This is a genomic window from Kocuria sp. cx-455, assembly GCF_057707085.1.
The window spans coordinates 169189-226859 of record NZ_JBYIPM010000005.1 but is presented as its reverse complement, the minus strand read 5'-3'; the positions used below and the strand labels follow the sequence as shown (position 1 = coordinate 226859).

The following is a 57671-nucleotide window of genomic DNA, read 5'->3' as shown; positions in this document are numbered from 1 at the left end:
TCCTTGCCCGTTCCGGCATCCGCGTTGGCGGAGAGGTAGCCGTACATCACGTTGCGGGTGTTGCCCGTTTCGTTCTGCTGGGGAATGAAGGACGTGGTCAGGGAAAAGTTGGCCTGGTCCTCACCCGGCATGCGCATCGACAGGTAATACGGGGGCTGGGCCACGTCGCGGTCCTGCTGGGTGGGGTCGTTGGGAACGGACCACACGTCGTCGTTGGCGTAGAAGCTGTTCGCGTTGGTCACGTGGTAGCGGTTGAGCAGTTCACGCTGCACCTTGAACATGTCCTCGGGATAGCGCACGTGGGCCATGAGGTCCGCGGACATCTCCGAGTACGGCTTGATGGTCTCGGGGAAGACCTTCTGCCAGGACTTCAGGACCGGGTCCTGGTCGTCCCAGGCGTACAGGTCCACGGAACCGTCGTAGGCGTTCACGGTGGCCTTGACCGAGTTGCGAATGTAGTTCACGCGCTCCGGGGGCAGCGTGGCCGCGGCGCCCTGGGCCGTTTGGGTGTCCTGCGTGGCGTCCTGCAGCACGGACGGCGTGGAATACGGGTACGAGGTGGCCGTGGTGTATGCGTCCACGATCCACACGACCTTGTCATCCACGATGGCCGGGTACGGGTTGCCGTCGACCGTCAGGTACGGAGCGACCTTTTCCACTCGCTCACGCGGGTTGCGGTCGTAAAGGATCTGCGACTCGTCTCGCACGGCATCCGAGAGCAACATGTCCGTGGACTGGAACTTGATCGAGTAGGCCAGGCGGTTGAACCAGTTGCCCACGCCGGGCCCGCCGTTACCGCCGAACGTGGTCTTGGCGTCGCCGGCGTCGTCGTCGTTGGTCTGGGGGCGATCGAGCTCGAGCGGCGCGTCGCCCTCGGAACCACCCACGATGGAGTATTGCGGCGAGTTTTCACCGAAGTAGATCCGCGGCTCGTAGCTGTCCGAGATCTCGCCGGTGGAGGGAATCCCGGACTGCATGAACTCGGGCTTACCGTCCGCCTGGACCTGGGACCCGTACGCTGCGACCACACCGTAACCGTGGGTGTAGACCACGGCCTGGTTGTACCAGCCGTCGATCTGGTCCGGGTTGAGTTCGCGGGTGGAGATCACGGTGTCCTGCACTTCACCGTCGATCTCGTAGCGGTCCACGTTCAACATGTCCGGGAACTGGTAGTACGGGCGGAACTGCTGGAGCTGCGCGAACGCGGAGGACACCACGTTGGGATCCAGCAAACGGATGTTCGAGGTGGTCTCGGTGTCCTCACGCAACGCACCCTGCTCGGTCTGGGTCGTGGCGTCGTAAGGAGTGACCTCGGTGTCGTCCAGGCCGTAGGCCTGCCGGGTCATGTTGATGTTTCGCTGGATGTATTCGTTTTCCAGCGCCTGCTCGGTGGGGGTCACCTGGAAGCGCTGGACGGCCCACGGGTACAGGCCACCGGCCACTACGGCCACCACCACCAGCATGGCCGCACCGATCAGCGGGAGCCTCCAGCGGCCGATGAAACCGGCCACGACAAAGAGGATGGCCACCAGCAACGCCGCAATGGCCAGGATGCCCTTGGTGGGGATGACGGCTTCCACGTCCGTGTAGAGCGCGCCGGTCCACTTACCCGAGTTCGAGGTCAGGGTGGAGTAACGATCCAGCCAGAAGTTCACGGCCTGCAGCGCGAGGAACGCCGCCGCGATCGAACCCAACTGGACCCGCGCGGCTCGCGTGGAGTCGATACCGCGCTCATGCAGGCGAATACCGCCATAGACGTAATGCATGAGCAGACCGGCCACACCGGCCAGCAGCAAGGCGGTGACCAGAAAGCCCAGAAGCAGCCGCAGGAACGGCAGGGTGAAGACGTAGAAGCTCAGGTCCAGGTTGAACTGCGGGTCGGTCTGACCGAACGGTTCCTGATTGAAGAACAGAGCAACGGTCTGCCATTGGGTGGCAATGGTGGAGGCGGCGAACAAGCCGAAGATCAGCGGAACGGCGATCATGACGATCTTGCGTACGGGATCCAGCGCTTGCTGATACTTGCGCATGGTGTCCGTGGTCTGGGCCGCGTTCTGTTTGGGCCGGGACCTGTATGCCAGCCACAGGCTCAGGAACATCAGACCGGCCACGACCAGCGCCGAGATGATGAACAGGCTGATCACCGTGATGTTCTGCGTGACGAACACACGCAGGTATCCGAGCTGGTCGTACCAGAGGATATTGGTGTATACCTGCGTGAAGCCCACGAAGGCGGCAATCAGAACGACCACCGCAATCACCGTAGGAATCAATGCTCCGCGTTTTTGGCGGCCTCCCGAGGAGGTTCTGGATGGACGTGGGGCAGCAGATCCGGCGGTCACTGATTACCTCTGAGCTTCCTGCGCTGATGAAAATGATCTGTGAGTGAGTAAAAGTCAAGACTATTCTGCGGGGTGGTCAGAGCACGTGCAATTACACTCCCCGGGGGTGTCATCTGGTACCGCAACTGGGGAGGGCGGAAACATTGCCCGCGGCCGCTTGTTCCACCGCGTTGACCGCTTCGCCGAGGTTCTCCACCTCGATCACGTCCAGGCCGTCCGGGACGTACCCCGTGACCTCGTTACAGTTCCCGCTCGGTGCCAGGAAGTAGCGGGCACCGGCGTCCGCCGCGCCTTGGAGTTTTTGTCTGATGCCTCCGATCGGACCGACCTCGCCCTGCGGGGTGATGGTTCCGGTGCCGGCCACGTGTTCGGAGCCCACCATGGATCCGGGGGTCAACTCCTCGATCACACCCAGGGCGAACATCATGCCCGCGCTCGGCCCGCCGACCTGGTCGAGTTCGAAATCGACCGTGAGCGGGAACTCGTACTCGGGAATCAAGTACACGCCCAGTTGCCACCTGCCCGTGTCCTCGCTGCGAGTGAGGTCCACGTGACGGGTCACCGTTTCAGCACCGCGCTTGACGGTCAGGTCCACGCCCTTGTCCCCCGCTTGGTCCAGGCCGTCACGCAGCTGATCCAGGTCCGTGATGGTGTCGGAGTTCATGGCCACCAGGGTGTCTCCCGGTTCCAGGACACCGTCGGCGGGCGTGTCAGGAATACTCGCGTGCACTTGGAGGGTGGTCTTGAACGGCTTGTCCAAGTAGTCCAGTGCCGCCGCGACCGAATCCTCCTGGGAGGTCTCCATGGCCGCAGCATTGGAGTCGTCCACCTCTTGTCCCGTGAGAGTGGGGTCGTACAGGGCGTCCTGGGGCAGCACGGTGTCCGAGGGGTTCAGCCAACCCAGGAGTACGTTGACCGCGTTGACGTGTCCGGACGGACCGCCCTTGACGTACACCGTGGTCAGGTCCAGTGTGCCGTTGCTCGGGTACGTCTGCGCACCGTCGATGCGTACCAGCTCCCGGTCCTCGAACTGTCCCACCGTGTTGAAGGTGGGGCCGGAGGATTCAATGACGAAGGGTGCGGGTATCAGCACACCGGCGATCAACAGGGCCGCGGTGCCCATGAGGCTCACCGATTCCAAGGATCGCTTCTTGCGCGATCGCGACCACCGCGTGGTGCCGTCAGTGTTGCGCACGCGCGCTCCTCTCACCGCTGTCAGGACCGTCATAGCGTACGCGCCTCCCCTGGGAACCGGCCCCGCCGCACCCCGGCCGGCATGTGCCGGTGACGACGCCGCCCGGCCGGGTGCGCGGCGTCGGCATGCACCGGCGGGGCACCCAGCGGCTGCGCGCGGCCGGTCCGTGAGCTGGCAGCGAATTGTGGGCCCGCCCCGGTGGTACTCCCAGGGCCCTGCCGATAGGCTTAATCGAATCCTTTTTTCCCACCCGATTGGCGGTACCCATGAGTTCGAACCCTCCTCGTGACGAGAACGGCGACAACCCGAAGGATCCGTTCCAGGAGATGTTCGAACGTCTGCTCGGATCCCAGGGAATGTCGGGCGAGAACACGCCCGGTGGAATGCCCGTGAACCCGCAGGCGATGTCCATGATGTTCCAGCAGATCCAGTCCATGATGAGCTCCGGCGGAACCGATGAGCCCGTGAACTGGGAGCTGGCGCGCAACCACGCCCGGCAGGTCGCCTCGCAACAAGGCGATCCGTCGGTGACCGGTCAGCAGAAGGGCGCCGTGGACGACGCCATGAAACTTGCCGAGCTGTGGCTCACGCCCAATACGGCTTTCACCGAGCCCAGCACCCTGCCCGCGGCCTGGTCGCGTGCTGAGTGGATCGAGGCCACCGCGCAGACGTGGAAGGAAATGACCACGCCGGTGGCGGCGTCGGTGTCCAACGCGATGACCGAGGCCATGACCAAGCAGCTGCCACCCGAGCTGTCTCAGGCCATGGGCGGCGCGGACCTATCAGGGATGCTGTTCGGCGCGGGTTCCATGTTGTTCGGCATGCAGCTGGGTCAGGCAGTGGGCGCATTGTCCTGCGAGGTCGTGTCCTCCACGGACGTGGGCCTACCGCTGTCCAAGGACCGCTCGGCACTGGTCCCGTCCAACATCGCCGAATTCAGCGAGGGGCTGGAGCTGCCCGCAACCGACGTGATGCTGTACCTGGGCATCCGCGAGGCCGCTCACGTCCGGTTGTTCCACGGTGCTCCGTGGCTGCGCGAGCACGTGTTGGGACTGATCACCTCGTTCGCCGCCGGCATTCACATCGACATGGACCGCATCGAGAGCATTGCGCAGGATCTGGATCCCATGGACCCGTCCGGCATCCAGGACGCCCTGGCGTCCGGCGTGTTCAGCCCGCAAATGACGCCGGACCAGGAAGCCACCCTGGCGCGCCTGGAAACCGTGCTGGCGCTGATCGAGGGTTGGGTCACGCGCGTCACCGTGGCCTCGACCGCCAACATCCCTTCCGCTGCGGCGCTGACCGAGATGATGTCACGACGCCGCGCCGAGGGTGGCCCCGCCGAACGCACCTTCGGCTCGCTCGTCGGCCTCGAATTGCGCCCGCGCCGGATGCGCGAGGCCGCCGCGTTCTGGGAGCATGTGGAGGGCAAGCGCGGCATCGAGGAACGAGACGGGCTGTGGGAGTCTGCGGAACTACTGCCCAGCAACGAAGACCTCGATGATCCCGAGGGTTTCGAACAGCGCCGGGGCCTGCTGACCGCCAGCGATGACGAAATGGACGCCGCGCTGGCCAAGTTGCTCTCCGGCGGTTACGAGGACTCCGAGGGTGGCCCCGCGGCCGAGGACTCCGATTCTTCCGCCGGCCCCGACTCCTCCGAGGCGAACGGGCCGGGTGATTCCGACGGTCCCACTGACTCCGGGGACGATGCGCCGGAGGAGCCCGGAGACACCCCGAAGGATTAATTGGTGGCTGCCGACCCCTCGCGGGGGTTGGCGTCCGCCCACGCGACGCCGTCCAGGAACTGGGCGGCGTCGTTGGCTCTGGGGTGCTTGCGGGCCAGCGACCAGAACCGGTCATTGTGCTGGGCCTCCAGCAAGTGCACCAGTTCGTGGAGCACCACGGTTTCCAGCACCCAGTCCGGCGCGGTGGCCAGTCGAGTGGAAATCCTGATCACGCCGGTGCTGGGAGTTGCCGACCCCCAGCGGGTGTTCTGCCGCGAGGACCATTTCACCTGGGTGGGTTGCGCCTGGCCGTTCAGATAGGTGGCCGACAGTTCCCGGGCCATGCGCCACAGGGCCTCATCCGTGCCGCGCCGCCGGGCGTTCTGCCGGGCCCGATCCCGTTTGGCCACGATTTCGGGGACCAGAGTGGTTTTCCACTGTTCCACCTCGCGGCGGGTGGCCGACTGCGGAACGGCCAGGATTACTGTGTCTCCGCTGAAATGGGCGCTGACCGTTTTCTTCCGGCGAGCGCTGCGTTGCACGAGCACCTCGGGGGAATCGGTGGGCGGTTGCGGCTCGGGGCGTCGTGGCTGCGCCGTGCGGGGCGGGTGGAACGGAGACATGGTCCGTAGTTCACCACTTGAGAGGTGGTGATGACCAATTACGGCCGACCCGGTCGAGGTCGCTTCCCTCGCCGGAGTCTGCCGTGCTCACGATGATCCGCGGGCCGAGCGGGCACACTCGAACTGTGGATGACGGGTTTTGTGCTGCGCCTTCCTCGACTCGTTGGCAGCCTGGGGGAACCACCCGATCCTCGACCATCGGAGCAGCTCATGGCACCCACACCCGCCACCTCAACGTCTCATGCGGCGGATCAGCGGTTCTGCGCATCCGGCACCCGGCCCGATGAGGTACATGTGCTGTTCGCGGGGTTGGACCCCATCGCCGCGACCACCGCCCTGTTGATGGCGGACGCCGGTGTGTGCCTGATTAACGTCACGGATCCCACTCCCGTGACGGCCCACGATGCAGCGGCGGGACCTTATCCCCCCGCACTCACGGGTTCACCGCGGGAATACGCGCTGCGCAAGTTGCTCCGTGCTCGGTGGCCGCGCTGCGTTCCCCTGAGCGCGCCCGAGCTGTTCTGCTCCTCGGTCATCCCCACGGCCGTCATGCTGCGCAGCACCCGTGTGGCGGGGCCGCTCCCCCAGGATCTTTCCGTGCCGGTGTTGGCCACGCCGCCGGACGCTCACTTGCCCACCATCACGACCGTCACGGACGGGTCCGTGTCCCTGACCTGGCCTTTGCTCCCCTGGTACCGCCGCCCGTGCCGGGAGTGCCTGGAGGCAGCCGTCCGTGATGCGCGCAGACTGCTGCGGAATCAGCCACTGCGTGATCACGGAGCGGTGGCCACCCCGCACTCCCCCGCCATCACCACGTTGACACGCGTCATCACCGCGTCCCAGCTGACGGTCGGGCTGCTAGGGCAGGCCTTGGATTCGGAGGCCTGCCCTCGAGCCGACGGGGCCGTCGAGGCTCCGGTGGGTCTGACGATCCGCCACGGACTCCACCGGGCCGAGTTGACACCCCGCGGGGACTGCTTGTGCACCTTGGACGGTTGACGTGAGCGGATCACACGGAGCTGCGGTCCACGATCAATGCCCCGCTCGTGCGGGGGATGGGCGGAGTAGGCGCACCACGGACGAGGGATGTAATGACATCCACGATGTAGCGGGCGGTGATGTCCGGATCCAGCGCGACCATGGTCAGGGGTGGCTGGGCAAGTGCTGCCGCCGAAGAATCGCCGACCCCCACCACGGCCAGATCGCGGGGCGCAGCCAACCCCAGCTGTCGCATGCCCGACAGCACTGCCAGCGCTGCGGTGGAATCGTGGGCGCACACCCCCGATGCGGCCGGATGCTGCGCCCGCCACGCCTGCAGGGACTCGGCGGCCCCGCGGGGATCAGCGGGAACGTGGAGAACGGTCGGCTCGGGCAGCTGCAGTGACGCGCATTCGCGCCGCAACACCTCATATCGCCACTGGGCGGCACCATGCATGTGGTCCCCACCGGTCACCGCGTACACCAGATGCCGGTGGCCCGCTCGAGTGAGACGCTCCACCTGCAGCCGAACAATCTCCTCCTCACGAGGGCCCGTGATCCACCGGCCCATGGCATCAGAGCCTGTCCAGGAAACCACGCCGAGCACACCGTTGTGACGCATGAGCTCGGCATCGTCATCCCGCAGGTCCCATGCCAGAACCGCGGCGGGCGTCACCGATGACCATACTTGGGCCGCGGGTCTGCGGGTCCACGCATGGATCACCATGGACAGACCCGCTTGAGCGAACAAGACCGAAAGCCGCTCGATGATCTCGCCCACGTCCTCCAACAGCGCACGCGCCGGAGGGAGATAGAGCAGCACCGAACTCGAGTGCCCGCGGCTCAAGGACCGCGCCTCCGCCGACGGCGCGTACGACAATTGCCGTGCGGCCTCCAGGACCCTGCCGCGTGTGAGGGGCGAGATGGACTGGTGCGGGGTGTCATTCAGCACGAAGCTGACGGTGGTTCGGGAGACACCGGCCAACCGCGCGACGTCGGCACTCGTGGCTCGACGCGGTGGGTCGTTGCGTCCCTGCATGCCGCGGATCCCTCCTTTTCCATCGATGTCCACATGCTAATCAACCCCCGGGTCCGCAGGCCCTGTTGTCGGGTAAATGTGACCTGCTACACTTTGGGGCCACTCTACTAACACGTGTTAGTAACCACCTTGCCCTCGCATGGACGCGGGAAATTCGCAACGATCGGGCCTCCCGCTCGGAGCAGCCACACCACCAGAGCGTTGAAAGGCAGCATGGAAGCGCACAACGTTGATGTGATTATTATCGGTGCCGGTATTTCGGGAATCGGGGCCGCACGAGAGCTCGCGGGCACCACCCACACAGTGGCCATTCTCGAGGCGCGGGACGCAGTGGGTGGCACATGGGACCTGTTCCGCTACCCCGGAATCCGTTCCGATTCGGACATGGCGACCTTCGGGTACCGCAGCCGTCCCTGGACGGAGGATCGGAGTTTGGCCCCCGGCGAGACCATCTTGAACTACGTCCGCACGTCCGCCGATGAAGCCGGGGTGACGTCGAACATCCGCTTCGGCCAACGGGCGCAACGCGCCGAGTGGTCCTCCCACACATGCATGTGGACTGTCACCTATCAAGACGCACACACGGGTGACGTGTCCCAAATGACCGGGCGGTGGCTCTTCATGGCCACCGGCTACTACCGCTACGACCGAGGTTTCACCCCGGACTGGCCCAGCCTCGAGGACTTCCGGGGCGAGGTGGTACACCCGCAGCACTGGCCGGAAAGCCTGGACGTCGCGGACCGACGGGTGGTCGTGATCGGCAGTGGGGCCACGGCCGTAACGCTCGTGCCCGCCCTGGCGCAGCTCGGTGCCCGCGTGAGCATGGTGCAACGATCCCCCTCGTACGTGGCCTCCGTGCCCGGCCGGGACGAAACCGGCATGAAGTTACGCAAGTGGCTGCCCCCTCGCGTGGCCGGGGAAGCCAACCGGTGGCGCAACATCATGCGGGGCATGGTGGTCTACGAGTACAGCCGACGCCGCCCCCAGGCCATGAGGGAACTACTGCGCAAGGGCGTGGCCAGACATTTGGGCCCCACCTTCCCCGTGGCAGAGCATTTCACCCCCGATTACGATCCCTGGGACCAGCGCTTGTGCGCGGCACCGGACGGGGACTTCTTCAAGGCCATCCGTCGCGGGCAGGCCGAGGTGGTGACCGACACCATTGAGCGATTCACCTCCGACGGCGTCGGGTTGGGCTCGGGGCGCCACCTGCCCGCGGACGTGATCGTTACGGCCACGGGATTGAATGTGCAGTTCTTCGGCAATATGGACCTCGTGGTGGACGGCGAAACGATAGATCCCGCCACCCGCGTGAGCTACCGCGGCATGATGCTGGACGGCGTACCCAACCTGGCCTTTGCCATCGGGTACACGAATTCTTCCTGGACGCTGCGCGTGGACCTGATCACGAGATATTTCCGCCGTGTCCTGGACCGCGCGAAGCGGCGGGGCGCTCGGGTGGTCACTCCTCGATATTCCGGTTCCAGGTCCGAGCTGCGCCCCCTCATTGACCTCGCGTCGGGCTACGTCCGACGCGGCGCACATCTGATGCCCCGCCAAGGCCGCGGCGGCGCGTGGCTCGTACGACAGAATTATCTCCGGGACTATGTGTTGTTCCGCCCGGGCACCGAACTGGACAGCCAGCTCGACTATGCGGTGTCATCCGATGCCGCCGCGGAGGTGAACTCATGAGCACCGACACGTGGAACGGCCTACGGTACCGCGTCACAGGTGAGGGCAAGCCAGTACTCCTCATCCACGGCATTGGTCGTAGCCTCTCCGACTGGGACGAACAGCATGAACTGCTGAGTGATTTCTATCAGGTGTGGAGCGTGGATCTCCCCGGATTCGGAGCATCCCAGCCACCACCCCGTGGGATGCGGCTGGAGCATTTGGCCCACTCGGTGGCAGATTTCATCCGAGGCATGGATATCGGCCCTGTTCATCTGGGTGGAAACAGTCTTGGTGGCGCGGTGGCCATGCAATTGACGGCGGACCATCCCGAACTCGTTTCCAGTCTGTTGCTGGCGAATTCGGCAGGCTTCGGCCGGGGCGTGAGTCCCGTTCTCCGGGTGGCAAGTATCCCCGGAGTGGGCGAACGATTGTTGCGGCCCAGTCGCAGGGGTTCGCAGCGGTCCGAAGAAGCCATGTACCACGACCCGCGTTTCGCCACGTCCGCCCGCGTGCAACGTGGTTTCGAACTGGCGCGGCGTCCCGGAGGCACGGAGGCCTTTCTCGACATGTTGCGTTCACTCGGCTCCGTCACCGGTGTCAAGAGTGGGTGGCGGCGAGCGCTCACGCCCCGTGTGCGTGCCACCGGTGTCCCCACGTTCATCGTGTGGGGTGACAAGGACACGGTCCTGCCCGTCCGGCATCTCAAGCGCGGAGCCCGAATGCTGCGCGCAGCCACGCACCGGTTCCCGGACACGGGTCACGGCCCGCAGATCGAACAAGCCGATGAGTTCGCTCGCCTGGCCCGGACGTTCTGGGACGGCGTGGATCAAGGAGAGGGTCATGCCCATCAGCTCCGAGAGTAAGAAACCCCGGGGTCTCGGGCCCTTTGATTTCGGTGGTGGCAGCGGGGTGATCACGGGCGCGGCCAGTGGCATCGGACGAGCGATTGCCATGAATCTTGCCGGGCGCGGCAATGATCTCGCGCTCGTGGACCGGGACAGGAGCGGTCTCGATGCCGTCAGGGCAGAACTCACCCGCCAATACCCGGACTCGGTCATCTCGACCCACGTGGTGGACCTGGCGCAGCCTACCGACTTCGATGACCTGGCGACCGCCGTGGCCGCGGTGCACCCGCGGGTGAGCCTGCTGATCAATAACGCGGGGGTGGCCCTGAACGGGACAGTGGATGAGATCTCGATGGCGGACCTCGACTGGGTGCTCGCCATCAATTTGCGCGCCCCGATAGCCATGACCAAGTCGTTCCTGCCCCACCTGCAACGCGAAAGCGGCTCATACATCGTCAATGTTTCCAGCTTGTACGGTCTGGTGGCACCGGCCGGACAGAGCGCGTACGCGGCCAGTAAGTTCGGCATCCGCGGCTTCACCTTGGCATTACAGTCCGAACTGATTCCACGGGGCATCGGCGTGAGCGTGGTGCACCCCGGTGGGATCGCCACGAACATAGCCCGCAACTCGCGCACCGGTTCCCTCCTCGACCCTGAGGAAGCGCAACGCCGGCGTGCTGGTTTTGCCCGCTTCCTCACGATGCCACCGGAGCGTGCCGCAGCGCAGATCGTGGACGCTGTGGCGCACCGGAGGGAGCGTGTGATCATCACACGGACGGCGGTTCTGGTGGACGTGATCTCACGCCTGATGCCCGTCAATCATCGGCATTACCTGGCGCGTCAGCTCAGCAAGCCCCGGTGATCGACCGCTGCCACGGGGCTCGGTTGATCACGCCCCGGTCTTCGCGCTCATCGGACGCGGCGAGCCCGCCGCTGAGCGACGTTCGAGGACGCCGCGGGCACGATCGCATCCAGGAACCGTGAGCGCGATCTTGTGGGCCGGCCCCCGGGCGTGCGAGACAGAGACCATGACAACACGAGATGCTCTCGGGCACGGGTGATGCCCACGTAGAACAGCCGGCGTTCTTCGTCCACGCCGTCCGCTGTGTCCGCGAAGGAGATGGGCATGAGCCCCTCGGACAGCCCCGCAAGGAACACCGCATCCCATTCCAAGCCCTTGGCCGAGTGCATCGAGGCCAGCGTCACCCCGTCCATCACCGGCGCCTCCTGAGCCTTGGCCCGCCGTTCCAACTCGTCCGAGAACTGCTGGAGAGTGAACTCCTCGTCCTCGTCCGAGGCCCGATGGGCCATGGAATCCGCCAGGGACACCAACGCCGACAGCGACTCCCACCGGGCCCGTGTCGCGCTGTCCGAGCGGGGCGCGCGGGCCGAATAGCCCAGGGACGTGAGCATGTCCCTGACCTGCTGCGGAACCTGGACGGGAGCATCCCCCAGGGTTCTGGCCGCGGACCGGATCTGCACGAGTGCCTGCCGGATCTCGGGCCGGTTGAAGAACCGTTCGGTGCCGCGCAGTTGGAAACCGATGTTCGCGTCGGCGAGCGCCGCCTCGAAGGCCTGGGATTGTCCGTTGGTACGGAACAGGACGGCGATCTCCCGGGCGGGAACGCCGTCGTCCATGAGGTCTTGAACGCGCGTGGCAACCCCGGCGGCCTCGGCCTCGTCGTCCGGGTATTCGTTCCAGGACGGTTCGGGACCGGCCGGGCGCTGGGAGATGAGCTGGAGCGGTGTGGCCCACGTTCCGGGGGTGGACCCGGCAGCGGGGCGACGCGCGGCGAGCAACTGGTTGGCCGTGTTGACCACCTGAGGAGTCGACCGGTAGTCGCGGATCAATTCCACCACGCGCGCGTTCGGATGACGGGACGGGAATTCCAGCAAGTGCCGGGAGGTCGCGCCGGTGAACGAATAAATGGTTTGCGAGGCATCCCCCACCACGCAGACGTCGTCCCGCTGCCCGAGCCACGCATCGAGCAACCGTTGCTGCAGCGGCGAGACGTCCTGATATTCATCCACCACGAACTGGCGGTACTGGGAGTGCACGGCGGCGGCGATCCGCTCGTCCTCTTCCAGGATGCCCACGGTGATGAGCAGCACGTCCTCGAAGTCGATCAGGTGGCGATCCGCCTTGAGATCTTCGTAGGACTGATAGAGCCGCTGCATGGTGCGTACGTCGTAGCCCATGGGCATGCTGCGTTTCTCGGCCGCTGCGGCGTAGGTGTCCGGGGTGAGCATGGAGACCTTGGCCCACTCGATCTCTCCCGCAACGTCGCGCACGGTGGCCCGATCGGTGGTCAGGCGCATGGCCTGGGCTGCTTCCGTCAGCAACCGGGCCTTGTGATTGACCAGACCGGGCGGGGGCCCGCCCACGGCCTGCGGCCAGAAATACTGCAATTGCCGCAGCGCGGCGGAGTGGAACGTGCGCGCCTGCACACCGGGTGCCCCCAGCTGACGCAGGCGCTGCCGCATTTCGTTGGCCGCCCGCGCGGTGAACGTGAGCGCCAAAGTTTTCTGGGGTGTGTAGACACCGGTGGCGATTCCCCACGCGATGCGGTGGGTGATGGCGCGGGTCTTTCCCGTGCCCGCCCCGGCGCGCACGCACACCGGCCCCTGGAGGGTGGTGGCCACCACGCGTTGTTCGGGATCCAGGCCGCCCAGGATGCGCTCCTCGGCGGACGCCTCACTCACCACCGGCTCAGGCACCTTCCGGGAGCGGCTCGCCCAACCAGCTCGCAATCAGGGCGTGAGCGATCGAAATCCGACCGGGGAGCACGATGGTCCGCTCCACCGCCGCGGCCTTCAGTTCCGCGCGGGTGAACCAGCGCAAGTCCAGGATTTCCTGACCGTCCGGCGTGAAGTCGATGGTGTGCGCGACCGCTCGGAATCCGAGCATGAGCGAACGGGGGAACGGCCACGGCTGCGAGCCCTGGTAGTGCACCGATCCCACCACGATGCCGGCTTCCTCATAGATTTCGCGCACCACCGCTTGCTCCGCGGACTCCCCGGGTTCCACGAATCCGGCCAGCGTGGAGTACCGGTTGCTGGCCCACAGCGAGGACCGGCCCAACAGAATGCGTTCGCGCTCCGGGTCCTCATGTCCGTCGGTGATGGCCACGATGACCGCGGGATCGGTGCGAGGAAAATGCAGTGTCTGGTCCTCGGGACATTCCCGGGCCCAACCGGAACGGATCACCTCGGTCACCGTGCCGCACCGCGGGCATCGCGGGTGGTCACGGTGCCACAGGCCCACCGACTGCGCGGTGACCAGCAGGGATGTTTCCTCCGGTTCGAGTTCGGTTCCCAACGTGCGTAACCCGGCCCGCACGACGTCGCTCTGGTCGAGGACCTCCGTGCCCGCCGCAAAACTGCGCAGCAGCACCGGTGCGCCGTCCCCGTGCAACCTGCCCAGGTAGACATCCGGGTGGGCGGGGTCCTCGCTCGCGGCGGGAGCGGCGTCGTAATCCTCGAGCACCAGGTGCCCTTCGCGCACGGGCGCGTCACCGCCCACCATGACGAGCACCCGCGCGGACGGATCGGAACCCGCCGCGGCGCGCAGGTCGCGGTGTTCGCGGTCCACGGCGTCGCGGTCGAAGGCCGACGCCGCAAACGGCAGGTCCCCGGGGTCCAGGCCCGGCACGGTGTGGTCAGGTGTCCAGGTGTTGGGTTCGGAAGGAGTCACCCGTCCACTGTAGTCGTCGTGTCCCGGTAGCTCCCCGGTGGCTGTGGGTAACCGTGGTGCCCGTGCTCAGGGCGCGGCCGGTAGTGTGGATGAGGTGAGAACGACCCCCGAAATGCTCGCAGCCATTGCCGCCGCAGCGGTGCCCGGAATCGCGCCGGTAGCGACCGGTCCTTCTCCCGATGACAACTCGGATTTCCGATCGTGCGTGGTCAAAGACACACAGTACAAGCGGTGGCGTGTTCGCAGCCCCCTCAATGCGGAGGCCAGCATCAGGTTGGAGACCGAACACCTGGTCCTCGGAGCCTTTACGCCCTCCGTCCGCGCGCACCTCCCCTTCCATCTGCCCAGCGTGGTCGGTTCCGTGGAGCAGTCCGGGCTGCGCACGTTCGTGTACTCCCACCTGCCCGGCACCACGCTCACCCTCGGTGAGATGTCCCGGCAGAACGAGAATCCCGTGGCGCCTTCGCGTGCGCCCGCACCCAGCGCAGAACCCCGTGCTCCCCTGGCCGTCCAGGTTGGCCGGGCACTCGCGGCCGTCCATTCACTTCCCCGCGCCCTGGTCATGGACGCCGATCTGCCCGCCTACAGCGCCGAGCAGTGCCGCAGCCGCATGCTCCACGATCTGGACCGCGCCGCCGCAACCGGCCGGATCCCCGGCCAGTTGTTGCGCCGCTGGGAACAAGCGCTCGAGGACACCACGCTGTGGCGGTTTTCGACCCGCGTGGTGCACGGTGATCTCCACGAGGACAACGTGATCGTGCACGAGGGCGCGCTGGGTGCCTTGACCGGGTGGAGCGATCTGCACGTGGGTGACCCCGCCGTGGATTTCGCGTGGCTCGTGGGCATGGCGAACTCACAGTTCGCGGACACGGCGCTGGAGACGTACTCGGTGGCCGCGGTTCAGCCGCCCGACCGGCATTTGCTACGTCGGGCGCACCTGTCCGCAGAATTCGCTTTGGCCGAGTGGCTGGTGCGCGGGGTGGACCGCGGCGTCGAAACCATGATCAAGGACGCCGAACGGATGCTCAACACCCTGGCCCTGGACGTGGAACGCACCGGCTCCCCTGCGCCCGGGGTGATCCCGGAGCCGCCCGCCGCGGAGCCCGAGGAGCAGTCGGGCCCGGAAGGGTCCGCGCCCGGGCGGTCCGGGTCCACGGACTCCTCCGCTGTGCGTCCCGTGGAATAACTCCTACGCGCCACGCACGCTCGGGCGCGTGGGGCACCCGATGGGTGGGCCGGCTCAGCCGTGCACCGAGTACATCGATTCGACAATGGCCTCCAGTTCCTTGTCGGTCGCAAGGTCGTGCGGGCGGATTTCCTTGTCCTCGCTCACGTAGTAGAACGCGGCGGAAACATCCGTCAGGTCCAGATTGTGCAACCGCGCGAAGGCCAGGCGGTAGAGCGCAAGCTGCCCTGACTTACGGCGCAGGTCCTTACCCTGGGGCACCCGCCCGGTTTTCCAGTCAATGAGTTCCCAGCCACCCGAGTCGGTACGGAAGACGGCGTCGATGCGACCACGGACGGTCACCGAACCCACCGGCGTCTCCACGGGCAACTCGACGGCATACGGCTGACGGCTTGCCCACTGACTGTTCTTGAATGTTTCGGCCAGCCCGGGCAGGTCGAGCTCTTCATCCACGTAATCATCCGCGCCGGGCAATTCGTCCATGTCGAAGATCGCCGAATCTCCGAAGAAGTTCTCGACCCACGTGTGGAACGTGGTACCGGCGCGAGCAGCAGAACCGGGGCGGGCGGGCATGGGGCGGCGCAGTTCCATGATGAACGCCTCAGGGTTGGTGTCCATGGCCACCAACGCCGACGCGGACACGTGGGACGGCATGTGCACGGTGTTGCGCTGCTCCACCGCATTGCGCTTGGCCAGCAGGAGTTCCGCCTCTCGCCGCCAGCGCTTGATCGTTGCACCGTATTCACCCTCTTCGAGGTGTTCCGCGGTGAGCTCGCCGGTGGTGTCGAAGCCACCGGCCTGCACCGCGCGCGCGGCGCGGTCCATGCGTTCACGCCGCCCGCTGTGCACCGGTGTCGAGACCGTGACCGTTTCCCGACCGTCCACGGAGCGCTCCTTCCGAGTGATCTCCGGGCCTTCCAAGGGGTCGTACGGCCACAGGGCGCTCACCACCGTGTCCGCCTGAGGATTCTCGGTGCCCGGTTCCACCTGCGCCCACTCCCCCAGCTCCACCCCGGGATGGGACTCCTCCGTCATGGCCCGCACGGCGTCCAGGAAGACCGACGGCTCATGTGCCGTCTTCGCGGTACCGCGGAACGTGGAGCACGAGAGCTCGAGCAGTGTCTTGGCTCGCGTGCACGCCACGTAAGCCAGGCGGCGTTCTTCGGCTTCGTCGTGCGCGCCCGCGTCCTCCAGGAAGAGGTCAAAGGAATCCTTGAACGTCTCCACGTCCGTGGGATCGGCATTCCATTGCGGTAATTGCTGGGCATCACCGCGCAGTGGCCAGGGCAGTTTGGAGGCGTCCCCGGTCCACGCCGACTTTCGCTTGGACGGGAAGTCCCCCTGGTTCATGCCCGGCACGTACACGTGATCCCATTCCAGGCCCTTGGCTGCGTGCACGGTGAGCAGTTGGACGGCGTCGTGACGGGTTTCCTCGGGCGGCAGGTCCAGCCCGTTCTCCTCATGCGCGGCAGCTTCGAGCCAGGAGAGGAACGTTGCGACGTCGTGCGTGCGAGTGGTCGCGCTGAACTGGACGGCTTGGTCGTAAAAGCTGTCGATGTTCTTTCGCGCTTGGGCGGGCGTCTTGCCGGGGGTCGCAGCCAGCTCCACGTCCAGACCGAGGGTCGTTTCCACCTCGTGGAGCACGGAGGTGAGTTCGTCCCCGAGTGCCGACCGCAAGTGAGTGAACTCGGAACCCAACTGCCGCATCCGGCCCAGGGCTTGGGCGCTGATGGAACGACCACGATGGGACACCCAGGTGTCCGACGGCAACGTCTCGATGGCCTCGATCAGACTGGCCCGGTCCACGATGTCCCCTTCCACCACGGCCTCCCCGGGGTCTTCCGCGGGTAGCTGGGAGAGCTCTTCCGCGGAGAGCTCGGTGCCCCGGGCAGCGGCGGCGCGCGAGCGGGATTTTTCAAGATGGCCCGCCCAGTCTCCCAGCGCGGCGAGGTCCTTGGGACCAATGCGCCAGCGAGCGCCCGCCAACAACCGGGCCAGAGCATCGGAGCGACCCGGATCGGTCAGGACGTAGAGCGTTGCCACGATGTCGGCGACCTCCGGGGTGCTGAGCAACCCGCCCAGCCCGACCACCTCGTAGGGCACGTCCATGGCCTCGAGTTCCAAGCGGATCGGTTCGAACTGCGCCCGTTTTCGGCACAGGACCGCCATGGTGGGCATCTCCTCCAGCGGCTGGCCCTCGTGTGCTTTGCGCTGGTCGGCTATGGCCCGCGCCGTGGCCCGGGCCTCATCCGAGTCCGTGATGTAGCGGCTGACCCGCACGGACCCCACCGAGGCTTGGGGGGAGGCATCGAGCGGGGGAACCTGCAAGGCACTCGCGGAGCGGTTCCATTGCGGAGGCGTCCGCAGGGGCGCGGCAATTCGGTTGGCGACCTCCAGGACCGATCGACAGTTCCGCCACGCGACGGTGAGGAAACTCGAATCCGCAAACGCTGCCGGTTCCGCGTCTTGGCCATGACTGCGCGGGAAGTTCTCGACAAAGCTGAAGAGTTGTCCCGCCGACGCCCCGCGGAACCCGTAAATGGACTGCTGTGGATCACCCACGGCCATGACACAGTGCCCCTGACCGAACAGCTCGGAGAACAATTTGAGCTGGGCGTGGGAGGTGTCCTGGAATTCGTCCAGCAGGACGACCTTGAACCGGTCACGCTCGGTGGCGCACGCTCGAGGATCGACGGTGACAATCTCTGCCGCGAGCGCCAAGAGGTCACCGTAGTCCAAAGCGGACTCGTAGGCCTTGGCACTCTGGAACTGCTCAACCAGCTGCGCGAGCAGTTCCGTGGTTTCCAGACGTTTGAGGGCGTCCTGGGCCGGCTTGCCGATGCTTTTCTTCCGTCCCACGGGTGGGACGTCCGCGCAACTCATTCGGAACTGATGGGCCCACTGACCCACACGGGCCGCAGAGACCAGATGCTCGGAGGACTCCGAGGCCAGACTCATCAGTCCGGTGGTGAGCGTGGAGACGGCGGGCATGCTCTCCGGCAGCGGCCCGTCCCAGCTCTCCACGAGACGGTGCGCCAGTTGCCATGCTTGCGCCTGCCCCAGCAACACGGTGTCCGCTTCGACGCCCAGGCGTAGTCCGTAGCTGCGCACGAGCGAGTTCGCGTAGGAATGGTAGGTGCTCACTGTGGGCTCCTGCGGCACCGCAGGATCCTCTGTGGCACCGGGCTCGGGTGCAACGGATGAGTGATGCGGGTCCGTGGCCAACTGCGCGTCCGCACCCAGCAGCCCCGCGCGGCGCAGCCCCCGCAGTTTGCTTTGGATCCGCTCGGCCAATTCACCGGCGGCCTTGCGGGTGAAGGTCACGCCCAGGATCTGTTCCGGTTCCACGAGACCGTTGGCCACCAACCACGCCACGCGGTCGGACATGGTGGTGGTCTTCCCGGACCCCGCTCCGGCCACCACGAGTCGCGGCGTCAGCGGAGCGGAAATGACTTCGGCCTGCTGCTGCGTGGGGGGGAAATCCCCCAGGGCCTCGGCAATGTCGAAGGGAGAGTACTGGGGGGTGGTCATTGTTCGCTCACCTGTCGACCTTCTGCGCACAACGGACACACCCAGGGCAGGGTGCACCGTAAACCGAAATTGGAGCCGTGTTCCGAATCGTGGCGTGCTTCGAACCGCGTTCCCGCGACCAGCTCGGCGGCACGCGTAATGAGATCCCTGGCCCAGACATGGTCCGGGTCCAGGGGCGGTTGATGTTGGGTACTCACCTTCTTGGTACTCGTTCCCAGTTGCACCAGGAGCGCTCCGCCCGGTTGGGCCATGACGGTTCCCTGGGGAAGTTCAATGGGCTCGGAGGCGGCTTGCCGTACCGCTGCCTCCGAATCCTCACCGACGGCCGCGGCCTTGTTCCTGGTCTCGACCTCGCGCCGCATCTGCTCGCCCGCCCCGGCTTGCAGCGCGACTTGGTAGGCGCCCAGCTGCGGATGATTCTCGATCTTCTTTCCCGCCGGTTGGGCCTTCCCGGTCTTGAGATCGACCACCACGTGATGGCCGTGGGCATCGACCTCGAGCCGGTCCACCCGACCGCGCAACAGAGCATCCCGCGCGTCGCCCCGCACCAGCACATGGAAGCTGCCCTCGACTCCGACCAACTCGCGCCTGTCGTCCTTGCGCGCATTGATCACGTACTCCGCGAACTTGCTCAGCATGGCCTCCGCACGTTCCAACTCGGTATCGGTGACCCACCCGGGTGGCATGCCCAGGCTCGGCCACCGGCGGCGCAGCTCGGCAATCAGCTCCGTGCTCGGAGCATCCGGCATGGTTTCGGCAATATCGTGCACGAGCGTTCCCAGGCTGCGGCTGAAGTCGGTGACCTCCTCCGCCTTGACCTCGCTCACGAACCAGTCCAGGGGCGAGCGGTGAATGGTTTCGATCTTGGAGGGTGACACCGGGATGGGCTCGTGCGAAGCGAACAAGGGCTCATCACTGCTGAGCGGCGCCCAGCCCCACCATTCATGCGGATCCGCCCCGCGCACGGGGTCGGACAGCGCTGTGAACTCATGCAGCAATCGTGCCGCCGCCTCCCCCAATTCGGGCGCCTCATCCGCCGCGAAAACCGTGCGTCGCAGCGAACCGGTCAGTTGGCGCAAGGTCAGTGGCACGGGAGCAGCCAGGTGTTCCAGCTCGATGCTCGAGTCCCCACCGCCCCATCCGGAGGCCACCAGGTCCAGCAGTTCGGATGGCTGCTCGTCCTGATTGGAGACCGCCGAGACGACGAGCGAGCAGCTCGCGCGTGACACCGCGGTGGCGAACTGACGCAGTTCGTCGAAGCGCACTTGGCGCAGCCGATCCAGTGGCCCGATCCGCGCGGCTTGCTCCACCCCGAAGTCCAGGGCATCGGTGAGGACGTCGGTTCCGAGCAGCTGGCCACGCAGGGTCGTGTTGGGCCACACGCCCTGCTGCACCCCGGCCACGACCACGTGCTGCCACTGCCGGCCCGCGGATCCCGCCGGAGTCATGATCGATACATTGTCCTCGGCCGGGGCGCGAGCGGCCAAGGTGTCCATGGGCAGTTCCTGGTGCTCCATGTAGTCCATGAAGGCTTGAGCGGTGGCGCCGGGAACCTGGTCCACGAAACGCTCGGCGGACTCGAAGAGGCCCACCACAGCGTCCAGATCGCGATCGGCTCGCACCGAGTCCGCGCCGCCCGAAACGGCCCGTCGCCGCCACAGCTCGGCCACCCCGGACGCATCCCAGAGCGCCCACAACACTGATTCGGCGGTGGCGCCGGGTACGGCCAACGCCTCCTGGCCAGCCTGCAACATGTCCGCAATCCGGTGGGCCGGGCCCGATCGCACTCCGGCGGCCTCGAGCAGCACGCCGTGGGTCAACGCCTCGACCAGCAGGGTGTCACTGGTACGGCCACCGCCGCTGCTGAGCTCATGGACGCGCAGCCGCTGCCGGATGCGACGCACGTCCATGGGGGTTGCGCCCCCCAGCCGCGATGTCAGTAATGCCACGGCGGCTTCTGCGGTGAGCAACCGTGGCCGCTCATCGCCGGCCGCTGTGTCCTGGGGTTCATCGGTATCCGGCTGGGCGCCTGCTTGCTCCGCATCCAGGAGCAACCGCAGTGCATTGAGCAGGGGAATCACGGCCGGTTCCTCACGAAGCGGGGTTTCCGCGGCGGAGGATGTGGTGGGGACGCCCAGGGATGCCAACTGCCGCGTCAATGAGGCCAGCTGGGAACCGCTGCGCACGATCACCGCCATCTCCCGGTAGGGCACGCCCCGCAACAGATGCAGCCGCAGGAAATGATCCGCGCACCATCGGGCCTGAGCCGTGGGCGAGTCGAACACCACCGCACGTACCGATCCAGGGTCCTCCCCCGACGACTGCGGTGCTCGGTTGGTCCGGGCCCCCGCCACCACGGAGATGGCCCGGGAGACGCGCTGCCACGATTCATTAATGGTCGCGGGAAGCCTGTGCGTGAGCTCCAGGGACATCCGCTGCAGGGGCGTCCGTTCCGTCCCGACTCGGTCCTGAAGGGTCCGCAGCAGGTCCGGCCGGGCCCCTCGGAATCCTTGCACGGTGGTATCCGGATTGGCGGTGTAGATGGCATCCGCCCCTCGGGTCAGCACACCGATCATGCGGTGAACGGATGGCGTGGCCTCCTGGAGATCGTCGACGAGAACCACGGCCAATCGCGTACGTTCTTCCTGGAGGAACTCGGGGTTCTCCTCGAGTACCCTGGCGGCCCGGTCCACGAGCGCGGACGGGTCGAAGGCATTGGGCATGCGCAGCGCACGCACTTGCTGGTACTCGGCGCGGAAGGCCGCGGCCGTGCGCCATTCCGGGTGCCCCAGAGGTTCTGCCCACCGGGCCAGTTGTTCCGGGGACATGCGATATTCGTTCATGCGGTCGAAGAGTTCGCGCAGTTGCCCCCTGAATCCGCGGGTTTGCAGGGCTCGATCCAAGTCCGGCGGCCACACCATTCCTGTCCCGTGTCCCGCTGTGTGTCCGCGCATCATGTCAGCGATGAATGCATCCTGTTCGGGCCCCGACAGCAGCACCGGTGCTTCGACGACACCGGGTAGCAACCCTCGCCCATGGGCGCGACGCAGCAGGTCGAACGCGTACGCCTGCCAGGCCCTGACGAGTGGCGTGCTGATGGTCGCTGCCGCCCGTTCGCTGATGGCATCGCGCAGCTCCGCGGCCTGAGTTCGAGTCGGTGCCAGCACCAAGAGTGATTGCGGGTCCGCGCCCGCCGCCAGCCGATGCACCACGCATTCCACGACCGTGCTCGATCGCCCGGTCCCCGGAGCGCCCAGCACGAGAACCGGTCCGTGCCCCGGTTCCAGCTCGATCACGGCCCGCTGGTGGGCGTCCGGAATGAACTCCGGGCCGCTCCCCGTAGTGGTGCGCGGTGGAAGAATCCGCCAGGGGGTCTCCTGCTGCATCTGCATGGTCCCATCACATCACGCCCGGCGGACACGCATAACGACGCTCTCAGGCCGAGCCGGTAGCGTGATGGCCATGCCTTCCCCGCAGCACCACTCTTCGCAAGAACAGCCGGCCCTCTTCGACGTGCCCGAAACCGTCCAACCCCCTGAGGCCCGCAATACCGGGGAGAATCCCGTACAGGACACGCTGTTCGACGTGGGCCCCGCAACTCCCTGGACCGAACTCCCCAGGGCGTGTTTCGATCTGGAAACCACCGGGCGCGATCCGCAGACCGCCCGCATCGTCACGGCATCGGTGGTGCTCGTCGCCCCGGACGGTGCGGTGCTCACAGAGTGGGAGTGGCTCGCCGATCCCGGTGTGGAGATCCCGGAGGCCGCAGCCGCGATCCACGGCATCAGTACCGAGAAGGCGCGGGCCGAGGGGCAGGCCGCGAGCGACGTCGTCGCCGAATTGACCACCGTGCTGAGCGAACTGTGGGCGGATGGCACGCCTGTGCTCGCGTTCAACGCCGCCTATGATCTGACCGTGCTGGCCAGGGAGTGCGAACGTCACGAGATACCCGTGACCCGGCCGTTCCCCGTGCTCGACCCGTTCATCCTCAACAAGCAGGTTCACCGGTTCCGCAAGGGCAAACGCACGCTGGGTGCACTGTGCAAGGAGTACGGAGTGATCCTGGACGCCGCCCACACCTCGGCGGCGGATGCCCTGGCCACCGAACGGCTGGCCACCGCCATGGCCGAGAAGTTCGTCGAACTACAGACCGCGGCAAGTGAACTCCACCAGGCGCAGGTCGGGTGGGCCGCCGAACAAGCGGCCTCCCTGCAGGAGTATTTCCGGCGCCGCGATCCGGACGCCGTGGTGGACGGCACCTGGCCGGTCCACCCGCGGGGCTGACCGGCCACCAACGCCGGTCCCGGGCCTGCCCGGGTCCCACGCGCCAACTCATGCGGTCTTACTGCACGGTACATCGCTCTACCGTGCAGTAAGACCGCATCATTTGGCGCCCTACCCGCGCACAATAAATCAGTGCTGCGCGGGCTGGGCTTCCGCGGCGGCCTGGGCCGCGGCCGGCAGGGCAGAAATGATCCGGTCCATGGCCGAGTCGTCGTGGGCCGCGGACAGGAACCACGCTTCGAAGACCGACGGCGGCAGGTACACGCCGGCCTCCAGCATCGAGTGGAAGAACGGGGTGTAGCGGAAAGCCTCCTGCGCCTTGGCATCCGCGTAAGTGTGCACACCGGTGTCGCGAGTACCGAACGCGATCGAGAAGAGGTTGCCAGCTTCCTGGATCGAGTAGTTCACCCCCGCGGCGTCCATTGCCGAACGCAGGGCGTCCCGGAGCTGCTCGGAACGGCGATCAATGGTCTGGTACGCAATGCGATCGGCGCACTTGAGCGTGGCCAGCCCGGCCGCCATGGCGATCGGGTTACCGGACAGCGTGCCCGCCTGGTAGACCGGGCCGGTGGGCGCCAAATAATTCATGATGTCCGCGCGACCACCCAGGGCCGCCGTGGGCAGGCCGCCGCCGATCACCTTGCCGAACGTGAACAGGTCCGGGGCCCAGCCGCCCTCGGCCTCGTTGCTCAGGCCCCAGTAGCCGGCCTCGTGCACGCGGAAACCGGTGAGCACCTCGTCAAAAATCATGAGCGCACCGTTGTCGCGGGTCACCCGGCGGATCTCGGCGTTGAAGTTGTGCTCCGGGGTCACCACGCCCATGTTGCAGGGGGCGGCCTCGGTGATCACCGCGGCGATCTCGCCCGGGTGCTCGGCGAACGCCTCTTCCAGGGCGCTCACGTCGTTGTACGGCAGCACCAGCGTCTGGGACGACGTCGCTTCGGTCACGCCCGCCGAGCCCGGCAAGGCCAACGTCGCCACACCCGAACCGGCCTCGGCCAACAGCGAGTCCACGTGACCGTGATAGCAACCGGCGAACTTGATGATCAGGTCGCGTCCGGTGAACCCCCGGGCCAGGCGCAGTGCGGTCATGGTGGCCTCGGTACCGGTGGAGACCATGCGGATCTCCTCCACGGGTGCCACACGATCCACGACCAGTTCGGCCAGTTCGGTTTCTCCGCGAGTGGTCGCGCCGAAGGACAGACCACGTTCCACGGCCTCGTGCACCGATTCGAGGACCACGGGATGGGAGTGGCCCAGCAGCGCCGGACCCCATGAACCCACCAGGTCCACGTACTCGCGGCCGTCCACATCGGTCAGGTACGGGCCCTTGGCCGCGGAAATGAACGGCGGGGTTCCCCCCACGGAGTTGAAGGCGCGCACCGGGGAGTTCACCCCGCCGGGCATCACGCGTTGGGCTCGGTCGAACAGTTCTTGGGAGACACTCATGAGATTTCTCGGTTCCTTCCGCCGGGGCTCACCCCGGTCACGTACGCCGCGGCCGGTTGGGGCTCGCGCAGCGGCGGTCTGACTTAGTTTCCGTTGTCCTGGCGGTACCAGCGCGCCAGTTCGGCGGCGTAGTACGTCAAAATCGAATTGGCCCCCGCACGCTTGATGGACAGCACGGATTCCTTGACCGCCGCATCGCGGTCGATCCAGCCGTTGCCCGCCGCGGCCTCGATCATCGCGTACTCGCCCGAGATCTGGTAGGCGGAAACGGGCACCGGGGACACCTCGGCCACGTCGCGCAGGATGTCCAGGTAGCTCATGGCCGGTTTGACCATGACCATGTCCGCGCCCTCGTTCAGGTCCAGTTGCAACTCCTGCAGGGCCTCGCGGCGGTTGGACGGGTCCATTTGATAGGTCTTGCGGTCCCCCGTCAGCGCCGAATCCACGGCCTCGCGGAATGGTCCGTAGAACGCGGAGTTGTACTTGGCGGAGTACGCCAAGACGGAGACGTCCTGGTAACCGGCGGAATCCAGTGCGGCGCGGATCACGCCCACCTGACCGTCCATCATGCCGGAAGGACCCAGCATGTGCGCCCCGGCCTGTGCCTGGGCCACGCCCATCTCGGCGTAAATGCGCAGGGTCTCATCGTTGTCGACCACGCCGTTGTCATCGAGCACACCGCAGTGACCGTGGTCGGTGAATTCGTCCAGGCACAGGTCGGACATGACCACGATCTCATCGCCCACCTCAGCCCGCACCTGAGCAATGGCGTGGTTCAGGATCCCGTCCTCGTCGAGGGAGGCCGACCCTACGGCGTCGCGGGTCTCCGGGATGCCGAACAGCATGATGCCGCCCAACCCCAGTTCCACGGCCTCGGAGGCAGCGCGTTTGAGCGAGTCCACGGTGTGCTGAACCACCCCGGGCATGGACTGGATCTCCACGGGCTGGGAGATGCCTTCCTTGACGAACACCGGCAGGATCAATTCCGCCGGGTTCACGCGGTTCTCCGCGACAAAGCGGCGCATGGCCGGGCTGGTACGGAGCCTGCGCGGGCGTGACACCAGGTCGTACAGCGGTGCGTGTGAGCTCACGATGATTTCTCCTCGGTCGAACTAGTAATCTTGAGTACATCTTTCAGGGCGCGATCCACGGCCGCCACCAGGGCGGCCGGACTCGGATCATCGGCCACAACGGGCGTGAAACCTCGCTGGCGCAGCGCGGCTGCGGTGGGCTCGCCAATGGCCACCCACTTCGTCCGGTCGCATGATCGTGGTTGGCCGTCCAGCAGGGCAGCAACGCGCGACGGCGCCGTGGCCACCACCGCGCCGAACTCGCCGCGCGCGCACCGGTCGCGTGCGGCGTCGGCGTTGAGAACCAGTGCGTCCTGTGCAGAGGCGCCGTCCGTGCGCAGTGGTGCGGCTGCCGGGGCGGGGACCATCCGGTACGCGACGGCGGTCGTGACCTCGTAGCCGCGCTCGGTCAACCCGTCGGCAAGGGTCGACGAGGCGAGCTCCGAGGCGGGCACCAACGCGGCCTCCCCCGGGGAAGCGAACGCCTCGGGCCATTCGGCCAACATACCGGCTGCGCTCTGTTCGCGTTGCGGGGTGAAGTCCACGCCGATCCCGGCCTGACGCAGGGCCGACGCCGTGGCGCGACCGACCGCGGCGACGGACAGTTTGGGTGTGCTCGCCCGCGCGCGTTCCAGGGCGCCACCCCACTGCGGATCGGAAGCCACCGCAGCCAGTGCCAACACGGTGTTCGCGGACGTGACGGTGAGCCACGTGGGGACCCGCGGGTGAGTGGCCCGCCCCAGCGCGGACCGCAGGTCGGCGGTGTCCTCCGGAAGCTGCGCCTCGAGCAGGGGGGCCACGCGCACGTCGTACCCGCGCTCCCGCAGCAGCCCCGTGAGTTCACGGGACGCGGCCGGATCGCGGGTGACCAACACGCGGGACATCACAGGGTCAACCGGGCCAATCGATCGGCGCCGGCGGCCAGTAGTTCATCCGCGATCCGCACTCCCAGGGCGGCCGCGGCGTCCACGGACAGTTCGTCCGTGGCTTCCGACCGGCGCATGACCTCGGTGCCGTCCGGGTTGGCGACCACCACGTCCAGGTGGAGATCACCGCCGACCATGCGGGCGTAGGTTCCCACCGGAGCCGCGCAACCGGCCTCGAGGCGCGCCAGCACAGCACGTTCGGCCGTGACGGCCAATCGGGTGGGCAGGTCGTCCACGGCGGCCAGCCCACGGGCCAGGGCCGAGTCCCGGGCGAGTTCGCTTGATACCTCGAGGGCCAAGGCACCCTGCCCCGGTGCGGGCAGCATCCGTTCCGGATTCAGGTACTCGGTGATCCGGCCTTCCAGACCCAGCCGTTTCAGCCCCGACGCCGCCAGCACCACCGCGTCCAGGTCGCCGGGGGCCACCCGGTTGAGACGCGTGCCCACGTTGCCGCGGATATCGACAATGTTCAGATCGGGACGCAGCGCCCGCAGTTGGGCCACCCGGCGGGGCGATCCCGTGCCCACCGCGGCGCCCTGCGGAAGCCCGTCCAGGGTGAGACCGTCGCGGGCGCACAGGGCGTCCCGCGGGTCCTCTCGTTCGGGAAGTGCCGCAATGACCAGGCCCGGAACCTGGGCGGTGGGCAGGTCCTTGAGGGAGTGCACCGCCAAATCCACATCGCGATCCAACAATCGGGCGCGCAACGCGGTCGCGAAGACTCCGGTGCCGCCCATTTGTGACAGGGGCCCGGTCAGCACGTCACCCTCGGTGCGCACGGTGATCAACTTGGGGGTCAGGCCCGCGGCTGCTCCCACGGCGTCCGCGGCGTAACCGGTCTGCGTCATGGCCAGCTGGGAACCACGGGTTCCCACGGTGAAGGTGCTCTCGGTCACCGGTACACCACCTCGCCGTGATCGTCCATACCCACGGCTATGGGCTGGTCCAGCGGGGTCTGCGCCACGGTGGGCCGCGGTGCCGACTGGCCGCGCAGGATCTTCGTGCAGCAGTCCGCGGGGCAGTTGTCGAACCAGGTTCCCTGCCCGCACGCCGACACGCGCGGCGGTGCCGTCTCGGTACCGAGCCGCTGCTCAATCGCGTCCGCGAGCGCTCCCACGAAAGCGGGGTGCGTCCCCGCGGTGGCCACTCGTTCGAAGGCGATACCGGCCTCGGCCGCGGCGTCCTTGGCCTCGGTGTCGAGGTCCCACATGACCTCCATGTGATCGGACACGAAGCCCACCGGCACCACGGCCACACCCTTGACCCCGGACTCGGGAAGTGTTTCGATCACGTCACAGATGTCCGGTTCGAGCCACGGGATCTGCGGCGGGCCGGAACGGGACTGATAGACGAGCTGCCAGTTCACATTGTCCATGGCGTCGCCCAGTTGGGCCACGATCCAGCGTGAGGCGGCCAGGTGCTGGGCCACGTATGCTGAGTTCTCCTCGAACTCGATGCGTTCAGAACCGGACGCCCGGGCATCGGTGTCCGGAACGGAATGGGTCGTGAACAGTACCTCCAGGGTGGACTCCCCCACGCGTTCACGCAGCGCCGCCAAGGCGTCCCGCAGGCCGTGGACCGAGGGGGTCAGGAATCCGATCTCGTCGAAGTACGGGCGGACCTTCTCCACGTGCAGGGTGTCCGCCAGCCCGAGTTCTTGCAGGCCCAGACCGTAGTCCTCGCGGTACTGGCGGCAGCTGGAATACCCGGAGAACGCGCTGGTGGCCAGGATCAACAGGTCCTTGTAGCCGCGGTCATTGCACTCCGTGAGCACATCGGCCACGTACGGGGCCCAGTTGCGGTTGGCCCACAGCAGGGGAACAGCCACACCGCGGCGGCGCAGCTCCGCTTCCAGCGCGTCACGCAACGCACGGTTCTGGGCGTTGATGGGGCTCACACCACCGTTGGCGCGGTAGTGAGTGGCCACTTCTTCCAGTCGCTCGTCCGGGATGCCGCGGCCGCGGGTGACGTTGCGCAGGAACGGGATCACGTCCTCCTGGCCCTCCGGGCCACCGAAGGACGAGAGGATCACGGCGTCGAAGTGGCGCGGTTCAGCGGCCCGAGCGGCGCTCAGGGCATTGGTGGTCTGTTGGTCGGTGGGTGCCATGCTCAGCGCAGCACCTCGGCGATCTCGGCCGTCTCGATCCGGCGTCCCGTGTAGAACGGGGTCTCCTCGCGCACGTGCAACCGCGCCTCGGTGTTGCGGAACTCGCGCATCAGGTCCACCAGGTCCACGAGCTCGGGTGCCTCCAGTGCGAGCAGCCACTCGAAGTCGTTGAGACCGAAGCACGCAATGGTATTGGCCAGCACCTGCGGGTAGTCGCGGGCCTTCATTCCGTGGTTCTTGAGCATTTCGGCGCGGCGTTCGGAGTTCATGTAATACCACTCGTAGGAGCGCACGAACGGGTAGACGCACACCCACTTCTCGGGGGCGATACCGCGCGCGTACGACGGCGCGTGGTTACGGGTGAATTCTGCGTCGCGGTGCACGCCCATGGCGTTCCACACCTGCCGGGTACCGCCCAGCAGCGGCTGGCGCCGGATCCTGCGCACGGCCTCCTGCAGCACGTCCGCCTCGCCACCGGTCAACCACACCATGAGGTCCGCGTGGTCGCGCATACCCGATACGTCGTACACGCCGCGCACCGTCACGTTGTCCCCGGACAGTTCCTGGACCAGGCGGTCGAACTCGACCTGGTTGGCCTCGGAATCGGCATCCGGGGTGCGATCCCCGGTGCGCTCCAGCACCGTGTAGACGGCCCAGTACAGCTGCTCTTCGGTCTTTTCCTCCGGTTCGACGGCGGACTGCTGTGCCGCGTGTACGTGCTCACTCATCGTGTGTGTCCTTTCGATGCTCGAATCATGCCTGAAGTCTCAATCACGCTGTGCGGGTGGTTCGTACCCGTGATTGCGGAGTAGTTTCGCGACCTGCTGGCGTGTATCGGTCACGACCGCGGCCAGTCCGGTCCCGGACAGCCACGCGCCCACTGCGATCACGTTCGGGACGTCCCTGATCGCACCGCGGAATTCGGCCACGCGCTTGCCGTGCCCCACATCGGTGCGTGGTAGGGCGCCGTGCCAGCGCACCACGTCCGCGCCGACCAGCTGCTCGGGGCCGATGTGTACCCCCATGAGGATGCGCGCGTCGCTGAGCGCAAGGGAAATGAGGTGCCCGTCCGGCAGTGCAACCTCTGGCGGCACCGCGTCGTGGTCCGAATCGGCGCGGCCGTAGGACAACCGCAGCACATGGCGGTGCTCGCCGGCCTCGCGCCGGACCCACGCCCATTTGGCGCTCGAGTGTGTCAGGGCCTTGGCGCGGACCTCTTCCACATCGGAACTGACCAGCAGGCCGGTCCCGCGCGGGGCGCCGTCGAGCTCGGGGCAGTCGAGCACCAGGGTGGCCAGGGCCACCCTGGGCCCCGGCTCCGGGGAGTACCGTTGCGAATCGGGTAGGTGCCCGCCCATCAATCGCACCGTGGTGGGGCCGTCCGCGGCCATGACCAGCAGCTCACCGCGTGCCACCGCGGTCTTGTCACCATTGGCGGGTTGCCGCTGGATGACCATCCACCCGGGACGACGGGGATCACGGTCCAGCGCAATCACGTCGTAGTCGGTCACGATCTTGACCCCGCGTGCCTCCACGTCGCGCACCAACCGCTCGCTGAGCTGGTTCATGCCGCCGTCCAGGCTGGCCACGTTGGCGCCGGCGGGACTGTTCGCGCGGAGGGCGCCGGCGGCCGCGCACAGACTTCCGTGTTCACGCAGGCCATGGCGCAGCCCGGGAGCCACGGTGTCCACGTCGAGGTCATTGGGGTGGGTGGAGTACACACCGGAGACGAACGGGGTCACGAGCCGTTCGAGCACGCGGTGGCCCATCCGAGTACGGACGAGCGCACCCAGCGACCGTTCCTTCGCGCCCACGGAGGCGGGCAGCACCCGATCCATGCGCGCCCGGGCCATTCCGGAACGACCTAGTGCGCGCCGCAAGGACGACGCCGCGGGGTCCGCGGGGATCCCCAGGACCCCGCTGTTGGGTGCGGGGATGGCACCCTCGGGCAGGTACAACCATGAGCCGGAGGGGTTAGGGGTGACCACCCGGTCGCTGAGGTTCAGATCCTCGAGTAGTCGGGGAACCGCGTCGGAGCGAGTAGCGAAGGACTCCGCCCCGGAGTCAAGAACCAGACCGGCTACTTCGTGGGCGCCCACGGCACCGCCGAAGTGATCGTCGGCTTCCACCAGCGTCACGCGCAATCCGGCGACAGCGAGGTCCCGCGCCGCGGTCAAACCGGCAACGCCACCACCCACGACCAGGGCCGTGCGGGCCTTGCGCTGGGTACCCGTCTGCGTTGCACCGGGCGAAGCAGTCACTGCGTCTCCTCGTGAATGAAGGCCACCAGCTTGGTCAATACCTCCGGGTCGGTTTCCGGAGGAACACCGTGACCCAGATTCACCACGTGTGCGAGCGCGCTCTGTCCGCGCCGCAGCACGTCGCGAGCGTGTTCGCGCAACACCGGCCAAGGGGCAGCCAGTAACGCGGGGTCGATGTTGCCTTGTACCACCGTACGCTTCCCGACCCGCTCCACGGCAGTGTCCAGGGGGATGCGGTAATCGACGCCCACGGCGTCCGCGCCGGCATCCCGCATGGCAGCCAGCAGCTCCCCGGTACCGGTGCCGAAGTGAATGCGCGGCACACCGAGATCGGCAACCGCTCCCAGGGCATCCGTGGAGTGCCGCTGGACGTGTTCCAGGTAGTCGGCCAACGACAACGACCCGGCCCACGAGTCGAACAGCTGCACCGCGCACGCACCTGCCTCGACCTGAGCTCGCAGGAACGCGCCGGAGGTCCGTGCGGCCCACTGCGCCAGGGCGTCCCAGGCCTGCGGGTCCGCGTGCATCATGGTGCGCGGCCGCAGGTGATCCCTGGACGGTCCCCCTTCCACCGCGTACGCCGCGATCGTGAACGGGGCGCCGGCGAAACCGATCAAGGGGGTGTCGCCCAGCAGCTCCACGGTCCGGGAAACGGCCTCACGAATGGGATCGAGGGCGGCGTCGGGGAGTTCGGGCAGCGCAGCGACGTCGGCGGCGGTGCGGACGGGCTCATCCAGGACGGGGCCGCGGCCGGCCACGATGTCCACACCCACGCCGGCGAGCTTCATGGGGACCACGATGTCCGAGAAGAAAATGCCGGCGTCCACCCCGTGACGGCGCACCGGCTGCATGGTGATCTCGGCGGCGAGCTCGGGGGTGAGACAGGCCTCCAGCATGCCGGTACCCACGCGTGCCTCGCGGTACTCGGGAAGCGAGCGCCCCGCTTGCCGCATGAACCACACCGGAGTGTGCGGTGCGTCCAACCCGCGCAGCGTACGGATCAGCGCGGAGTTGGCCATCTCATCACGCTTGAGCGGGTGCTCGGAGCTCAGTGCTGCAATGCGTTGATCCCACGACTGCTGCTCGGTGGGCTCAGTTCGGTATGCGGGGTCGCGGGGCGCGGCGGCGCGGAAATCCTGGGAAGTCATAGTGCTTCCCATTGTGCCAAGGAAAGATGGGAGTTTTATTGACGAACTGTCCGCGGCCGAGCAACCTGCGCGCGGCATGGTTATGCTGAGTACACCAGAAGTATTCGTCTAGAATGGCTGGATTGTGGTCCTTTTCTGTCTTGTCGCCTCGCACCGCTCCGTCGACCTCAACACCGTGGCACGGCTCAGCACCGGTGCCCTCGGTGTGGCTGAAGAAGCGGTCTCGGAAGGTGCCCTCAACGGCGCGGTCACCCTCTCCACGTGCAACCGGTTGGAGCTCTACGGCGAGCTGAAGACCGGCCCGCACGGGGATCCCACGGGTCAGGTGACCCGCGCGCAGCAGGAAATCGTGGAGCGTATTGCGCAGCGGGCGGGCCTGGACGAACGGTTCGTCCTCGAAACCATGGACGCCTACACCGGCGTGGAAGTCCCCCGCCATTTGTTCACTGTGGTGTCCGGGTTGGAATCCGCCGTGGTGGGCGAACGTGAAATCACCGGTCAGGTCCGCCGCGCCCTGAATCAGGCGCAGCAGTCCGGCACGGTCTCCAGTCATTTGGTTCAACTCTTCGAGTCCGCCGCCCGCACCGCCCGCGAGGTGGGCTCCCGCACCGAACTCGGTGAACGCGGCCGGTCGATTGTCTCCGTGGCACTGGACCTCGCAGACGACATCACCGCCCGGTCATGGCCGCAGCGCCGCGCGCTGGTCTTCGGAACCGGCGCGTACGCCGGGGCCACCATGGCCGCTCTGCGCGACAGGGGCTGCGCGGACATCGAGGTGTACTCGGGATCGGGGCGCGCCGAACAGTTCACCGATCAGCGCGGGGGCAGCCCCGTCTCCGACGCCGATCTACCCGCTGCACTGCGCCGCGCGGACGTCATCATCGGGTGCTCGGGCGGCTCCTCCCCCATGTCGGCGTCGGCCTTCCCAGAGGGCCCACGCACCGTGGTGGACCTGGCGCTGACCCGTGACTTCGACCCTGCCATTGCGGACCTGCCGGAGGTGGAACTGATCACTTTGGAATCCGTGCGCGTGGCCGCGCCTGAGGAAACGGGAGAATCCGTGGCCGCAGCCAGCGACATCGTCCTCCAGGCCGCCCAGACATTCGAGGCCGCCCAGAACGCCCGCACCATGGACGACGCGATCGTCGCCCTGCGCAAGCACACCATGGCCGTTCTCGACGCCGAAATGGAAAAGGTTCGCTCGCACCACGGCTGCACGGGGGCCGAGGATCAAATCGAAATGGCCATGCGGCGCATGGTCCGTTCCTTGCTGCACACCCCAACGGTGCGAGCACGGCAATTGGCCTCCCAGGGCCGAGCAGATGAATACATCACCGGATTGGAAGCGCTGTACGGCATCGAGGTGGCCGCCCCGGCACACCATGAGGCCGCGCAGAATCCCCCCGCGGAGCAATCCCCCTCGACCACTGCGCGGGATCGCGCGGTCGGCTAACCATCTGGCGGGCCCGTCCGCCACGAGGAGGACCACAATGAATCCGCAACCGAACAGTCAACCGGAGCAAACGCTCACCGGTACCTCCCCTTACGGGCGGGCACCGCGTATGGCCAAAGAAGACCGCCGGGATCAGCTGTTGACCACGGCCCTGAACGCTTTTGCGGACGGCGGGTACCACACCACCTCGATGGACGACATTGCCGCCGCCGCCGGTGTGTCCAAACCCGTGCTGTACCAGCATTTCCCGGGTAAACGAGAGCTGTACTTGGCCCTGGTGGAACACACGCTGGTGGATCTGACCGCCAAACTGGACCATTCCTTGGCGGCGAGCGACGTGAACCGCACGCGCGTGGAATCCATGATCAACACCCACTTCGAGTTCGTGGAACACCAGCCCCAGGCCCACCGCTTGGTCTTCAGCGCGGACCTTTTGGCCTTCCCGGAGGTCGCGGACAAACTCAATGACTTCTACGACAGCATTGCCGGCATCATTGCGTCCGTCCTCGGACCGAACGTGGGCCTGCCCCACACCCAGGCAGCCATGCTGGGCCGAAGCCTGGTGCAAATGGTGCAGACCGCTGCCGTGTACTGGGCGCAGCACCCGGGCAGTGCCACCCGGCAGCAGGCGCAGCAGCAGGTGTTCCGTTTAGCCTGGGGCGGAATCAGCATCCTGGATGAAGACTGGCAGTGACGGGCTCCTAGACTGATGTTCCAGTACCGGGTGTGAGGCTCGCTCGTCGAGCCGGGCCCCTCAAACCAAGTAGGAGGTAAACCGACGTGGAGATCAAGATCGGTATCCAGAACGTGGGCCGTGAGCTGTCGGTCAACGCGGACCTGACGGCCGAAGAGGTCGAGGCCGAGGTGACACGGGCGCTCAGTACCGGGACTCCCCTGGTCCTCAAGGACGCCAAGGGAACCACCACCGTGGTTCCCTCCGCCAGCATCGGCTACGTGGAGACCGGCACCGAAACCAAGCGCCACGTGGGTTTCACTCCGCTGTCGCAGAACTGACGCGGGCCGGCCCCCAGGTCGGCGACCGCCCCCGGCAAAGCACCGTCTCACGTCCGTGAGGCGGTGCTTTGCGCTGCGGGCGGTTACACTGGAGACCGTTGACAGGATGACCGGTCGTCGGATGAGACCGTTACGTTCACTTTTCGCTGGTCCGAGTTGGCCCGGAATAGTTGCTGTGCGCAACGCTCCGTGAGCCCCGGATCCGCATTTGTTTCACGATCGGCTTCCACTTCGCCGCGCGGCGGCCCCCGGCGCTCTCGCCTCCCATCCCCTCACCGGGACGGTGACGAGCGCGCCGTTGCCGGGCCCCGCGATGTACCCGAAACGAAGGACCATCGTGACCGAAATTACCGTAACCACCGAGCCCAACGGCCCGGACACCGACGAGGCCGGAACCCAGGCCATCGCCACAGCAGAACCCGAAGTAACGCACACGTTCGCGGATTTCGGCGTGCGCCAGGACATCGTGGCTGCACTGGCCGACCATGGCATCACCTTTCCCTTCCCCATCCAGGCCATGACCCTGCCCGTGGCGCTGTCCGGCCAGGACATCATCGGTCAGGCCAAGACCGGCACCGGTAAGACCCTGGGCTTCGGCATTCCCGCGTTACAGCGGGTAATCGGCCGGGACGACGCCGGGTGGGACAAGCTTGCGTTCCCCGGGGCCCCGCAGGCCCTGATCGTGGTCCCCACCCGCGAGCTCGCCGTTCAGGTCGGCAACGACCTCGCCGTGGCCGCCAAGACCCGCAACGCCCGTGTGGCCACCATTTACGGTGGCCGCGCCTACGAGTCCCAGATCGAGGAGCTCAAGCGCGGCGTGGAGGTTGTCGTGGGCACCCCCGGGCGCCTGATCGACCTCAACCGCCAGCGCTACCTGAACCTGAGCCATGTGGGCATGGTCGTGTTGGACGAGGCCGACGAGATGTTGGACCTCGGGTTCCTCCCGGACGTCGAGAAGCTGCTCAGTGCGGTTCCCGAGGTGCGCCAGACCATGCTGTTCTCGGCCACCATGCCGGGCCCCGTGGTGGCCATGGCCCGCCGCTACATGACCCGCCCGATGCACATCCGTGCCGCCGCCCCGGACGAAGGCAGCACCAAGAAGGACATTCGCCAGGTCATCTACCGCGCCCACCACCTGGACAAGGACGAGGTGGTGGCCCGCATCCTGCAGGCCGAGGGCCGCGGTCGGTCCATCATCTTCACCCGCACCAAGCGCGCGGCCGCCAAACTGGCCGACGAGCTGATTCACCGCGGTTTCGCCGCGGCCCCGCTGCACGGTGACCTGGGTCAGGGTGCTCGTGAGCAGGCGCTGCGCGCGTTCCGCAACAACAAGGTGGACGTACTGGTCGCCACGGACGTGGCCGCCCGCGGTATTGACGTGGAAGACGTCACCCACGTGATCAACTTCCAATGCCCCGAGGACGAGAAGACCTACCTGCACCGCACCGGCCGCACCGGCCGCGCGGGTAACAAGGGCACGGCCGTCACGTTCGTCGACTGGGACGATGTCCCCCGCTGGCGCTTGATCGACAAGGCCCTCGAGCTCGGTGTTCCCGAGCCGGTGGAAACCTACTCGTCCTCCGAGCACCTGTACACCGATCTGAACATCCCCAAGGGCACCAAAGGCCGGCTCCCCAAGGCCCGCCGCACCCACGAGGGCCTGGACGCTGAAACCCTCGAGGACCTGGGCGAGCCCGGTAAGAAGGCTCGCGGCCCCCGCGAGGGTTCGGGTTCACGACGCCGCAGCGGAGACTCCCGCTCGTCCGGCACCCGCCAGGGCGGTCGGGGCCGCGGCGGCCGTGATCGCGACGGAAACTCGTCCTCGCCCCGTAAGGCCCAGGACGACCAGCCTCGCGCGGAGCGTCAGAAGTCCGAACGGGAAAAGACCGTGGAGGCCACGGAAGGGGGCCGCACGCGCCGTCGTCGCCGCCGTCGCCCGTCGTCCCAGAACCAGGCCCGGGGCAACGGCCAGCAGGGCGGGGCCCAGCAGGCGAGCCCCAGCGCCGAGTAACGCGGCGTGTCGGTGAAGGACTCGTTCCGGTTCGATCCCCTCGGTGACAGTTGCATCATTGCCGGTGAGAACCTGGCGGTGCTGCGCGCTCTTCCGGATGAGTCCTTCACCGTGATCTACCTGGATCCGCCCTTCAACACGGGCCGGACCCAGGTGCGCCGGACCACCACGTCGATTCCCGTACCGGACGGGCAGGGTGATCGCGTGGGATTCTCCGGCCGCTCGTACGAGACGGTCATGGGCCAGTTGCGCCGCTACGACGATTCGTTCGCGGATTATCTGGCGTTCCTGGAACCACGGCTGGCGGAGGCCCGAAGGCTGCTCACCCGTGACGGCACCCTGTACCTGCACCTGGACTACCGGGAGGTGCACTACGCGAAGATCATGCTGGACGCGTTGTTCGGGCGCACCAGTTTCCTCAACGAAATCATCTGGGCCTATGACTTCGGCGGCAAATCCACCCGGAAGTGGCCCTCCAAGCACGACACGATCCTGGTGTACGTCAAGGATCCCAAGAACTACCACTTCGATTCCGCGGAGGTGGACCGCGAGCCCTACATGGCGCCCGGACTGGTCGGGCCCGAAAAGGCCGCGCGCGGCAAACTGCCCACGGATGTCTGGTGGCACACCATTGTCTCCCCCACCGGCAAGGAGAAGACCGGCTACCCCACCCAAAAACCCGTGGGCATCGTGCGGCGCATGATTGCGGCCTCCTCGCGCCGCGGGGACTGGGTGCTGGATTTCTTCGCGGGTTCCGGGACCACGGGGGCCGCGGCCACGTTGCTCGGCCGCAAGTTCGTGTGCGTGGACGTGAACCCGGAGGCCGTGGAGGTCATGACGGAACGGTTCCCCGGGACTGCGGTCCACACGCTCTAGTGCGAAGGTGCCCCATGCGCCGTGCCCAGACCCGTAGTTTTTCCGGTCAGCACGGCCACACCGCGCGGACCACCTACGGCCAGCGAACCTCGATGCCCGAGGTGGCTTGCTCGCAAATCCGGGTCAGCGATTGCACCGAGGTGGAGTTCTCGCCCAGGAGATTGGGTTTGCCCTTGCCGTGGTAGTCGCTGGAGCCGGTCACGATCAGGTCGTGGTCCGCGGCCATCTGCATCAGGATGGCCCTCGTCTCGTCCGGGTTGTCCCTATGGGCGACCTCCAGCCCGGCCAGCCCGGCGTCGATCATGGCGTCGAAATCTGCTTCCGTGGGGATCCGCCCGCGCGTGGGCGCCATGGGATGGGCGCAGACCGGAACGCCCCCGGCGGCGCGAACCAACTTGATGGCCTCCACCGGATCCATGGTCGTGTGCCGCACGTAGTACGGCGAGCGTCCGGAGAGAATGTCGGAAAACGCAGCGGAGCGGTTGGACACGATCCCCAGTTCCACCAGGGCGTCCGCAATGTGCGGGCGACCCACCGTGGCATCCGTACCCGTGTGGCGCTGAACATCGTCCCATGTGATGTCGTAGTCCGCCGAGAGCAACTCGACCATGCGCCGAGCGCGGGTCAGGCGCCCGGTACGAGAGGACTCCAATGCCGTCAACAGTGGCTCGTGGGTGGGATCGTGGAGGTAACTGAGCATGTGCACCGAGACCCCGTTGGATGTGGTGCACGTGATTTCCATACCCGGGACGAACGCCCGTCCCAACGTCACGGCGGCGTCACCGGCTTCTTGCCACCCCGCCGTGGTGTCGTGGTCGGTCAACGCGAAAACGTCCAGACCGGCGGCCTTGGCCGAACGGGCGACGTCCGCGGGGGTCTCGGTTCCGTCCGAGGCAATGGAATGGGTGTGAAGGTCGATGCGCATCACCGGCAACGATACCCGCAGGCCCGCATTTGACCCGCGTGGCACCATGGAAGCAACGATTGCAGCGATTCAGCGCACCAAGGAGATGAACACGTTCATGAGCGCAAGCTCCCAGCACGTCACCCCGTCCGCCGCGTCCCAGGACTCCGCGGAACAGCCCCTCGAACAGCGCGTGGACAACCGTTCGCAACGCCCGGACACCGAGGCCTTCCGTGAATTCATGGCCTCCGGCTGGGCGGCCCCGGAAACCATGGGCACCCCCCGTTCCGAGGTGGCCGAGTACGCCGCGGCCCGCCGGGCCAAGCTGTCCCGGTTGTTCCCGGGCGAACGCCTGGTGATTCCCGCCGGCGCCCCCAAGGTGCGCTCCAACGACACCGACTACCGCTTCCGCCCGCACTCGGCGTTCGCCCACGTGACCGGCATGGGTGTGGATCACGAGCCCGAGGCCGTCCTGGTCATGGAACCCGCCGAGGACGGTGAGGGAGACAACGGCAGTGGCCACGTGGCCACCCTGTACTTCCACCCGATGGCCGGCCGTGATTCGGACGAGTTCTACGCGGATGCCAAGAACGGTGAGTTCTGGGTGGGTCCGCGGCCGACCCTGCGCCAACTGCGCGAAGAATTCGATCTGCCCACCGAGGATCTCTCCGGCCTCGAGGACGCCATCACGGTCAACGCCGGCAACGCCGCCCTGGGTGGCATGAGCATCCGTCTGGTGCGCGATGTGGACCTGAACATGGACGCCCTGGTGGACACCTCACGGCTGAACACCGGTGTGGACCTGGAACAGTCCGATGCCAAGGACGCCAAGCTCACGGAGGCCCTGAGCGAACTGCGTCTCATCAAGGACGACTACGAGATCGGCCAGCTGCGCCACGCCGTGGATGCCACGATCCGCGGTTTCGAGGACATTGTCTCGGTGCTTCCCCGCGCCATTGGCGGCGAGCGCGGAGAACGCGTGGTCGAGGGCGCGTTCTTTTCCCGCGCCCGGTTGGAAGGCAACGATTTGGGCTACGACACCATTGCGGCGTCGGGCAATAACGCCACGGTGCTGCACTGGATCCGTAACAACGGGTCGGTCAAGCCCGGCGACATGATCCTGGTGGACGCGGGCGTGGAGGCCGAGTCGCTCTACACCGCGGACCTCACGCGCACCCTGCCGGTGGACGGCAGCTACACGGAGGTTCAGCGAAAGGTCTACCAGGCCGTGCTCGACGCCGCCGACGCCGCCTTCGAGACGGCCGTACCCGGCAACAGGTTTCGCGATGTCCACGCGGCTGCCATGAGGGTGCTCGCCCTGCGGCTCGAGGAGTGGGGGCTGCTGCCGGTCTCGGCGGACGTGTCCCTGTCCGAGGCCGGTCAGCATCACCGCCGCTGGATGCCCCACGGCACCAGCCACCATTTGGGTCTGGACGTCCACGACTGCGCGCAGGCCAAGCGCGAGCTCTACCTGGACGCCGTGATCGAACCCGGCATGGTGTTCACGATCGAGCCCGGACTGTACTTCAAGGCCGAGGACCTTTCCATTCCCGAGGAGTACCGCGGCATGGGTGTGCGCATCGAGGACGACGTGCTGATCACCGAGAACGGCAACGAAAACCTCTCGGAGGCCCTGCCGCGCTCCCCCGAGGACGTGGAGACCTGGATCCAGGGGATCTGGAGCCGCTCGACCACCGCGTGAGCGACATGACAACGGCGGTGGGACACTCCCGAGGGAGTACCCCACCGCCGTTGTCATCCCCCGGCGCGCAGCGTGCCGCCAAGGATGCCGTGCGAGATACTACCGATCGGATGTTTGTTCCGAGTCAGAGGAGTTCTGGGAATCGGAACGGTCGCTGGACCACGGTGCGTTGACCGCGGACGACCCCGGCTGCGGCTGGGGCTGCGACTGGGCGGGTGCTTTCGGTTCCAGGCGGATGCCGTACTGCGGGCGGCCGTCCGGCAGGTCCGGGAACTTGGCGGAACGGTTGGCGTCCTGCTGCGGCTGTCCCTGCTGTAGCTGTCCTTGGGCGGGCTGTCCTTGCGCGGGGTTGCCCTGCTGCTGGGGCTGTCCCTGCGCCGGGTTGGCCTGCTGCGCGGGCCCGTTCGGGTGGTTCTGCTGCTGCGGTGCTCCGCCCTGGGACCCCGGCCCTGCGTGCCAGCCTCGCTGGTCCCGCTGTCCGTACTGGCCCTGCGGTCCCCGTTGCCCCTGCGGCGGCCCCCACTGACCTCGCTGACCGTTGGGGCCCTGCGGGGGCTGGTTCCAACCGCCGTGTTGCGGGCGCGGTCCGGGGGCTTGCGGCAGGGTGAGTCCACCCAGCACGTTGCGGGCCTCACCGGCAACGTCCGGGGCGGCAATGACCTCGTAGGTACTCGCCACAATGCGGTTGGTCGAGGTGAAGTCCCGCTTACCGCGCTGCATTGCGTACGTGATGGTGGCCAGAAGCATCCAGAAGGCACCACCCATGATGATGGGCAGCAATAACGCCTGGGCCAGATCCATGCCGCCCAACAAGGACATCAACAAGCCGAAGAACGCACCGAATACCACGCCGTTGAGGGCACCCTGCAGCGCCACCTTGGGGTAGGACAAACGACCGGTCACCTGCTCCACCGACTTGAGGTCACTGCCGATGATCGAGATCTTGGCGACCTCGAACTGTTGGTCCGCCAGATGATCCACGGCCTTCTGCGCTTCCGCGTAGCTCGTGTACCGCGCGATGGCTTCACCGCGCGGGATCTCGGCGGTGGCGGACAATGTCATGGGGCCCCTGGACGAATAGCTCATGCTTTCTATTCTCGCGTAGTTTCCCAGGAGGGCGCAGGGAAACTCCTGGAACATCGCGGCCGGTGAACATCCGGGGCATGTCAGCGGGATCTCAACGGCACGAATGCGGCTCAACTGTCCCCGTTCATTAAGCTGGGACAGTGAGCACAAACCTCTCCAAAATTTTCGTGGCCCGGTTGATCGGCCTGGACGTCTTCGACCCGCTCGGTGACCGACTGGGTCGACTGCGTGACCTCGTGGTGCTCCTCCGCCCCGGGGGCCGCGGTCAAACCATGGCGCGCCCCATCGTCGTGGGCCTGGTGGTGGAGGTGCTCGGCAAGAAACGCGTGTTCGTTCCCATGACGCGTGTAACCAGCATTGACGCGGACCAGGTCATTTGTACCGGCCTGGTGAACCTGCGCCGGTTCGAGCAGCGTGGCGCGGAGACCCTGGCGGTCGGCGAGCTCTTCGATCGCACCGTGGCGCTGCTGGACGGCTCCGGCACCGCGACCATCGAAGACATGGCCATGCAGCAGGTGGGCAACCGCGGTGACTGGCAGATCAGCCAGCTGTTCGTGCGCCGCTCCGTCACCACCGGGGGCTTGATCCGCCGTCGCGGCGAAACCATGATCGTGGACTGGGAGGACACGGACGATCCCTCGAACGCCGGTCATCAACCGGCCACCCAGTGGATCTCCCAGCACGAGGATGACCAGGCCGCGGACATCGCGGACGAGCTGCGCGGAATGCCCGAGAAGCGCATGCTGGAGATCGCCGCGGAGCTGCAGGACGAGCGTCTCGCAGACGTGCTGGAAGAACTACCCGAGGAGCATCAGGTCTTCATCCTGACCAATCTGGGTGATGAACGCGCCGTCGCGCTGCTCGAGGAAATGGACCCCGACGACGCCGCCGACCTCCTCAACGAGCTGCCGCCCGAAGAAGCAGAGAAGTTCATCACCATGATGGAACCGGAGGACGCCGAGGATGTGCGTCGGCTGCGGACCTACGAGGAAGGCACCGCGGGCTCCCTCATGACCCCGGTGCCCATCGTGCTCTCGCCGGAAGCCACCGTGGCCGAGGCCCTGGCCCATATCCGGCAGGAAGAAATCATTCCCGCGGCCGCCTCAGCCGTGCTGGTGTGCCGGCCCCCGTTGGAAACCCCCACCGGGAAGTACCTGGGGCTGGTGCACACCCAACGACTGTTGCGCTATCCCCCGCCCGAGGCGATCGGTAACCTGATCGACCGTTCCATCGAACCGGTCTCCGATCAGGCCTCACTCGAAGAGGTGGCCAGGGAACTGGCCTCCTACGATCTCACCATCCTGCCGGTCGTCAATGACGCGAACCGGTTGGTGGGGGCAGTGACCATTGATGACGTGTTGGACGCGTTGTTGCCAGACGACTGGCGCACCTATGACGACGGCACCCCGATCCGGAAGGTGGGTAAGCGGTATGAGTGAACCCAGGCGCAATTTTTCCTCGCAGTACTCCCCCGTGCCGCTGGACCAACCGCGGGAGCACCGCCGGAGCTTCTTCCAACGTTTCCGCCCCAACCCGGATTCTTTCGGGCAGTTGACCGAAACCTTTGCCCGCTGGATGGGCACCCCGCAGTTCCTCATGTGGATGTCGATCTTCGTGTTCGTGTGGCTCGGCTGGAACACGCTGGCGCCCGAAAGCATGCAGTTCGACCCGCGCGCGCTCAACTACACCCTCTTGACACTGATGCTGTCCCTGCAGGCCTCCTACGCCGCGCCCCTGTTGCTGCTCGCGCAGAACCGCCAGGACGACCGCGACCGAGTGGTGGCGGAGGAAGATCGCAAACGCGGGCAGCAGAATCTCGCGGACACCGAGTACCTGACCCGGGAGATCGCCGCCCTGCGCATTGCGCTGCGCGAAGTGGCCACCCGGGACTACGTGCGCTCCGAACTGCGTTCGCTGCTCGAGGAGATCCTGGAGGCGCAGGAGAACACCATGGCCGAATCCGGTGAGCCCGAGAAGGTGCCCAAGAAGGAACCGGGTCAGGGCAAGAAGAAAACGAAGACCCAACCGCCCACCACGGCCGTGCCCGTGGTCGCCCGCGCATCGGAGGCCAAGGATTCATGACCGATTCCCCCATTGATCCCCAACTGCGCAGCGCCCTCGACCAGGTCATCGACCCGGAACTTCGCCGGCCGATCACCGAGCTGGGCATGGTCCAGGCAGCCCGTGTGGACGGCACCACGGCGCACGTGACGATTTTGCTGACCGTCTCCGGCTGCCCCATGCGCACCACCATTGAAACGGACGTCGCCGAGGCGCTGGGCGCCGTCGACGGCGTCACGGACGTGTCCGTGGACGTGGGCGTCATGACCCCGGCCCAGCGCGAAGAACTGCAGGACAAGCTCGGGCACCGCAAGTCCAACCCGTTCGCCGATCCGCACAACCTCACCCGCGTGCACGCCGTGACCAGCGGCAAGGGCGGTGTGGGCAAATCGAGCGTGACCGTGAACATTGCGGCCGCGCTCGCGGCCATGGGCCGTACCGTGGGCATCGTGGACGCGGACATTCACGGGTTCTCGGTACCGGGGCTGCTGGGCATCACCCAACCGCCCACGCGCGTGGGTGACATGATCCTGCCGCCGGTGGTCGAGGTCCCCACCGATCTCGCCACGCCCTATGACGACCCCGCTCCCGGTGCTTCCCCGCGCCGGGCCGAGCGCGGGGTGATCAAGGTGATTTCCATCGGCATGTTCGTGGACCCTTCCCAACCTGTCGCGTGGCGCGGGCCCATGCTCCACCGCGCCGTGGAGCAGTTCCTCACGGACGTCCACTTCGGCGATCTCGATCATTTGTTGTTGGATCTACCCCCGGGCACCGGTGACATTGCCATTTCGGTGGGCCAGTTGCTGCCCAACGCGTCAGTCCTGGTGGTCTCCACACCGCAGCACGCGGCCGTGACCGTGGCCGAACGGTCCGGCGCATTGGCGCAGCAGACCGATCAGAAGGTCACGGGCGTGGTGGAGAACATGTCCGCCATGGTGCTCCCGGACGGAACCCGCATGGAAGTCTTTGGCGCGGGCGGCGGCGCAACCATAGCGGCGTCGTTGACCGAACGCCTGGGCTACGACGTGCCCCTGCTCGGTGAAATCCCGCTGGATGTCACCGTGCGCGAAGCCGCTGATCGCGGCGAACCCGCCGTGTGGGCCAACCCCGAATCCCCGGCCGCCCAGCACCTGTGGGCCGTGGCCAAGGCCTTGGACGAGCAGGGTCGCAATCTGGCCGGCCGCAGCCTGGGCATCACCGTGCGGGGCTGATGCGGCTCAGGTGGCTTCCGTGTCGTACGGGGCTCGTTCCCCCGGCTCGAGCCTGCGAGCCACCGGTGCCGCGGGCGACGCCGCGTGGTACTCGGGTGATTGTGCTTCGTCCTCTTCCATGAGCGCTTCGCGCACGATCACGCGAGGGTCGTACTGGCGAGGGTCGAGTTTGCGCCAGTCCACATCCGTGAACTCGGGGCCTAGGGTTTCCCTGAGATCGTCCTTGGCGCCGGTCGCGTAACGTCTTAGGGCCTTGATGAGGTCCTTGAGTTTCTCCGCGTACTCGGGCAGCCGCTCGGGACCGATGACCACCAGGGCCACCACCAGGATGAGGATGGCTTCTCCGCCAGAAATGCCGAACACTAACCGAACCTACCAACGCCATCTGACGCGCACGTGAACGCCGCGTTCATCCAATAATTTCTCGCAACCCGTCAAGCACCGTGGTGCCGAATCCGTCCGGCTCGGAACCCACCATCGTGACGCGGCCCCGTTCCTCCGCGGCTACAAGGGTAAGGGTACGCGACAGCGTGGACGGGGATGCATCAGTCGTGACCGTGTATACAACGTCATCTCGGGCCATGACGGCCCGCCAGGGTTCCGAGCGGACAATCCACAACTGGGTGCCTTCCACGGCGGACTCGTGCAGGCCCTCCGCGCTCACCGGCAGGCCCGTGGCACCGTCCACGGGGTTGTCCGGATTCACCTCACCGCGTTGCTCAATGACCTTCACGGTGTGATGGTCGTTCACCAGCGTGATCACCACCATGGGCTGACCCGCAATCTCCCCCTGAACCATGGACTCCACTTGGTAACCCTCCGAGGCGAGGGACGGTAAGGTCCAGCCCTCGGCGCGCAGGGACTGCGCGTCCGTTTCCGTGGTGGTCTTGATCATCCCGTGGCTCCCGTTCCAGGCGGCGGCCGCGGGAGGTGTGTTCACACCGCCGGAGGAGTTCAACTTGTTGCCCACCGACCACCCGACCCCCACGAGCAATGCGGTGGTGACGCACAGAGCCACGGTGGTCGCGAAAATCACCGTTCGGCGATGAGGTGCCCGGCGCGTCCGAGTGACGTTTCGATACAGCGAGCTCAGCGTGGTCTCCCCCTCCCGCAACGTGTTGGTGGATCGTGGTGATGGGTCAGTGGATCGTCGCTGTTATTGTGTGCGGTCAAGCTGACAGGGTTCTGAACGGTCACGGGAAATTCTCCGGCCCCGCGCCCGGCCGAGCCGGCGCCCGCGATAAGCTGAACCAGCACTACCGCACGGGCACACATACCGCGGGCCAAGACCACCAGGGAAGCAGCGAAGGGCACACTAACGTCCATGAGTACGGATAAGACCACCAGCTGGGCCTACTGTGAGGCTTACGCCACGGATGACGAAACCGCGTACCGTGCCCGGGAGCGCTCCCTCGCCCTCCGCCTGGACCCGGTGACCCCCGCCACCTCGGCGCTGCTGACGGTGTTGACGGCCTCGGCGCGGCCGGCCACGGTGGTCGAAGTGGGTACCGGCGCGGGGGTTTCCGGTCTGTCCCTGCTGCGGGGGATGCCGACCACCTCCGTGCTCACCACCATCGACACGGACATCCGTGCCCTGCGGGCGGCGCGCGATACATTTCGCGAGGCCGGCATCGAGACCAAAAGGACCCGCACCATCTCCGGCGCCGCGTCCCTGGTCCTGCCTCGGTTGACCGAGAACTCCTACGACATGGTGTTCCTGGACGCAGATCTCGCCAACACCGCCGAGTACGTGATCGAGGGCGCTCGCCTGTTACGCCGCGGCGGCATGCTGATCGTCAATGATGCCCTCCACCAGGACCGCGTGTCCCAGCCGGCCCACCGGGATGAAGAGACCGTGATCATGCGCGATGTCGTGCGCACCCTGCGTGGTGAGGACCGCTTGGCGAGCACCTTGCTTCCCACGGGCACCGGAGTGCTGCTGGCCGTCCGGCGATGACCTTGCCGCCGTCCGGGCGTTGCCGGTAGAAGGCTTCCTCATAATGGCTCTGGTGCTGATGGCCGTGGGTGGCGCCCTCGGGGCCATGCGTTGCGTGGTGGTCGTGACCCTCCGGGAGAGCGTCCGAGAACGACATCGGCCTACGGTTCACGGTGGGGCGGAACTCTGCCATGAACCAGAAATCTCGAGGGGCCACACCGCGGTGTGGCCCCTCGAGATTTCTGACGGTACGGAACCGGCCGTTACCCGGTCACCGTGGCAAGGCATTCGCGAAGCTCGGTGGCCTCGTCAGCCTTGAGTTCCACCACCAGGCGCCCGCCACCTTCCAAGGGGACCCGCATGATGAGGCTGCGCCCCTCCTTGGTGACTTCCATTGGTCCGTCACCGGTTCTAGGCTTCATGGCCGCCATGTATGAACTCCTCTTCGTGTGTACCTACGGCCTCCATCTTATCGAACACTGGCCGGCTACCGTGACCAACCCCACCCTTGACCGACGACACCTGTGTCGCTAGGGGGGATAGTCACCGCCGCCGGGCAGTTCCTTCCAGTGCCACAACCAGCCCACCCACACGAGCTGTAGAACGGCACCGGTCAAGACGAGGAGAGTCCGGTAGGCCCTGGATTCCGACACGTGGACCAGCGGCCCGGCCAACAAGGCCCACGGCAGCAGAAGTCGAAAAGTTGAAGTCTGCGGGTGCAGCACCAGCAACAGGTAGATCCCGTAGGCCGCGATCCACACTCGTGCGAAGAAGGGCAGGGACTCTTTCACCACGTGGCTGCGCAGCACGAGCACCACGCCGGCAACCAGGAGCACGGGTGCCGCGACCCCTACGATCGGCCCGAAGAGGTCCACCCCCTGGTCCACCCACGGCAGGATCGGGATCACACGGTTGTCCGCGCGCCAGGCCGTCTCGGTCTCGGTGTAGGCGCTGAACTCCCCCGTGACGGCCCAGGCGATTGCGGGCCAACTCAGCGCAGCCGCGCACGCGACCAGGGCCACCGCGAGCCAACGGTCCGCGCATTGGTACCACCGGCGTTCCCGACGCCGCACACTCACCACACTGCGCCACAGCCACCACACGCCCAGGGCCGCGGCAAAGGCGACCCCGGTGGGACGGGTCAGCGCCATGAGCACGGTGAAGATCGCTGCCGGCAGCGCCCTGCCCCGCAGCACCGCTAGGATGGCCAGGCTCAGAAACAGCCCGTGCAACCCTTCCGCATACGGTGTCTGCAGCACCGGCGCCACCGGGTTGAAAGCGAAGACCGCCACAGCCCACAGCGGGGCCTTACCCACGTTGTTCGCCCAGCGCGGCTCGCGCAGGGCTGGAACGCCGTCGAAAATTTTGTACAGCACGAGAGCCACCCCGAAACCCGCGAGCAGCGAGACCGCGGCGGCGGTGAAAGCCCACCCGGTTCCCGTCAGGGCATCGATGCCGCGCACCAGCACGGGATGGACGGGGTAGAAGGCCCATTGATTTTGTTCCGCGTGGCCCAGCGCATCGCGCGGGATCTGAGTGGGGTACCCCTCCGCGAAGATCCGCCGGTACCAGTCGGAATCCCAGATGTCCACGAACTGCAGGTATCCCATGGCGCCGTCTCCCCACGGACCCGGCCCTTGCTGACGGCCCACCACGGTGAACACGATCCAGCCCCACATGCGGGACAACCCGTAGACCAGCACCACTGCCAGCCACCACGGGGTGATGCCCCAGGCGCGCCGCGGAAAGGCCGGATGCACGGCGGAGTAGGAGGTACTGCTCATGCGCCGGAACCGTTCGACGCCGCGTGCGCCTCGAGCAGAATGCTCACCGCTTGCTCCACACTGTCCGTGACGTGGAACAGGTCAAGGTCATCGGGAGCAATCTCCACGTCCGCGGCCACCGTCTGCTCGAGCCACGTGATCAACGGGGACCAAAAAGCCGTGCCCACGAGGATCACCGGGAATCGGGTGACCTTGCCCGTCTGCACCAGGGTGAGCGCCTCGAAGAGTTCGTCCAGTGTGCCGAAACCACCGGGGAGCACCACGAACCCCTGCGTGTATTTCACGAACATGGTCTTGCGCGCGAAGAAGTAGCGGAAGTTGATGCCCAGATCCACCCAGTCGTTGAGCCGCTGCTCGTGGGGCAGCTCGATCCCGATACCCACCGATGGGGCACCCGCATCCACCGCGCCGCGGTTGGCGGCCTCCATGACACCGGGACCGCCCCCTGTCACCACGGCGTAACCGGCCCGGCCAAGCGCCCTGCCGATCTCCCGAGCCGTGTGGTACTCGGGATGCTCCGGCGGGGTGCGGGCGGAACCGAAGACGGAAATCGCGGGCCCCAGGGTGGCCAGCGCGTCGAAACCCTCCACGAACTCCGCCTGGATCCGCAGCACGCGCCACGGGTCCGTACGCGTGAAATCATCGGGCGCCTGCGGGCGCTGGTCCAATAACCGCTGGTCAGAGGTGCGCCGTGACATTTCCGAACGGCGAAGTACCACGGGGCCCTTGAACCGTTCGGGGGGCACCTGCTCTGAGAAAGAATCCGGCGGAGTGGTCATGGTCCCAGGCTACGGGTTGCGTAGGACACGCACGGGCGCGCACCACGCGGCCGGAACGAAACCCAATTTTAACATTTGGTCTTGTGTTGTGGACCACATTCGGTCAATCCGTGCATTACTTTTACTTTCATGTCACACTCATCCGCTTCCACCGGCACGGAGCCAGGCTCCGGAACCGGTGCCCCTGCCGGAACCCGCGCCGGAGAGCCCCTGGTCCGTTTGTCACACGTGGACAAGCATTTCGGCGATCTCCACGTGCTCAAGGACATCAACCTGGAGGTCTCCGCCGGCGAGGTGGTCATGGTCATTGGGCCTTCCGGTTCCGGTAAGTCCACCCTGTGCCGAGCCATCAACCGACTGGAAACCATTGACAGCGGTGAAATCACCGTGGACGGAAAGGCCCTCCCGAAAGAGGGCCGCGCGCTCGCGAAACTTCGGGCGGACGTGGGCATGGTGTTCCAGTCCTTCAACTTGTTCGCGCATAAATCCGTCCTGCAGAACGTCACGCTCGGCCCCATGCGTGTTCGCGGGGCCAGCAAGAAAAAGGCCGAGGAGCGGGCCCTGCAGCTGCTGAACCGGGTGGGTGTGGGCAATCAGGCGCACAAACTCCCCGCGCAGCTGTCCGGTGGTCAACAACAACGCGTGGCCATTGCCCGCGCCTTGGCCATGGACCCCAAGGTCATGTTGTTCGACGAACCGACCTCCGCGTTGGATCCCGAGATGATCAACGAGGTCCTGGACACCATGGTCTCCCTCGCCAAGGCGGGCATGACCATGGTCGTGGTCACCCACGAAATGGGCTTTGCCCGCCGTGCGGCGGACCGTGTCGTGTTCATGGCGGACGGCGCGATCGTCGAAGAAAACACCCCGGAAGAATTTTTCACCAATCCGCGCAGTGACCGCGCCAAGGACTTCCTCGGCAAGGTTCTGGGCCATTGAGGTCCCGGCACCATGATCATCGCGCAGTCTCACCCATCACCTAAGGAGCACCCGTGAAGTACGGAAAACCAATGACCCTCGCGGCCCTGGCCGCAACCACCGCCCTGACCCTGACCGCGTGCGGCGGCAATGACGACGGCGGCGAATCCTCCGGCGGCGACGGTGGAGATTCGGTACGCATCGGCATCAAGTACGACCAGCCCGGCCTGGGATTCAAGGACGGCGAGGAATACACCGGTTTCGACGTGGACGTAGCCAAGTACGTCGCCAATGAACTGGGTTACTCCGAGGATCAGATCGAATGGGTCGAGTCCCCGTCCGCCAACCGCGAGAACATGCTCTCCAACGGTCAGGTCGACATGATCTTCGCGACCTACTCCATCACCGATCAACGCAAGGAATCCGTGGGTTTCGCCGGGCCGTACTTCGTGGCCGGTCAGGATCTGCTGGTCAGCAAGGACAACACGGACATCAAGGGCCCGGAGGATCTCGAGGGGAAGAACCTCTGTTCCGTCACCGGTTCCACCTCCGCCCAGAAGATCAAGGACGAGTACGCGGGCACCGTGAACCTCGTGGAGCAGGGTGGCTACGCGGACTGTGTGACCATGTTGGGCTCCGGCGGTGTTGACGCCGTGACCACCGATGACATCATCCTGGCCGGCCTCGCCGCCACGGACGCCAACTCCGGCAAGTTCAAGGTGGTCGGCAACCCGTTCACCGAGGAGAAGTACGGCGTGGGCATCCCCAAGGATTCGGACAGGTGCCAGGCCATCAATGACGCCATCACCAAGATGATCGACGACGGCGCATGGGAAGACGCCGTCACCAAGAACACGGAGGGTGCGGACTACAAGTACAACGAGGACTTGAACCCGCCCACTCCCGACGCCTGCGCCTGATTGATTAGCTAACCCGCACCCGGTGGGATTTCTCGCGAATCCCACCGGGTACAACGGGAGGAAAACGTGTCCGATTACCTCAGTGACTTCGCCTCACTGTTTTCCCAGTACGACGTGCTGGGTGCTTTCTGGGTCAATATCCAACTGACGTTCTGGGCCGCGATCGGTTCCATGGTGCTCGGCAGCGTCCTGGCACTCATGCGCATCAGCCCGGCGGCCTCCATGCGCGCCGTGGGTGCCGGCTACGTGACCTTGATCCGCAACACTCCGCTGACCATCATCCTGGTGTTCCTGGTCCTGGGTGTGTGGTCGCAGCTGACCATCAGTTTCAGCGACGACTTCAACCGCAACTTCTTCGTCTACGCGGTGATCGGGCTGAGCATCTACCACGCGGCGTTCGTGTGCGAGGCCATCCGATCCGGTGTGAACACCGTTCCCGCGGGCCAAGCGGAAGCGGCACGGGCCATTGGCCTGAGCTTCCTCCCGGCGGCCCGCCTGATCATTTTTCCCCAGGCCCTGCGCGGGGCCATCACGCCGCTGGGTAACACGTTGATCGCGTTGACCAAGAACACCACGGTGGCCGCCGCGGCATCCGTCACGGAGATCTCGGCCCTGATGAAGACCATGATCGAGTTCCGCCCTGACGTCATCATTGCGGTGTTCCTGACGGTGGCGCTGGGCTTTGTGATCATCGTGATTCCCGTGGGTCTGTTGACCACGTGGCTGTCCCAGAAGTTGGCGGTGAGGCGATGAGCACCTCGGTACTTTTTGACGTCCAGGGCCCCCGGGCCAAACGGGTCACCATGATCCTCAACGTGGTGGCCGTGCTCCTGGTGGCCGCCCTGGCCTGGGTGGTGCTGCAGAAACTGGGCGAGCAGGGCCAACTGGAGCCGGCCAAGTGGAGCGCATTGTTCACCGAACGCACGTGGGGCAACTTCCTGATCCCCGGCCTGGTGAGCACGCTCCAGGCGGCCGCCCTGGCCGTGGTGGGTTCCGTGCTCTTCGGCCTCCTTTTCGGTCTGGGGCGGCTGTCCGGCCTGTGGATCCTGCGCGCGGTCTGCACAGTGGTGGTGGAATTCTTCCGCGCGGTGCCGGTGCTGGTCATGATGATCTTCTTCTACCTGGGACTGGCACGCACGGGTCTGGTCCAGCCCTCGGAGACTCCGTTCTGGGCGGTGATCATCGCCCTGATCCTGTACAACGGGTCGGTCATTGCCGAGCTCGTCCGCTCCGGTGTGTACCAGCTACCCAAGGGTCAGCGGGAAGCGGGGCTGGCCGTGGGACTCACCCCGTCCCAAACGCTGCGCAGCATCTTGCTGCCTCAAGCCCTGACGGCCATGTTGCCCTCTCTCGTCTCCCAGTTCGTGGTGATCCTCAAGGACACCGCGCTCGGGTACATCATCACCTACCCCGAGCTGCTCGCCTCGGCCCGACGTTTGGGTTCCGGTGACGGCAACATTCTGCAGACCCTGCTGCTGGCGGCCGTGGTGTTCATGGTCATCAATTCGGTGCTCACGTTCAGCGCGGGCAGGCTCTCCCGGCTGCTCAGCTATCGCACCTCCGGCAAGACCAAACCCCTCCATGAGGCCGCGGAGGGTGGCAAGACCGGCTGAGTCAACCCGGCGGCGCTAGGACAGCCACTGCGCGAGCGCGCGGTAGCATTCGCGGACGGCGTCATCGAAGACATGCTCGTCATCGGTGTGGGCGAGCAGGGCGTCTCCGGGACCGAAATTCACGGCGGGCACCCCGGCTTCCGAGAAGCGGGCCACGTCCGTCCAGCCGTACTTGGGCATCGGTTCCTGGCCCACGGCGGCCACGAACTGCGCCGCCGCGGGCCGGTCCAGGCCGGGCCGCGCCGCCGGAGACAGATCCTGGAAGTCCAGATCGTAACCGTCGAAGACCTCGCGCACGTGCTCCTGCGCCTGCTGCAAGGACTTGTCCGGGGCAAAGCGGTAGTTGATGTCCACCCACGCGCTGTCCGGGATCACATTGCCGGCCACTCCCCCGCCGATCCGGATCGCGTTGAGACCCTCCCGGTAGTCCAACCCCTCCACGGTGATGGTCCGGGGCTCGTAGGCCGAAAGCCGCGCGAGGACATCGGCCTGCTTGTGGATCGCGTTCTCGCCGATCCACGCGCGGCCCGAGTGCGCGGCCTTGCCGGTCGCGGTGATGCGGAAACGCATGGTGCCGTTGCAGCCGCCCTCCACCGTGCCGTTGGTCGGTTCCAGCAGCACCGCGAAGTCCGCTTCGAGCAGTTCGGGGCTGTTTCGCATCAGGCGCCCCAGCCCGCTCGCGTCGCTGGCGACTTCTTCGTGGTCGTAAAAGACAAAGGTGATGTCCCGGTTGGGTTCGGCCAACGCGTGGGCCAGGGCCAGCTGCACGGCCACCCCGCCCTTCATATCGGTAGTGCCGCGGCCGTAGATGACATCCCGTCCGGATTCCCGACGTCGCACGGACGGTACCGTGCCCAGGGAACCTTCCACGGTGGGCAGGGGCACGGTGTCCAGGTGCCCGGCCAGCACCACACGCTCGTCGTGACCGAGGTTCGTGCGGGCCACGATGGAATCCCCGTCGCGGTGCACGTCCAGGTGCGGCAACTGACGCAGAGCGGTTTCCACGGCGTCCGCGAGGGGGCCCTCGTGATCGGACACCGATTCCACGTCCACGAGGGTCGCGGTGAGATCCGCCGGGTCCAGAGAGAGGTCGAGTGCAACGGGTGATGTGGTGGAGTCCATGCGGGCCAGCCTAGTCACCTTCGCGTCACACGGTGGCGAACATCCTAGGATGGTGCTCATGACTTCACCGAGCGAGAGCACCGAATCATCCCGCACAGCCTCAGGCGTAGGCCTGGCCACCGTAGTGGATTCCGGCCCCAAGGCCGGCACCGTCCTGGACGTCTTCTACCCGGCTCCCGCGCTGAGCCCCCACGCCGACAGCTCCTTCGAGGCCGACCTGCGCGTGGCCGCGACCACTGATCCCGATCGCAATGTACGTTCCGAGATCGTCACCACCGTGATCGATCTCGACGCGGCCCCGGCCGACACCGCGGACGCTTACCTTCGCCTGCACCTTCTGTCCCACCGGTTAGCCGAACCCAACACCATCAACATGGACGGCGTATTCGGTCAGCTGGCCAACGTGGCCTGGACCGACCGAGGCCCGGTGCTGGCCGAGGAGCTGACCACCGCCCTGGTGCGCCTACGCGCCGGCGGGCATGTAACCGTGTTCGGCGTGGACAAGTTCCCCCGCATGGTGGACTACGTGGTTCCCTCCGGCGTCCGCATCGGCGACGCGGACCGCGTGCGCCTGGGCGCGTATCTCGGGGAGGGCACCACCGTGATGCATGAGGGGTTCGTGAACTTCAACGCGGGCACGCTGGGCTCCGCAATGGTCGAGGGCCGGATTTCCGCCGGTGTCGTGGTTCACGACCACACCGACATCGGTGGCGGCGCCTCCATCATGGGTACCCTGTCCGGTGGCGGCAAGCAGCGCATCACGCTGGGGCAGCGCTGCCTCTTGGGCGCCAACGCCGGTGTGGGCATCTCCCTGGGCGACGACTGTGTAGTCGAGGCAGGCCTGTACGTCACGGCCGGTACTCGCGTGACCCTGCTGGAGGCCCGAGCCGATTCCCGCGTGGTCAAGGCCTCGGAACTGTCGGGGATCTCCAACTTGCTCTTCCGCCGGAACTCGACCAACGGTGCGGTAGAAGCACTGCCCCGTGAGGGTGGGGCCATTGAGCTCAACCCCGCCCTGCACGCCAACTGAGAACACCGCATGAAGCCGCTGAGCCCGCGCACCTCCGAGCGAGGTGCGCGGGCTCAGCGCTAGACTCGACTCTTCAGTTGCCTACTCCGGGGAATCATGTCTTCCACGTCGTCCGGTCGTCGCCGCCATGCCGCGCTTCACTTGTTCTTGATCATTGTGCTGATCTGCGCTGTCATCGCGGCTGCCCTGTACGTGGGTTTCAGCCTGGTCGCCGGTAAACCCACCGTCGGCGACCCACGTTGCACAGTGGTTTCCGCTCAGGGGACCACATACACGTTCACTCCGGAACAAACCCGCAACGCCTCGATCGTGTCCGCGGAGGCCCTGGCGCGCGGCCTGGATCAGCGCGCCTCCGTGATCGCCCTGGCCACCGCCCAACAGGAATCGGAGCTGCGCAACATCGACTACGGTGACCGGGATTCCGTGGGGCTCTTCCAGCAGCGACCCTCACAGGGGTGGGGCACCGCCGAGGAAATCATGGACCCCCACTACGCCACGGTGGCCTTCTACAACCACTTGGAGCACGTGGACTACCACTCGATGTCCGTGACGCAGGCGGCGCAGGCAGTCCAACAGTCCGGAGTTCCGGACGCCTACGCCAAGCACGAGGACAGCTCCGCGGCGCTGACGGACGCGTTCCACGGGGCTCAGCCGGCGATGCTCAACTGCGTGCTGGACCCCGTGGACGCATCGCCCTCGACGTCGGAGGGCTCCGCTTCCCCCGCCGCGCGCGCAGATGAGGCCGTGGTTGGTTTGACACGGGACTACGGCGACACGCTGGGTGGGGTGCGCACGGAGGGTGAGAGCGCCGTCGTCGAGCCCGATGATTCCGAGAGCGGCTGGGCCGCCGCCCACTGGGCCGTGGCCAATGCCGAACGCTTGGGGATCACACGCGTGAGCTACGACGGACGGACCTGGGATCGCGGCCACCAGACATCCACGCGGTTCTCCCCAGTGCCCGGGTGGGAGTCCGCGGAGGAGCTGACCCCGGAGGGCCAGGCGGCACCGCCGTCCCCACAGGTGGTCATCAGCACCGCCACGAGCCAGGATCCAGCGTGAACTGATTAAGCTGGTGCCCATGAAGATTCTCGTGACCGGTGGAACCGGCTATATCGGCTCGCACACAGTTCTGGCATTGCTCGAGGCGGGCCACAGCGTGGTGGTGTTGGACAACCTTTCCAACTCGTCCAAGACCTCCCTGGAACGGGTTCAGGAATTGGCCGGCCGCGAGATCACCGCGTTCGAAGAGGTCGACCTGCTGGACCGCGCGGAGCTCGACGACGTGTTCTCGCGCCACCGCCCAGAGGCCGTGATCCACTTTGCCGGCCTCAAAGCCGTGGGAGAATCCAGTGAGAAGCCCCTGTGGTACTACACGAACAATGTCTCCGGCACCGTGAACCTGCTGTGGGCCATGGAGGGCAACGATTGCCGCACCATCGTGTTCTCGTCCTCGGCCACCGTGTACGGCGCGCCCGACACCATGCCGTTGACCGAGAAACAGACCATGGACGCGCAGAACCCGTACGGGCGCACCAAGGAACACATCGAGGACATGCTCGCGGACCTCGCCGCGTCCGATGACCGCTGGGCCGTTGCGTTGCTGCGTTACTTCAACCCGGTGGGCGCCCACGAATCCGGGCGGATCGGCGAGGATCCCTCCGGCATCCCCAATAATCTGATGCCCTTCGTGGCGCAGGTTGCCGTGGGTCGCCGCGAGAAGCTCATGGTCTTCGGCGACGACTACCCCACCCCGGACGGCACCGGGGTGCGCGACTACATTCACGTGGTGGACCTGGCCGACGGTCACCTCAGGGCTCTGGATCGGATCAGTCAGGACCCCGGTGTCCACGTGTGGAACCTCGGTACCGGCCGCGGTTACTCCGTGCTCGAGGTCCGGGACGCGTTCCACAAGGCATCGGGCCGCGAGATCCCATACGAGATCGCCCCTCGCCGCGCCGGCGACGCCGCCGTGTCCTACGCCGACCCCTCCGCCGCCCTCGCCGAGCTGGGCTGGTCCGGGGACCGCGACATGGACACCATGTGCCGCGACCATTGGAACTGGCAGAAAAACAATCCCCACGGGTACGACGGCTGATCTTTCCGCCGGTCCGCCCCGGGCGTAGCCTGGGGGCATGAGACCGCTCAGGTACTCCATCAACGTCACCCTCGACGGCTGTGTCGATCACCGTGAGGGGATAGCGGACGAGGAACTGCATCGGCGCGCCGCAGAGACCGTTGCGCGTGCCGATGCGCTGATCTTCGGCAGGGTGACCTACGGCATGATGGAGGAGGCCTGGCGCCGGGATCCGGTCACGGGCGCATGGCCCGAGTGGCTGGAGCCGTGGATGGAGCCGTGGGCACGAACAATTGACGCCGCCAAGAAGTACGTGGTTTCGAGCACCCTGAAGAACCTCGACTGGAACGCGGAATTTCTGCGCGGTGATCCGGGTGAGGCCGTCCGAGCCCTCAAGGAAGAACCCGGCGAGGGTCTGTACGTGGGTGGTGTCACGTTGCCGCTGTACTTGGCGGATCTCGGATTAATCGATGAGTACGAGTTCGTGGTGCACCCGCGCGTGGCCGGCCACGGGCCCACGTTGTTCGCGGGCCTGTCGAAACCTCTGGATCTGCGCCTCATTGACCGCGTGGAATACGGTTCCGGTGCGGTCGCATTGCGCTACGTGCCACGGTAAGACCCTCGCGTGCGCCTCATGCGCCGCGAGAACCCTTTTCCATCCCGCCAAGGGTCCTCACGGCACCTCGAGTGTGGCCCACGGTCCTGGTGTCCCCTCCCATGCGGGCCGCCGCCCAAGATGACAGGCGGCGCCGTTGTACCCCGCTAAGAACCTCAATAGAACACCCCGCCACCGACCGGAGTCGATGACGGGGTGTTGTGCTGAGCCGTGAGGCTTACTTCGAGGTCGGGTAGTGACGCTCTCCTTCGCCCACGTACAGCTGGCGCGGGCGACCGATCTTGGTCTCCGGGTCCTCGATCATTTCCCGCCACTGGGCGATCCAACCCGGCAGCCGACCAATGGCGAACAGTACGGTGAACATTTTCTCGGGGAAGCCCATGGCCTTGTAAATCAGCCCGGTGTAGAAGTCCACGTTCGGGTAGAGCTTGCGCTCCACGAAGTAGTCGTCCGCGAGGGCCTTCTCCTCCATGCTCATCGCGAGGTCC

General features: G+C 66.5%; 50 protein-coding genes (2 of these 50 only partly in view). 25 read left to right on the top strand and 25 right to left on the bottom strand.

What is annotated here, in order from left to right:
- Both AC3ENJ_RS09445 and AC3ENJ_RS09440 read right to left on the bottom strand, forming a co-directional pair.
- A protein-coding gene (locus AC3ENJ_RS09445; protein ID WP_190780051.1) for a UPF0182 family membrane protein crosses the window boundary here: on the bottom strand, positions 1-2342 show its 5' portion. It extends 652 nt beyond the left edge of the window; the window shows 2342 of its 2994 coding nt (coding positions 1-2342); the start codon lies at positions 2340-2342; its stop codon lies off the left edge, out of view.
- A 109-nt stretch (positions 2343-2451) separates the two neighbouring features.
- Complete coding sequence (locus tag AC3ENJ_RS09440) at positions 2452-3537, bottom strand: YlbL family protein (protein ID WP_308495835.1); 1086 nt, start codon at positions 3535-3537, stop codon at positions 2452-2454.
- A 266-nt stretch (positions 3538-3803) separates the two neighbouring features.
- Between AC3ENJ_RS09440 and AC3ENJ_RS09435 the strand changes: the two genes are divergently transcribed.
- The gene (locus AC3ENJ_RS09435; protein ID WP_431813841.1) at positions 3804-5282 is read left to right on the top strand and encodes a zinc-dependent metalloprotease; all 1479 of its coding nucleotides are present in this window, start codon (positions 3804-3806) and stop codon (positions 5280-5282) included.
- Here AC3ENJ_RS09435 and AC3ENJ_RS09430 read toward each other — a convergent pair.
- Positions 5279-5884, bottom strand: a complete 606-nt coding sequence (locus AC3ENJ_RS09430) for a M48 metallopeptidase family protein (RefSeq protein WP_431813840.1) — start codon at positions 5882-5884, stop codon at positions 5279-5281. The two genes, AC3ENJ_RS09435 and AC3ENJ_RS09430, sit on opposite strands and share 4 nt — an antisense overlap.
- A 210-nt stretch (positions 5885-6094) precedes the next feature.
- Here AC3ENJ_RS09430 and AC3ENJ_RS09425 point away from each other — a divergent pair, with 210 nt between their 5' ends.
- On the top strand, positions 6095-6883 hold the full coding sequence (locus tag AC3ENJ_RS09425; protein ID WP_190807048.1) for a hypothetical protein: 789 nt from the start codon (positions 6095-6097) through the stop codon (positions 6881-6883).
- Positions 6884-6893: 10 nt separating this feature from the next.
- On the opposite strand, the gene AC3ENJ_RS09420 is transcribed toward AC3ENJ_RS09425, so the two are convergent.
- Complete coding sequence (locus AC3ENJ_RS09420) at positions 6894-7901, bottom strand: LacI family DNA-binding transcriptional regulator (RefSeq protein WP_190780046.1); 1008 nt, start codon at positions 7899-7901, stop codon at positions 6894-6896.
- Between the two features lie 213 nt (positions 7902-8114).
- Between AC3ENJ_RS09420 and AC3ENJ_RS09415 the strand changes: the two genes are divergently transcribed.
- The 3 genes from AC3ENJ_RS09415 to AC3ENJ_RS09405 are packed head-to-tail and all read left to right on the top strand — an operon-like array spanning position 8115 to position 11282.
- Positions 8115-9593 carry a flavin-containing monooxygenase gene (locus tag AC3ENJ_RS09415; RefSeq protein WP_431813839.1) on the top strand — a complete coding sequence of 493 codons (1479 nt, stop codon included), beginning with the start codon at positions 8115-8117 and terminating at the stop codon, positions 9591-9593.
- Positions 9590-10438, top strand: coding sequence for an alpha/beta fold hydrolase (locus AC3ENJ_RS09410; protein WP_190780044.1), 849 nt, complete (start codon positions 9590-9592; stop codon positions 10436-10438). The genes AC3ENJ_RS09415 and AC3ENJ_RS09410 overlap by 4 nt, the downstream gene beginning before the upstream one ends.
- Positions 10416-11282: an SDR family NAD(P)-dependent oxidoreductase gene (locus tag AC3ENJ_RS09405; RefSeq protein WP_431813838.1), complete on the top strand. Its 867-nt coding sequence runs from the start codon at positions 10416-10418 to the stop codon at positions 11280-11282. Before AC3ENJ_RS09410 ends, AC3ENJ_RS09405 begins: the two co-directional genes overlap by 23 nt.
- A gap of 47 nt (positions 11283-11329) precedes the next feature.
- On the opposite strand, the gene AC3ENJ_RS09400 is transcribed toward AC3ENJ_RS09405, so the two are convergent.
- A complete protein-coding gene (locus tag AC3ENJ_RS09400; protein ID WP_431813837.1) occupies positions 11330-13123 on the bottom strand; it encodes an ATP-dependent helicase in 1794 nt (597 codons plus the stop codon).
- 7 nt (positions 13124-13130) lie between these two features.
- The gene (gene nudC / locus AC3ENJ_RS09395) at positions 13131-14114 is read right to left on the bottom strand and encodes an NAD(+) diphosphatase (protein ID WP_431813836.1); all 984 of its coding nucleotides are present in this window, start codon (positions 14112-14114) and stop codon (positions 13131-13133) included.
- A gap of 94 nt (positions 14115-14208) precedes the next feature.
- Between nudC and AC3ENJ_RS09390 the strand changes: the two genes are divergently transcribed.
- Positions 14209-15300, top strand: a complete 1092-nt coding sequence (locus AC3ENJ_RS09390) for a macrolide 2'-phosphotransferase (RefSeq protein ID WP_308495833.1) — start codon at positions 14209-14211, stop codon at positions 15298-15300.
- Positions 15301-15354: 54 nt separating this feature from the next.
- Here the strand turns inward: AC3ENJ_RS09390 and AC3ENJ_RS09385 are convergent, their stop codons facing one another.
- On the bottom strand, positions 15355-18831 hold the full coding sequence (locus AC3ENJ_RS09385) for an ATP-dependent helicase (protein WP_431813835.1): 3477 nt from the start codon (positions 18829-18831) through the stop codon (positions 15355-15357).
- Positions 18828-22223 carry an ATP-dependent helicase gene (locus AC3ENJ_RS09380; protein WP_431813834.1) on the bottom strand — a complete coding sequence of 1132 codons (3396 nt, stop codon included), beginning with the start codon at positions 22221-22223 and terminating at the stop codon, positions 18828-18830. The genes AC3ENJ_RS09385 and AC3ENJ_RS09380 overlap by 4 nt, the downstream gene beginning before the upstream one ends.
- 70 nt (positions 22224-22293) lie before the next feature.
- Between AC3ENJ_RS09380 and AC3ENJ_RS09375 the strand changes: the two genes are divergently transcribed.
- Positions 22294-23115 carry a 3'-5' exonuclease gene (locus AC3ENJ_RS09375; protein ID WP_431813833.1) on the top strand — a complete coding sequence of 274 codons (822 nt, stop codon included), beginning with the start codon at positions 22294-22296 and terminating at the stop codon, positions 23113-23115.
- Between the two features lie 129 nt (positions 23116-23244).
- Here AC3ENJ_RS09375 and hemL read toward each other — a convergent pair whose 3' ends face one another.
- The 8 genes from hemL to hemE all read right to left on the bottom strand — a co-directional run bounded on the left by hemL (position 23245) and on the right by hemE (position 32073).
- Positions 23245-24564: a glutamate-1-semialdehyde 2,1-aminomutase gene (gene hemL, locus AC3ENJ_RS09370; protein ID WP_190807040.1), complete on the bottom strand. Its 1320-nt coding sequence runs from the start codon at positions 24562-24564 to the stop codon at positions 23245-23247.
- Between the two features lie 83 nt (positions 24565-24647).
- Entirely contained in the window at positions 24648-25655 is a 1008-nt protein-coding gene (gene hemB, locus AC3ENJ_RS09365) for a porphobilinogen synthase (protein ID WP_190780036.1), read from the bottom strand.
- Positions 25652-26518, bottom strand: a complete 867-nt coding sequence (locus tag AC3ENJ_RS09360; RefSeq protein ID WP_190780035.1) for a uroporphyrinogen-III synthase — start codon at positions 26516-26518, stop codon at positions 25652-25654. Before AC3ENJ_RS09360 ends, hemB begins: the two co-directional genes overlap by 4 nt.
- On the bottom strand, positions 26518-27453 hold the full coding sequence (gene hemC, locus AC3ENJ_RS09355; RefSeq protein ID WP_431813832.1) for a hydroxymethylbilane synthase: 936 nt from the start codon (positions 27451-27453) through the stop codon (positions 26518-26520). The genes AC3ENJ_RS09360 and hemC overlap by 1 nt, the downstream gene beginning before the upstream one ends.
- The gene (locus AC3ENJ_RS09350) at positions 27450-28664 is read right to left on the bottom strand and encodes a ferrochelatase (protein ID WP_431813831.1); all 1215 of its coding nucleotides are present in this window, start codon (positions 28662-28664) and stop codon (positions 27450-27452) included. The genes hemC and AC3ENJ_RS09350 overlap by 4 nt, the downstream gene beginning before the upstream one ends.
- A gap of 2 nt (positions 28665-28666) precedes the next feature.
- Positions 28667-29392, bottom strand: coding sequence for a hydrogen peroxide-dependent heme synthase (hemQ, locus tag AC3ENJ_RS09345; RefSeq protein ID WP_431813830.1), 726 nt, complete (start codon positions 29390-29392; stop codon positions 28667-28669).
- 39 nt (positions 29393-29431) lie between these two features.
- Positions 29432-30925, bottom strand: a complete 1494-nt coding sequence (gene hemG / locus AC3ENJ_RS09340) for a protoporphyrinogen oxidase (protein ID WP_431813829.1) — start codon at positions 30923-30925, stop codon at positions 29432-29434.
- Positions 30922-32073 carry a uroporphyrinogen decarboxylase gene (gene hemE / locus AC3ENJ_RS09335; RefSeq protein WP_431813828.1) on the bottom strand — a complete coding sequence of 384 codons (1152 nt, stop codon included), beginning with the start codon at positions 32071-32073 and terminating at the stop codon, positions 30922-30924. The genes hemG and hemE overlap by 4 nt, the downstream gene beginning before the upstream one ends.
- Before the next feature lie 124 nt (positions 32074-32197).
- Here hemE and AC3ENJ_RS09330 point away from each other — a divergent pair, with 124 nt between their 5' ends.
- The 5 genes from AC3ENJ_RS09330 (at position 32198) to AC3ENJ_RS09310 (ending at position 37427) form a co-directional block, all read left to right on the top strand.
- The gene (locus AC3ENJ_RS09330) at positions 32198-33526 is read left to right on the top strand and encodes a glutamyl-tRNA reductase (RefSeq protein ID WP_431813827.1); all 1329 of its coding nucleotides are present in this window, start codon (positions 32198-32200) and stop codon (positions 33524-33526) included.
- A gap of 37 nt (positions 33527-33563) precedes the next feature.
- Positions 33564-34220, top strand: a complete 657-nt coding sequence (locus AC3ENJ_RS09325) for a TetR/AcrR family transcriptional regulator (RefSeq protein WP_190807033.1) — start codon at positions 33564-33566, stop codon at positions 34218-34220.
- Between the two features lie 86 nt (positions 34221-34306).
- Positions 34307-34540, top strand: coding sequence for a DUF3107 domain-containing protein (locus tag AC3ENJ_RS09320; RefSeq protein ID WP_431813826.1), 234 nt, complete (start codon positions 34307-34309; stop codon positions 34538-34540).
- A 337-nt stretch (positions 34541-34877) separates the two neighbouring features.
- The gene (locus AC3ENJ_RS09315) at positions 34878-36551 is read left to right on the top strand and encodes a DEAD/DEAH box helicase (RefSeq protein WP_431813825.1); all 1674 of its coding nucleotides are present in this window, start codon (positions 34878-34880) and stop codon (positions 36549-36551) included.
- Positions 36552-36557: 6 nt separating this feature from the next.
- The gene (locus AC3ENJ_RS09310) at positions 36558-37427 is read left to right on the top strand and encodes a DNA-methyltransferase (RefSeq protein WP_431813824.1); all 870 of its coding nucleotides are present in this window, start codon (positions 36558-36560) and stop codon (positions 37425-37427) included.
- A gap of 73 nt (positions 37428-37500) precedes the next feature.
- On the opposite strand, the gene AC3ENJ_RS09305 is transcribed toward AC3ENJ_RS09310, so the two are convergent.
- Positions 37501-38352 carry a PHP domain-containing protein gene (locus tag AC3ENJ_RS09305; RefSeq protein ID WP_431813823.1) on the bottom strand — a complete coding sequence of 284 codons (852 nt, stop codon included), beginning with the start codon at positions 38350-38352 and terminating at the stop codon, positions 37501-37503.
- 46 nt (positions 38353-38398) lie between these two features.
- On the opposite strand from AC3ENJ_RS09305, the gene AC3ENJ_RS09300 reads away from it, so the two are divergent.
- Positions 38399-40033 (top strand): aminopeptidase P family protein, encoded by a 1635-nt coding sequence (locus AC3ENJ_RS09300; RefSeq protein WP_431813822.1) that lies wholly within the window; start codon positions 38399-38401, stop codon positions 40031-40033.
- A gap of 99 nt (positions 40034-40132) precedes the next feature.
- Here the strand turns inward: AC3ENJ_RS09300 and AC3ENJ_RS09295 are convergent, their stop codons facing one another.
- The gene (locus tag AC3ENJ_RS09295; protein ID WP_431813821.1) at positions 40133-41119 is read right to left on the bottom strand and encodes a YflT domain-containing protein; all 987 of its coding nucleotides are present in this window, start codon (positions 41117-41119) and stop codon (positions 40133-40135) included.
- Positions 41120-41259: 140 nt separating this feature from the next.
- Here AC3ENJ_RS09295 and AC3ENJ_RS09290 point away from each other — a divergent pair, with 140 nt between their 5' ends.
- Genes AC3ENJ_RS09290 through AC3ENJ_RS09280 form a run of 3 tightly spaced genes read left to right on the top strand, consistent with a single transcriptional unit; the run spans position 41260 to position 44391 of the window.
- Entirely contained in the window at positions 41260-42558 is a 1299-nt protein-coding gene (locus AC3ENJ_RS09290) for a magnesium transporter MgtE N-terminal domain-containing protein (RefSeq protein WP_190780024.1), read from the top strand.
- Positions 42551-43201: a DUF1003 domain-containing protein gene (locus AC3ENJ_RS09285; protein WP_431813820.1), complete on the top strand. Its 651-nt coding sequence runs from the start codon at positions 42551-42553 to the stop codon at positions 43199-43201. The genes AC3ENJ_RS09290 and AC3ENJ_RS09285 overlap by 8 nt, the downstream gene beginning before the upstream one ends.
- A complete protein-coding gene (locus AC3ENJ_RS09280; RefSeq protein ID WP_431813819.1) occupies positions 43198-44391 on the top strand; it encodes a P-loop NTPase in 1194 nt (397 codons plus the stop codon). Before AC3ENJ_RS09285 ends, AC3ENJ_RS09280 begins: the two co-directional genes overlap by 4 nt.
- A 6-nt stretch (positions 44392-44397) precedes the next feature.
- Here AC3ENJ_RS09280 and AC3ENJ_RS09275 read toward each other — a convergent pair whose 3' ends face one another.
- On the bottom strand, positions 44398-44754 hold the full coding sequence (locus AC3ENJ_RS09275; RefSeq protein WP_190780021.1) for a twin-arginine translocase TatA/TatE family subunit: 357 nt from the start codon (positions 44752-44754) through the stop codon (positions 44398-44400).
- A 46-nt stretch (positions 44755-44800) separates the two neighbouring features.
- Complete coding sequence (locus AC3ENJ_RS09270; protein WP_223840814.1) at positions 44801-45427, bottom strand: hypothetical protein; 627 nt, start codon at positions 45425-45427, stop codon at positions 44801-44803.
- 288 nt (positions 45428-45715) lie between these two features.
- Here AC3ENJ_RS09270 and AC3ENJ_RS09265 point away from each other — a divergent pair, with 288 nt between their 5' ends.
- Positions 45716-46348: an O-methyltransferase gene (locus AC3ENJ_RS09265; RefSeq protein ID WP_190780019.1), complete on the top strand. Its 633-nt coding sequence runs from the start codon at positions 45716-45718 to the stop codon at positions 46346-46348.
- A gap of 242 nt (positions 46349-46590) precedes the next feature.
- On the opposite strand, the gene AC3ENJ_RS09260 is transcribed toward AC3ENJ_RS09265, so the two are convergent.
- The 3 genes from AC3ENJ_RS09260 to AC3ENJ_RS09250 form a co-directional block, all read right to left on the bottom strand.
- Positions 46591-46758: a DUF3117 domain-containing protein gene (locus tag AC3ENJ_RS09260; protein ID WP_190780018.1), complete on the bottom strand. Its 168-nt coding sequence runs from the start codon at positions 46756-46758 to the stop codon at positions 46591-46593.
- A gap of 99 nt (positions 46759-46857) precedes the next feature.
- The gene (locus AC3ENJ_RS09255; protein WP_431813818.1) at positions 46858-48111 is read right to left on the bottom strand and encodes a putative hexosyltransferase; all 1254 of its coding nucleotides are present in this window, start codon (positions 48109-48111) and stop codon (positions 46858-46860) included.
- On the bottom strand, positions 48108-48890 hold the full coding sequence (locus AC3ENJ_RS09250; RefSeq protein WP_431813817.1) for an LOG family protein: 783 nt from the start codon (positions 48888-48890) through the stop codon (positions 48108-48110). Before AC3ENJ_RS09250 ends, AC3ENJ_RS09255 begins: the two co-directional genes overlap by 4 nt.
- A gap of 129 nt (positions 48891-49019) precedes the next feature.
- Between AC3ENJ_RS09250 and AC3ENJ_RS09245 the strand changes: the two genes are divergently transcribed.
- From AC3ENJ_RS09245 to AC3ENJ_RS09230, 4 genes are all read left to right on the top strand, one after another.
- Complete coding sequence (locus tag AC3ENJ_RS09245) at positions 49020-49829, top strand: amino acid ABC transporter ATP-binding protein (RefSeq protein WP_431813816.1); 810 nt, start codon at positions 49020-49022, stop codon at positions 49827-49829.
- A gap of 53 nt (positions 49830-49882) precedes the next feature.
- Positions 49883-50728 carry a glutamate ABC transporter substrate-binding protein gene (locus AC3ENJ_RS09240; RefSeq protein ID WP_431813815.1) on the top strand — a complete coding sequence of 282 codons (846 nt, stop codon included), beginning with the start codon at positions 49883-49885 and terminating at the stop codon, positions 50726-50728.
- A 66-nt stretch (positions 50729-50794) separates the two neighbouring features.
- On the top strand, positions 50795-51481 hold the full coding sequence (locus tag AC3ENJ_RS09235) for an amino acid ABC transporter permease (RefSeq protein ID WP_190780016.1): 687 nt from the start codon (positions 50795-50797) through the stop codon (positions 51479-51481).
- Positions 51478-52341: an amino acid ABC transporter permease gene (locus AC3ENJ_RS09230; RefSeq protein ID WP_223841855.1), complete on the top strand. Its 864-nt coding sequence runs from the start codon at positions 51478-51480 to the stop codon at positions 52339-52341. Before AC3ENJ_RS09235 ends, AC3ENJ_RS09230 begins: the two co-directional genes overlap by 4 nt.
- A 15-nt stretch (positions 52342-52356) precedes the next feature.
- On the opposite strand, the gene dapE is transcribed toward AC3ENJ_RS09230, so the two are convergent.
- The gene (gene dapE / locus AC3ENJ_RS09225) at positions 52357-53463 is read right to left on the bottom strand and encodes a succinyl-diaminopimelate desuccinylase (RefSeq protein ID WP_431813814.1); all 1107 of its coding nucleotides are present in this window, start codon (positions 53461-53463) and stop codon (positions 52357-52359) included.
- 58 nt (positions 53464-53521) lie between these two features.
- Here dapE and dapD point away from each other — a divergent pair, with 58 nt between their 5' ends.
- The 4 genes from dapD to AC3ENJ_RS09205 all read left to right on the top strand — a co-directional run bounded on the left by dapD (position 53522) and on the right by AC3ENJ_RS09205 (position 57183).
- Entirely contained in the window at positions 53522-54493 is a 972-nt protein-coding gene (dapD, locus tag AC3ENJ_RS09220; protein WP_190780013.1) for a 2,3,4,5-tetrahydropyridine-2,6-dicarboxylate N-succinyltransferase, read from the top strand.
- Positions 54494-54589: 96 nt separating this feature from the next.
- Positions 54590-55552, top strand: coding sequence for a hypothetical protein (locus AC3ENJ_RS09215; RefSeq protein WP_431813813.1), 963 nt, complete (start codon positions 54590-54592; stop codon positions 55550-55552).
- A gap of 19 nt (positions 55553-55571) precedes the next feature.
- The gene (gene galE, locus AC3ENJ_RS09210) at positions 55572-56588 is read left to right on the top strand and encodes a UDP-glucose 4-epimerase GalE (protein WP_431813812.1); all 1017 of its coding nucleotides are present in this window, start codon (positions 55572-55574) and stop codon (positions 56586-56588) included.
- A 37-nt stretch (positions 56589-56625) separates the two neighbouring features.
- The gene (locus tag AC3ENJ_RS09205) at positions 56626-57183 is read left to right on the top strand and encodes a dihydrofolate reductase family protein (RefSeq protein ID WP_190807027.1); all 558 of its coding nucleotides are present in this window, start codon (positions 56626-56628) and stop codon (positions 57181-57183) included.
- Positions 57184-57400: 217 nt separating this feature from the next.
- On the opposite strand, the gene AC3ENJ_RS09200 is transcribed toward AC3ENJ_RS09205, so the two are convergent.
- Positions 57401-57671 carry the 3' end of a citrate synthase gene (locus AC3ENJ_RS09200; protein WP_431813811.1) on the bottom strand. It continues 1031 nt past the right edge of the window, so only the last 271 of its 1302 coding nucleotides appear in the window; the start codon falls outside the window, past its right edge — the gene reads right to left on this strand; it ends in the stop codon at positions 57401-57403.

What these genes read in the sequence shown, in the direction of transcription:
- AC3ENJ_RS09205 (WP_190807027.1), top strand. Translation starts at nt 56,626, where the DNA reads ATGAGACCGCTCAGGTACTCCATCAACGTCACCCTCGACGGCTGTGTC.
- AC3ENJ_RS09325 (WP_190807033.1), top strand. Translation starts at nt 33,564, where the DNA reads ATGAATCCGCAACCGAACAGTCAACCGGAGCAAACGCTCACCGGTACC.
- hemE (WP_431813828.1), bottom strand. Translation starts at nt 32,073, where the DNA reads ATGACTTCCCAGGATTTCCGCGCCGCCGCGCCCCGCGACCCCGCATAC.
- AC3ENJ_RS09280 (WP_431813819.1), top strand. Translation starts at nt 43,198, where the DNA reads ATGACCGATTCCCCCATTGATCCCCAACTGCGCAGCGCCCTCGACCAG.
- AC3ENJ_RS09285 (WP_431813820.1), top strand. Translation starts at nt 42,551, where the DNA reads ATGAGTGAACCCAGGCGCAATTTTTCCTCGCAGTACTCCCCCGTGCCG.
- AC3ENJ_RS09350 (WP_431813831.1), bottom strand. Translation starts at nt 28,664, where the DNA reads ATGGCACCCACCGACCAACAGACCACCAATGCCCTGAGCGCCGCTCGG.
- AC3ENJ_RS09420 (WP_190780046.1), bottom strand. Translation starts at nt 7,901, where the DNA reads ATGCAGGGACGCAACGACCCACCGCGTCGAGCCACGAGTGCCGACGTC.
- AC3ENJ_RS09295 (WP_431813821.1), bottom strand. Translation starts at nt 41,119, where the DNA reads ATGAGCTATTCGTCCAGGGGCCCCATGACATTGTCCGCCACCGCCGAG.
- AC3ENJ_RS09425 (WP_190807048.1), top strand. Translation starts at nt 6,095, where the DNA reads ATGGCACCCACACCCGCCACCTCAACGTCTCATGCGGCGGATCAGCGG.
- hemQ (WP_431813830.1), bottom strand. Translation starts at nt 29,392, where the DNA reads ATGAGTGAGCACGTACACGCGGCACAGCAGTCCGCCGTCGAACCGGAG.
- dapD (WP_190780013.1), top strand. Translation starts at nt 53,522, where the DNA reads ATGACTTCACCGAGCGAGAGCACCGAATCATCCCGCACAGCCTCAGGC.
- AC3ENJ_RS09300 (WP_431813822.1), top strand. Translation starts at nt 38,399, where the DNA reads ATGGAAGCAACGATTGCAGCGATTCAGCGCACCAAGGAGATGAACACG.
- galE (WP_431813812.1), top strand. Translation starts at nt 55,572, where the DNA reads ATGAAGATTCTCGTGACCGGTGGAACCGGCTATATCGGCTCGCACACA.
- AC3ENJ_RS09250 (WP_431813817.1), bottom strand. Translation starts at nt 48,890, where the DNA reads ATGACCACTCCGCCGGATTCTTTCTCAGAGCAGGTGCCCCCCGAACGG.
- AC3ENJ_RS09265 (WP_190780019.1), top strand. Translation starts at nt 45,716, where the DNA reads ATGAGTACGGATAAGACCACCAGCTGGGCCTACTGTGAGGCTTACGCC.
- AC3ENJ_RS09410 (WP_190780044.1), top strand. Translation starts at nt 9,590, where the DNA reads ATGAGCACCGACACGTGGAACGGCCTACGGTACCGCGTCACAGGTGAG.
- AC3ENJ_RS09255 (WP_431813818.1), bottom strand. Translation starts at nt 48,111, where the DNA reads ATGAGCAGTACCTCCTACTCCGCCGTGCATCCGGCCTTTCCGCGGCGC.
- AC3ENJ_RS09405 (WP_431813838.1), top strand. Translation starts at nt 10,416, where the DNA reads ATGCCCATCAGCTCCGAGAGTAAGAAACCCCGGGGTCTCGGGCCCTTT.
- AC3ENJ_RS09230 (WP_223841855.1), top strand. Translation starts at nt 51,478, where the DNA reads ATGAGCACCTCGGTACTTTTTGACGTCCAGGGCCCCCGGGCCAAACGG.
- AC3ENJ_RS09375 (WP_431813833.1), top strand. Translation starts at nt 22,294, where the DNA reads ATGCCTTCCCCGCAGCACCACTCTTCGCAAGAACAGCCGGCCCTCTTC.
- dapE (WP_431813814.1), bottom strand. Translation starts at nt 53,463, where the DNA reads ATGGACTCCACCACATCACCCGTTGCACTCGACCTCTCTCTGGACCCG.
- AC3ENJ_RS09385 (WP_431813835.1), bottom strand. Translation starts at nt 18,831, where the DNA reads ATGACCACCCCCCAGTACTCTCCCTTCGACATTGCCGAGGCCCTGGGG.
- AC3ENJ_RS09305 (WP_431813823.1), bottom strand. Translation starts at nt 38,352, where the DNA reads ATGCGCATCGACCTTCACACCCATTCCATTGCCTCGGACGGAACCGAG.
- hemL (WP_190807040.1), bottom strand. Translation starts at nt 24,564, where the DNA reads ATGAGTGTCTCCCAAGAACTGTTCGACCGAGCCCAACGCGTGATGCCC.
- AC3ENJ_RS09430 (WP_431813840.1), bottom strand. Translation starts at nt 5,884, where the DNA reads ATGTCTCCGTTCCACCCGCCCCGCACGGCGCAGCCACGACGCCCCGAG.
- AC3ENJ_RS09415 (WP_431813839.1), top strand. Translation starts at nt 8,115, where the DNA reads ATGGAAGCGCACAACGTTGATGTGATTATTATCGGTGCCGGTATTTCG.
- AC3ENJ_RS09360 (WP_190780035.1), bottom strand. Translation starts at nt 26,518, where the DNA reads ATGTCCCGCGTGTTGGTCACCCGCGATCCGGCCGCGTCCCGTGAACTC.
- AC3ENJ_RS09380 (WP_431813834.1), bottom strand. Translation starts at nt 22,223, where the DNA reads ATGCAGATGCAGCAGGAGACCCCCTGGCGGATTCTTCCACCGCGCACC.
- AC3ENJ_RS09260 (WP_190780018.1), bottom strand. Translation starts at nt 46,758, where the DNA reads ATGGCGGCCATGAAGCCTAGAACCGGTGACGGACCAATGGAAGTCACC.
- AC3ENJ_RS09245 (WP_431813816.1), top strand. Translation starts at nt 49,020, where the DNA reads ATGTCACACTCATCCGCTTCCACCGGCACGGAGCCAGGCTCCGGAACC.
- AC3ENJ_RS09435 (WP_431813841.1), top strand. Translation starts at nt 3,804, where the DNA reads ATGAGTTCGAACCCTCCTCGTGACGAGAACGGCGACAACCCGAAGGAT.
- AC3ENJ_RS09215 (WP_431813813.1), top strand. Translation starts at nt 54,590, where the DNA reads ATGTCTTCCACGTCGTCCGGTCGTCGCCGCCATGCCGCGCTTCACTTG.